The organism is Kribbella sp. NPDC000426 (assembly GCF_040300265.1).
GTDB lineage: Bacteria > Actinomycetota > Actinomycetes > Propionibacteriales > Kribbellaceae > Kribbella.
Genome location: NZ_JBEPDK010000002.1, coordinates 968,302 through 1,025,167 on the forward strand (window position 1 = coordinate 968,302; position 56,866 = coordinate 1,025,167).

At 68.7% G+C, this 56,866-nt stretch carries 51 protein-coding genes and 1 pseudogene (2 of these 52 running past the window's edge); 19 read left to right on the top strand and 33 right to left on the bottom strand.

The genetic code is table 11. From position 1 onward, the window contains the following. The 4 genes in view from ABT313_RS12340 to ABT313_RS12355 are tightly spaced (at most 2 nt apart) and all read left to right on the top strand, a layout consistent with a single transcriptional unit that may run on beyond the window. On the top strand, positions 1-469 hold the end of the coding sequence (locus ABT313_RS12340) for a hydantoinase/oxoprolinase family protein (protein ID WP_350851515.1). It extends 1,595 nt beyond the left edge of the window; only the last 469 of its 2,064 coding nucleotides appear in the window; its start codon lies beyond the left edge, outside the window; it ends in the stop codon at positions 467-469. 1 nt (position 470) lies between these two features. Continuing rightward, positions 471-2,342: a hydantoinase B/oxoprolinase family protein gene (locus tag ABT313_RS12345; RefSeq protein ID WP_350851518.1), complete on the top strand. Its 1,872-nt coding sequence runs from the start codon at positions 471-473 to the stop codon at positions 2,340-2,342. Next, positions 2,339-2,950 (top strand): isochorismatase family protein, encoded by a 612-nt coding sequence (locus ABT313_RS12350; RefSeq protein ID WP_350851520.1) that lies wholly within the window; start codon positions 2,339-2,341, stop codon positions 2,948-2,950. Before ABT313_RS12345 ends, ABT313_RS12350 begins: the two co-directional genes overlap by 4 nt. A gap of 2 nt (positions 2,951-2,952) precedes the next feature. Beyond that, positions 2,953-3,846, top strand: a complete 894-nt coding sequence (locus ABT313_RS12355) for a hydroxymethylglutaryl-CoA lyase (RefSeq protein WP_350851522.1) — start codon at positions 2,953-2,955, stop codon at positions 3,844-3,846. Positions 3,847-3,848: 2 nt separating this feature from the next. Here the strand turns inward: ABT313_RS12355 and ABT313_RS12360 are convergent, their stop codons facing one another. The 5 genes from ABT313_RS12360 to ABT313_RS12380 form a co-directional block, all read right to left on the bottom strand. Next, positions 3,849-4,502, bottom strand: a complete 654-nt coding sequence (locus tag ABT313_RS12360) for a response regulator (protein WP_350851523.1) — start codon at positions 4,500-4,502, stop codon at positions 3,849-3,851. Next, positions 4,495-5,742: a sensor histidine kinase gene (locus ABT313_RS12365; protein ID WP_350851525.1), complete on the bottom strand. Its 1,248-nt coding sequence runs from the start codon at positions 5,740-5,742 to the stop codon at positions 4,495-4,497. Before ABT313_RS12365 ends, ABT313_RS12360 begins: the two co-directional genes overlap by 8 nt. Before the next feature lie 25 nt (positions 5,743-5,767). After that, positions 5,768-6,538, bottom strand: a complete 771-nt coding sequence (locus ABT313_RS12370; RefSeq protein WP_350851527.1) for an ABC transporter permease — start codon at positions 6,536-6,538, stop codon at positions 5,768-5,770. Continuing rightward, positions 6,535-7,449 carry an ABC transporter ATP-binding protein gene (locus ABT313_RS12375; protein ID WP_350851529.1) on the bottom strand — a complete coding sequence of 305 codons (915 nt, stop codon included), beginning with the start codon at positions 7,447-7,449 and terminating at the stop codon, positions 6,535-6,537. Before ABT313_RS12375 ends, ABT313_RS12370 begins: the two co-directional genes overlap by 4 nt. 101 nt (positions 7,450-7,550) lie before the next feature. Continuing rightward, on the bottom strand, positions 7,551-10,859 hold the full coding sequence (locus tag ABT313_RS12380) for a S8 family serine peptidase (RefSeq protein WP_350851531.1): 3,309 nt from the start codon (positions 10,857-10,859) through the stop codon (positions 7,551-7,553). A 944-nt stretch (positions 10,860-11,803) separates the two neighbouring features. On the opposite strand from ABT313_RS12380, the gene ABT313_RS12385 reads away from it, so the two are divergent. Together ABT313_RS12385 and ABT313_RS12390 are read left to right on the top strand one after the other, a co-directional pair. Next, positions 11,804-14,131, top strand: coding sequence for a hypothetical protein (locus ABT313_RS12385; RefSeq protein ID WP_350851533.1), 2,328 nt, complete (start codon positions 11,804-11,806; stop codon positions 14,129-14,131). Positions 14,132-14,303: 172 nt separating this feature from the next. Then, entirely contained in the window at positions 14,304-15,239 is a 936-nt protein-coding gene (locus tag ABT313_RS12390; RefSeq protein ID WP_350851534.1) for an aldo/keto reductase, read from the top strand. Here the strand turns inward: ABT313_RS12390 and ABT313_RS12395 are convergent, their stop codons facing one another. Continuing rightward, positions 15,240-15,674 (bottom strand): MarR family winged helix-turn-helix transcriptional regulator, encoded by a 435-nt coding sequence (locus tag ABT313_RS12395; RefSeq protein WP_350851535.1) that lies wholly within the window; start codon positions 15,672-15,674, stop codon positions 15,240-15,242. It abuts the gene before it with no gap. A gap of 46 nt (positions 15,675-15,720) precedes the next feature. Here ABT313_RS12395 and ABT313_RS12400 point away from each other — a divergent pair, with 46 nt between their 5' ends. Continuing rightward, entirely contained in the window at positions 15,721-17,133 is a 1,413-nt protein-coding gene (locus ABT313_RS12400) for an MFS transporter (RefSeq protein ID WP_350851537.1), read from the top strand. Here the strand turns inward: ABT313_RS12400 and ABT313_RS12405 are convergent. Further along, positions 17,096-17,938: an alpha/beta fold hydrolase gene (locus ABT313_RS12405; protein WP_350851539.1), complete on the bottom strand. Its 843-nt coding sequence runs from the start codon at positions 17,936-17,938 to the stop codon at positions 17,096-17,098. The genes ABT313_RS12400 and ABT313_RS12405 overlap by 38 nt on opposite strands. Before the next feature lie 92 nt (positions 17,939-18,030). Between ABT313_RS12405 and ABT313_RS12410 the strand changes: the two genes are divergently transcribed. Beyond that, entirely contained in the window at positions 18,031-19,737 is a 1,707-nt protein-coding gene (locus ABT313_RS12410) for a cytochrome c biogenesis protein CcdA (RefSeq protein WP_350851541.1), read from the top strand. Between the two features lie 22 nt (positions 19,738-19,759). Next, positions 19,760-19,996: pseudogene (locus ABT313_RS12415) on the top strand (DUF1398 family protein); the annotation flags it as partial. Here the strand turns inward: ABT313_RS12415 and ABT313_RS12420 are convergent. From ABT313_RS12420 to ABT313_RS12445, 6 genes are all read right to left on the bottom strand, one after another. Beyond that, complete coding sequence (locus tag ABT313_RS12420; RefSeq protein ID WP_350851542.1) at positions 19,989-20,588, bottom strand: class II aldolase/adducin family protein; 600 nt, start codon at positions 20,586-20,588, stop codon at positions 19,989-19,991. The pseudogene ABT313_RS12415 and the gene ABT313_RS12420 overlap by 8 nt on opposite strands. Positions 20,589-20,593: 5 nt before the next feature. Continuing rightward, positions 20,594-22,105, bottom strand: coding sequence for an L-arabinose isomerase (gene araA, locus ABT313_RS12425; protein WP_350851544.1), 1,512 nt, complete (start codon positions 22,103-22,105; stop codon positions 20,594-20,596). Between the two features lie 26 nt (positions 22,106-22,131). Further along, positions 22,132-22,809: an L-ribulose-5-phosphate 4-epimerase gene (locus ABT313_RS12430; protein ID WP_350851546.1), complete on the bottom strand. Its 678-nt coding sequence runs from the start codon at positions 22,807-22,809 to the stop codon at positions 22,132-22,134. Continuing rightward, a complete protein-coding gene (araB, locus tag ABT313_RS12435; RefSeq protein WP_350851548.1) occupies positions 22,806-24,470 on the bottom strand; it encodes a ribulokinase in 1,665 nt (554 codons plus the stop codon). Before araB ends, ABT313_RS12430 begins: the two co-directional genes overlap by 4 nt. A gap of 74 nt (positions 24,471-24,544) precedes the next feature. Then, positions 24,545-25,570, bottom strand: coding sequence for a LacI family DNA-binding transcriptional regulator (locus ABT313_RS12440; protein ID WP_350851550.1), 1,026 nt, complete (start codon positions 25,568-25,570; stop codon positions 24,545-24,547). Positions 25,571-25,646: 76 nt separating this feature from the next. Further along, complete coding sequence (locus ABT313_RS12445; RefSeq protein ID WP_350851552.1) at positions 25,647-26,585, bottom strand: NADP-dependent oxidoreductase; 939 nt, start codon at positions 26,583-26,585, stop codon at positions 25,647-25,649. 108 nt (positions 26,586-26,693) lie between these two features. Here ABT313_RS12445 and ABT313_RS12450 point away from each other — a divergent pair, with 108 nt between their 5' ends. Then, entirely contained in the window at positions 26,694-27,203 is a 510-nt protein-coding gene (locus ABT313_RS12450; protein ID WP_350851554.1) for a MarR family winged helix-turn-helix transcriptional regulator, read from the top strand. Here ABT313_RS12450 and ABT313_RS12455 read toward each other — a convergent pair. From ABT313_RS12455 to ABT313_RS12465, 3 genes are read right to left on the bottom strand one after another with little or no spacing between them, the layout of a single operon-like run. Then, the gene (locus ABT313_RS12455) at positions 27,200-27,496 is read right to left on the bottom strand and encodes an AzlD domain-containing protein (RefSeq protein WP_350851556.1); all 297 of its coding nucleotides are present in this window, start codon (positions 27,494-27,496) and stop codon (positions 27,200-27,202) included. The genes ABT313_RS12450 and ABT313_RS12455 overlap by 4 nt on opposite strands. Then, positions 27,456-28,166 carry an AzlC family ABC transporter permease gene (locus tag ABT313_RS12460; protein WP_350851558.1) on the bottom strand — a complete coding sequence of 237 codons (711 nt, stop codon included), beginning with the start codon at positions 28,164-28,166 and terminating at the stop codon, positions 27,456-27,458. The genes ABT313_RS12455 and ABT313_RS12460 overlap by 41 nt, the downstream gene beginning before the upstream one ends. Further along, positions 28,163-28,573 carry a CGNR zinc finger domain-containing protein gene (locus ABT313_RS12465; RefSeq protein WP_350851560.1) on the bottom strand — a complete coding sequence of 137 codons (411 nt, stop codon included), beginning with the start codon at positions 28,571-28,573 and terminating at the stop codon, positions 28,163-28,165. Before ABT313_RS12465 ends, ABT313_RS12460 begins: the two co-directional genes overlap by 4 nt. A gap of 47 nt (positions 28,574-28,620) precedes the next feature. On the opposite strand from ABT313_RS12465, the gene ABT313_RS12470 reads away from it, so the two are divergent. The 3 genes from ABT313_RS12470 to ABT313_RS12480 all read left to right on the top strand — a co-directional run bounded on the left by ABT313_RS12470 (position 28,621) and on the right by ABT313_RS12480 (position 31,054). Further along, positions 28,621-29,466, top strand: coding sequence for a GNAT family N-acetyltransferase (locus tag ABT313_RS12470; protein ID WP_350851562.1), 846 nt, complete (start codon positions 28,621-28,623; stop codon positions 29,464-29,466). 84 nt (positions 29,467-29,550) lie between these two features. Then, positions 29,551-30,693, top strand: coding sequence for a Gfo/Idh/MocA family protein (locus tag ABT313_RS12475; protein ID WP_350851564.1), 1,143 nt, complete (start codon positions 29,551-29,553; stop codon positions 30,691-30,693). Then, the gene (locus ABT313_RS12480) at positions 30,686-31,054 is read left to right on the top strand and encodes a DUF2255 family protein (RefSeq protein WP_350851565.1); all 369 of its coding nucleotides are present in this window, start codon (positions 30,686-30,688) and stop codon (positions 31,052-31,054) included. The genes ABT313_RS12475 and ABT313_RS12480 overlap by 8 nt, the downstream gene beginning before the upstream one ends. 30 nt (positions 31,055-31,084) lie before the next feature. Here ABT313_RS12480 and gabT read toward each other — a convergent pair whose 3' ends face one another. Next, entirely contained in the window at positions 31,085-32,446 is a 1,362-nt protein-coding gene (gene gabT, locus ABT313_RS12485; RefSeq protein ID WP_350851567.1) for a 4-aminobutyrate--2-oxoglutarate transaminase, read from the bottom strand. A gap of 121 nt (positions 32,447-32,567) precedes the next feature. On the opposite strand from gabT, the gene ABT313_RS12490 reads away from it, so the two are divergent. The 3 genes from ABT313_RS12490 to ABT313_RS12500 all read left to right on the top strand — a co-directional run bounded on the left by ABT313_RS12490 (position 32,568) and on the right by ABT313_RS12500 (position 36,075). Beyond that, positions 32,568-34,028: a PucR family transcriptional regulator gene (locus ABT313_RS12490; protein ID WP_350851569.1), complete on the top strand. Its 1,461-nt coding sequence runs from the start codon at positions 32,568-32,570 to the stop codon at positions 34,026-34,028. 201 nt (positions 34,029-34,229) lie between these two features. Continuing rightward, positions 34,230-35,504, top strand: a complete 1,275-nt coding sequence (locus tag ABT313_RS12495; RefSeq protein ID WP_350851570.1) for a PASTA domain-containing protein — start codon at positions 34,230-34,232, stop codon at positions 35,502-35,504. Further along, entirely contained in the window at positions 35,491-36,075 is a 585-nt protein-coding gene (locus tag ABT313_RS12500; RefSeq protein ID WP_350851572.1) for a hypothetical protein, read from the top strand. Before ABT313_RS12495 ends, ABT313_RS12500 begins: the two co-directional genes overlap by 14 nt. Positions 36,076-36,077: 2 nt before the next feature. Here ABT313_RS12500 and ABT313_RS12505 read toward each other — a convergent pair whose 3' ends face one another. From ABT313_RS12505 to ABT313_RS12525, 5 genes are all read right to left on the bottom strand, one after another. Further along, on the bottom strand, positions 36,078-36,329 hold the full coding sequence (locus ABT313_RS12505) for a DUF6510 family protein (RefSeq protein ID WP_350851574.1): 252 nt from the start codon (positions 36,327-36,329) through the stop codon (positions 36,078-36,080). After that, positions 36,326-37,084 (bottom strand): ferredoxin reductase, encoded by a 759-nt coding sequence (locus ABT313_RS12510; protein WP_350851575.1) that lies wholly within the window; start codon positions 37,082-37,084, stop codon positions 36,326-36,328. The genes ABT313_RS12505 and ABT313_RS12510 overlap by 4 nt, the downstream gene beginning before the upstream one ends. After that, entirely contained in the window at positions 37,054-37,653 is a 600-nt protein-coding gene (locus ABT313_RS12515; protein WP_350851577.1) for a sulfite oxidase-like oxidoreductase, read from the bottom strand. The genes ABT313_RS12510 and ABT313_RS12515 overlap by 31 nt, the downstream gene beginning before the upstream one ends. A 26-nt stretch (positions 37,654-37,679) precedes the next feature. Beyond that, positions 37,680-37,976 (bottom strand): ScoMcrA-related endonuclease, encoded by a 297-nt coding sequence (locus ABT313_RS12520; protein WP_350851579.1) that lies wholly within the window; start codon positions 37,974-37,976, stop codon positions 37,680-37,682. A gap of 113 nt (positions 37,977-38,089) precedes the next feature. Further along, complete coding sequence (locus ABT313_RS12525) at positions 38,090-38,695, bottom strand: CGNR zinc finger domain-containing protein (protein WP_350851581.1); 606 nt, start codon at positions 38,693-38,695, stop codon at positions 38,090-38,092. Between the two features lie 120 nt (positions 38,696-38,815). Between ABT313_RS12525 and ABT313_RS12530 the strand changes: the two genes are divergently transcribed. After that, positions 38,816-41,575, top strand: a complete 2,760-nt coding sequence (locus tag ABT313_RS12530; protein ID WP_350851582.1) for an ATP-binding protein — start codon at positions 38,816-38,818, stop codon at positions 41,573-41,575. 179 nt (positions 41,576-41,754) lie between these two features. Next, on the top strand, positions 41,755-44,421 hold the full coding sequence (locus tag ABT313_RS12535) for a helix-turn-helix transcriptional regulator (protein ID WP_350852128.1): 2,667 nt from the start codon (positions 41,755-41,757) through the stop codon (positions 44,419-44,421). 7 nt (positions 44,422-44,428) lie between these two features. Here ABT313_RS12535 and ABT313_RS12540 read toward each other — a convergent pair whose 3' ends face one another. The 8 genes from ABT313_RS12540 to ABT313_RS12575 are packed head-to-tail and all read right to left on the bottom strand — an operon-like array spanning position 44,429 to position 51,944. After that, positions 44,429-45,367, bottom strand: coding sequence for an urease accessory protein UreD (locus ABT313_RS12540; protein WP_350851584.1), 939 nt, complete (start codon positions 45,365-45,367; stop codon positions 44,429-44,431). Continuing rightward, complete coding sequence (ureG, locus tag ABT313_RS12545; RefSeq protein WP_350851585.1) at positions 45,364-46,071, bottom strand: urease accessory protein UreG; 708 nt, start codon at positions 46,069-46,071, stop codon at positions 45,364-45,366. Before ureG ends, ABT313_RS12540 begins: the two co-directional genes overlap by 4 nt. Positions 46,072-46,086: 15 nt before the next feature. Next, positions 46,087-46,788, bottom strand: coding sequence for an urease accessory protein UreF (locus tag ABT313_RS12550; RefSeq protein WP_350851587.1), 702 nt, complete (start codon positions 46,786-46,788; stop codon positions 46,087-46,089). A 29-nt stretch (positions 46,789-46,817) separates the two neighbouring features. Then, positions 46,818-48,536: an urease subunit alpha gene (gene ureC / locus ABT313_RS12555; RefSeq protein ID WP_350851589.1), complete on the bottom strand. Its 1,719-nt coding sequence runs from the start codon at positions 48,534-48,536 to the stop codon at positions 46,818-46,820. Further along, positions 48,533-48,907, bottom strand: coding sequence for an urease subunit beta (ureB, locus tag ABT313_RS12560; protein WP_502883968.1), 375 nt, complete (start codon positions 48,905-48,907; stop codon positions 48,533-48,535). The genes ureC and ureB overlap by 4 nt, the downstream gene beginning before the upstream one ends. 9 nt (positions 48,908-48,916) lie before the next feature. Continuing rightward, a complete protein-coding gene (locus tag ABT313_RS12565) occupies positions 48,917-49,270 on the bottom strand; it encodes an urease subunit gamma (protein WP_502883970.1) in 354 nt (117 codons plus the stop codon). Between the two features lie 4 nt (positions 49,271-49,274). Beyond that, complete coding sequence (locus ABT313_RS12570; RefSeq protein ID WP_350851591.1) at positions 49,275-50,516, bottom strand: beta-propeller fold lactonase family protein; 1,242 nt, start codon at positions 50,514-50,516, stop codon at positions 49,275-49,277. Between the two features lie 27 nt (positions 50,517-50,543). Beyond that, complete coding sequence (locus ABT313_RS12575; RefSeq protein ID WP_350851593.1) at positions 50,544-51,944, bottom strand: FAD-dependent oxidoreductase; 1,401 nt, start codon at positions 51,942-51,944, stop codon at positions 50,544-50,546. 213 nt (positions 51,945-52,157) lie between these two features. Here ABT313_RS12575 and ABT313_RS12580 point away from each other — a divergent pair, with 213 nt between their 5' ends. Continuing rightward, positions 52,158-52,643, top strand: a complete 486-nt coding sequence (locus tag ABT313_RS12580) for a peroxiredoxin family protein (protein ID WP_350851595.1) — start codon at positions 52,158-52,160, stop codon at positions 52,641-52,643. A gap of 6 nt (positions 52,644-52,649) precedes the next feature. Here the strand turns inward: ABT313_RS12580 and ABT313_RS12585 are convergent, their stop codons facing one another. From ABT313_RS12585 to ABT313_RS12595, 3 genes are all read right to left on the bottom strand, one after another. Further along, positions 52,650-53,960, bottom strand: coding sequence for a glycosyltransferase family 4 protein (locus tag ABT313_RS12585; protein WP_350851596.1), 1,311 nt, complete (start codon positions 53,958-53,960; stop codon positions 52,650-52,652). Continuing rightward, entirely contained in the window at positions 53,957-56,176 is a 2,220-nt protein-coding gene (locus ABT313_RS12590) for a glycoside hydrolase domain-containing protein (protein ID WP_350851598.1), read from the bottom strand. Before ABT313_RS12590 ends, ABT313_RS12585 begins: the two co-directional genes overlap by 4 nt. A 119-nt stretch (positions 56,177-56,295) precedes the next feature. After that, a protein-coding gene (locus tag ABT313_RS12595; protein ID WP_350851600.1) for a flavin monoamine oxidase family protein crosses the window boundary here: on the bottom strand, positions 56,296-56,866 show its 3' portion. The gene runs 1,013 nt beyond the window's last position; the window shows 571 of its 1,584 coding nt (coding positions 1,014-1,584); its start codon lies off the right edge, out of view — the gene reads right to left on this strand; its stop codon occupies positions 56,296-56,298.

Consider the following 56,866-nt stretch of genomic DNA (forward strand, 5'->3'; position numbering starts at 1 on the left):
GAAGGTCGTCTACTCGGTCGATCTGCGGTACCACGGCCAGGGCTTCGAGATCCCGATCCAGGTCGACCTGGACAGCTTCGACGGGAACGGTGCCGGGCTCGAGACCTTGCGGCAGGCGTTCGACGCCGAGCACCAGCGGCTGTTCTCGTTCGTGCTCGACGCCGAGCACGAGCTGGTCACCGCTCGCGCCACCGCGCACGGGCCGCGGCCCGAGGTCGCTGCTGCCGAGGTGGCCACAGGGGAGACGGATCCGTCGGCCGCGCTGCGGTCGCGGGCGCCGATCTGGGTCGAGGGTGCCGAGGTGAGCGCCGCGATCTACGACCGGGCGCTGCTGCGCGCGGGGAACGTCGTACCCGGTCCGGCGATCGTGACCGAGATGGACTCCACCACTTTGATCCTGCCCGGGCACGCTGCGAGCGTGCATCCCAGCGGCAGCCTGCTGATCCGCCCTGTCGACGAGGAGCTGTGACATGGCCCGCCTGATCGAGACCGCCACCGAACCCCTGGCCCGCGTCGACGTCGACGTGGTCACCCTCGACCTGATCGAGAACGCGCTGCGCAACGCCCGCTACGAGATGGACGAGGTGCTGTTCCGGACGGCGTTGTCCCCGGGCATCCGCGAGCAGCACGACGAGTTCCCGCTGATCGCCGACCCGGCCGGGAAGATGGTCGTCGGGCAGTTCGGGCTGTCGATCCCGGACTTCCTGGCGAACTTCGCGGGCGACATCGAGGACGGCGACGTGCTGCTCACCTCGGACCCGTACTCGTGCGGCGCCGCGATCAGCCACGCGAACGACTGGCTGGTGGTGATCCCGATCTACGTCGACGGCCGGATCGTCGGCTGGTCGGCGATGTTCGGGCACATGTCCGACGTCGGCGGGAAGTCGCCGGCCTCGATGCCGACCGACGCGCGGACGATCTTCGAGGAAGGCGTGGTGATCCCGCCGTTCAAGCTCTACAAGGCCGGCAAGCTCGACGACGACGCGCTCCGGATCATCCTGAACCAGGTCCGCAAGCCGGACTGGAACCGGGCCGACCTGCACGGGATCGTGGCGGCCTGCCGGACCGCGGCGCGCCGGGTGCAGGAGATGTGCGCGCGGTTCGGGGTGCCGACGTACACCTCGGCGCTGGACGCGTTGCTCGACCGGAACTACCGGGCGATGAAGACACTGCTGGAGATGGTGTTCAAGGACGGGGAGACGATCTCGTTCACCGACTACATCTGCGACGACGGGCTCGGGTACGGGCCGTACGAGCTGAAGCTGAGCCTGACCCGGACCGGATCGAAGGTGCTGCTGGACTTCGCCGGCAGCAGCCCGCAGGCGCAGGGGCCGATCAACTACTACCTGAACGAGAACCTGGTCCGGATGTTCTTCGGGATCTACATGATCACGGTCGCGGACCCGCAGATCCTGTGGAACGACGGGTTCTACCCGCTGGTGGACGTGAACATCCCGGACGAGTCGTTCTGGAAGCCGAAGTACCCGGCGGCACTGAACGCGCGCAACCACGGGATCGGGCGGGTGTTCGACCTGTTCGGCGGGCTGCTCGGGCAGACGAACCCGAGCCTGCTGAACGCGGCCGGGTTCTCGTCGTCACCGCATTTCATGTACTCCGGGAACTACGGGCCGGGGGAGCGCAAGGGCGAGTGGTTCCAGCTGTACTCGATCGGGTTCGGCGGGATCCCCGGACGGCCGGTCGGGGACGGGCCGGACGGGCACTCGTTGTGGCCGTCGTTCGTGAACATCCCGTGTGAGTACCTGGAGTCGTACTACCCGCTGCGGATCGAGCGCTGGGAGACGGTCGCGGACACGGGTGGGGCCGGACTGCACCGGGGCGGGAACGGGGTGGATGTCGCCTACCGCTTCCTGGAAGCGGGCACGATCGCGATCCACGACGACCGGTGGCTGACGTATCCGTGGGGCGTGAACGGCGGCGAGCCCGGCGCGCGGTCGCGGAAGTGGCTGGAGCGGGCCGACGGTACCCGGGAGATGCTGGGCAGCAAGGTCCACGACGTACCGGTGGCAGCCGGCGACCTTCTCCACTTTGTCACCTGGGGCGGAGGCGGCTGGGGCGACCCGCTCGCCCGCGACGCTTCGCTGGTCGGACTCGAAGTCCTCCGCGGCCTGATCACGGTGGACGGCGCACGCAGGTACGGCGTCGTGTGCGACGCGGAGGGCGTCGTCGACGAGGCAGCCACCGATGCCCTCCGGGCGGACCTCCGATCCGCACGCCCGGACCCGCTTCCCACCTTCGACAACGGTCCAGGCATAGAAACCATCCTCGCCAATGCGCTTGCCGAGACCGGTCTCCCGGCCCCGCACCCGCCGGTCGCCCGATGAGTTTTACCGAAGGTTTCGACGGTCGGCTCCAACCGGGGAGCCGGCCTGTTCTCCTGCTCGTGGATCTGATGCGGGCCTACTTCGACCCGGCCGGTCCGCTGTGTTTGCCGTCGAAGGATTGTTTGCAGGCGTCGGCCCGATTGCTGCGGGTAGCTCGAGGGTGCAGGGTGCCGGTGGTTCATACCCGGGTTGCGTATGCGGGCGACGGGATGGACGGGGGGATGTTCGTTCGGAAGGTGCCCGCCCTCCGGCAGTTCTTCGGCGGGGGCGGGGCGTCGGGCGAACTCATGGATGAGGTAGCGCCCGTGGAGGGCGAGTTGGTTGTGGTGAAGCAGTATGCGTCGGCGTTCTTCGGGACCTCGTTGGCGTCTGCTCTTCAGGCGCGGGGGATCGACACCGTGGTGCTGGCGGGCGTCAGCACCAGCGGGTGCATCAGAGCCACCGCGGTGGATGCGATCCAGTACGGGTTCGTCCCGCTGGTGGTCAGGGACGCGGTGGGTGACCGTGGTCCGGGTCCGCACGAGGCCAACCTGTTCGACCTGCAGGCCAAGTATGCCGAGGTAGTCAGCGAGCAGACAGCGACCGGCTACTTCGCGGAGGAGCGGTGAGCGTGACGTCGGTGGACCTTGTCGAGATGGCCCCGCGCGACGGCCTCCAGAACGAGGACGCCGTCCTCACCACCGAGGCCAAGCTCGAGCTGATCGATCGCGCCGTCCGCGCCGGCACCAGGCGCATCGAGGTCACCAGCTTCGTGAACCCGAAGCGTGTCCCACAACTCGCCGACGCCGATGAGCTGATGCGGGCCCTCCCGCGGTACGACGGCGTCCGTTACGCCGGCCTGGTGATGAACCAGCGCGGCCTCGACCGGGCCCTCGCCGGCGGCGTCGACGAGATCGACGTGGTGGTCGTCGCCACCGACACCTTCTGCCAACGCAACCAGGGCATGACCACCGCCGAAGCCTGCGCTGTCGCGGCGGACGTCGTCCAAGCGGCCAGAGCAGCGGGGAAGTTCACCACGATCACCGTGGGCGCCGCCTTCGGCTGCCCCTTCGAGGGCGAGGTCCCACCGGCCCGGCTGCGAGCGGTGCTCGAGCAGGTAGTTGCCGCAGGCCCCGATGAGCTCGCGCTGGCGGACACGATCGGCGTCGCCGTACCGACGGACGTGACGGAGCGCACTGCGATCGCACAGGCGGCCGCCGGCGCGGACCTGCCGCTGCGTCTCCACTTGCACGACACCCGCAACACCGCTGCCGCGAACGCGGTCGCGGCTCTGTCGGCCGGCATCACCACCCTCGACACCAGCATCGGCGGTGCCGGCGGCTGCCCGTTCGCCCCGGCGGCAACCGGCAACCTCGCCACCGAGGACCTCCTGTACCTGCTCGACCGCATGGGCTGGACCACAACCGTCGACCTCCAGGAGACCATCACGAACGCCGCCTGGCTGCAGAAGCAGCTCGGCAAGACCCTTCCGAGCGCAGTACTCCGGGCAGGCCCCTTCCCCTGACGTCAGTCGCGGCCGAGGATGCCCTGCTCGTATCCCTTGGCCACCGCGGCCGCGCGATCGGTGACGCTGAGCTTGGTGAAGACGTGGCTGAGATGGGTCTTCACCGTGGCTTCGCTGATGAACAGTTCGCGGGCGATGTCGCGGTTCGGCGTACCTTTCGCGACCAGCTCCAGAACCTGCCGTTCGCGGGCGGCGAGCGGACTCGGCGCCGGCGTACGGACAGCTGTCACGAGCCGGGATGCGACTGCGGGGGAGAGCACGGTGCGACCCTCGGCGGCCTGGCGGACGGCGTTGAACAGGTCGTCCTGCGGTGCGTCCTTCAGGAGGTACCCGGTCGCGCCCGCCTCGATCGCCGGCAGCGTGTCGGTGTCGGTGTCCCACGTGGTGAGCACCAGCACCTTCGAGCGAATACCGCGACGGGTCAGCTCGGTGATCGCGTCGAGCCCGCCACCGCCGGGCATCCGCAGGTCCATCAGGATCACGTCCGGGTCGAGGTCCGCGGCCAGCTCGACCGCCTCCACGCCGTTCGAGGCCTCGCCGAGCACCCTGAAGCCGGCCTCGGCCTCGAACATGCCACGCAGGCCGTTGCGTACCACCGGATGGTCGTCGACGAGGATCAAGGAGATCGCAGTGGTGTCAGGCTCGGTGTCAGGCATGGGGCACCAACGGTACGCGAGCCGACACCGCCGTACCGAAGCCTGGTTCGGCCTCGACGGTGAGGGAGCCGGCGATGCGTTCGGCGCGGGCCCGCATGCCGTCGAGGCCGAAGCCGCCGGTGCGGGTTCGGGCAGGTAGCGACATCGGGTCGAAGCCCTTGCCGTCGTCGCGGACGTCCAACGTGACCTCACTGTCCATGAAGCTCAGAGTTACTCCGACACGGGTGGCGGCGGCGTGCTTGGCCGCGTTGGCCAGCGCCTCCTGGGTGATGCGCAAGATCGTCGCCGAGATCTCGCCGTGCAGGTGCTGCGGTGGCCCGGTGACGGTGAACTCGGCCCGTACGCCGTTGCGCTCGGCCCACTGGTCGACGATCTTCCGCAGCGCTTCCGGGAGCCCGTCGTTCGACAGGCCGACCGGCGCGAGGTTGTGGACCGAACGCCGCGCCTCGCCGAGGCTGTGCCGGGCCAGCTCGGTCGCCATGCCCACGTGGTCCTTGACGGTGGCCGGGTCGGACGTGTTCGCGACGACCTGCAGCTGGGCGATGATGCCGGTCAGCCCCTGCGCGATGGTGTCGTGAATCTCCGCGGCGAGCCGGCGACGTTCGTCCGCGATCCCCGCCTCGCGGGCCTGGACCAGAAGCTGTGCGTGCAGTGCGGCGTTCTCGTCGTGCGCCTGCTGGAGCTCGGCGATCGTGGCGGCCCTGGCCTTCGATCGCGCCTCCTCCTGGTCGGCGAAGTGCTTGGCGACGGTCAGCAGTGCGTTGTTCGCGATCAACAGCCCCCCGAACACCAGCCACCGCGCGGCGTCGTGCACCGGGAGCCCACTGGCCTGAGCTTGGGAGATCGGGACCGAACAGGCGAAGAGCGCGAACCGCCTCTTCCGTCGCCCGGGGATCCGCTCGTCGGCGTCGTAGTACCCCGCTGCGGCGTAGAACGCGAAGAAGCCGTTCAGGAGCGTGAGCACGAGGCTGATCGCCCAGCGCACCGTGTAGTACGCGATGGACGTCCGGTCCGGGGTCGGGTGGTTCCGGGCGATCCGGCTCCAGGACAGCTCCAGGACGAGGGCAGCCCCGACCAGCGCCGCGGCCACGGTCCGCTCGTTGTTGAACGGTGTGATCAGGCCGGCGGTCACCAGGGCGAGGAAGGTGCTCAGGGCCAGCAGGAAGTACGGGGCCCACCGGCGGAAGGTCTCCTGCCGCCGGTCCAGCGCATCAGCTGCCGCCCCTGCTTCCACAGTCACCGTCCCAGTTTGCATTACCGGTTGATCATTCCCACCGGAACCAGCGTGCGGCGACTGCGGTCAGGACCACGGCCCACGCGGCCAGCACGCCCAGGTGGGACCAGGACGGCCAGTCGCCGACCGCTGCCTGGCCCATCGCCCGAGCCGCGGCACCGAACGGTGTGAGCTCGACGATCGTCCGCAGTACGTGCGGCATGGACTGCACCGGCAGCCAGACTCCAGCGCAGAACATGCTCGGGAAGAAGACCGCCGAGCCGATCGCGGTGGCGATCTTCGCGGTCCGCGCGAGTGCCGACACCAGGGCTCCCAGCGCCAGCGCCGCAGCCGCCGCCAGCAGCAGCGACAACGCATAGCCGGCGGCCTCGTGGGGCAGCTGCACGTTGAACGCGATCCGGCCGATCGCGAGGCAAACCAGCGCGGACACGAGAGCGGCTGCACCGTTCAGGCCCATCTGCGCGGTGAGCAGCGCCGACGGCTTGACCGGGGTGGCCGACATCCGGCGCAGGATGCCGCGCTCGCGGTACCCGGTGATGATCGGCGGCATCGTCTGCAGACCGGTCACGATCAGCGCGACCAGAACCAGGATCGGCACGTACAGGTCGATGATCCGCAGCCCGCCCAGGCCGGCGTCGACCTTACGGAACGCGGGGATGCTGCCGAGGATCACCAGCAGCAGCGGCGGGAAGCCGAGGATCCAGAACAGGGTCCCGGGCTCGCGGCGGAACAACTTGGCCTCGGAACGCAGTACGGCGGCCCTGGGCGACATGCGGCGTACTGGTGCGGTGGTGGCGCTCATCGGGTGGCTCCTGTGAGGTCTAGGAACGCGTCGTCGAGGGTGGCGTCGGTGACGCGGAGTTGGTGGGCAGTGATGCGGTGCCGGGCGAGCAGCGACAGGAGAGCGGTCACGGTCTCGTCGGTGCCGCCGAGGGTGATCCGGCCGTCCTTCTGCTCGACGGACGCGAGCGCCGGCAGCCCGGCCAGATCGACGTCGTCGAGCGGGGCCGACGGGGTGAACGAGATGACGGTCGATCCCGCCGTACGGCTGATCAGGCCCTGCGGTGTGTCGAGCGCGGTGATCTTGCCCTTGTCGATGACCGCGATCCGGTCACACAGTCGCTGGGCCTCCTCCATGAAGTGCGTGACCAGGAGGACGGTGACGCCGCGGGCGCGGACGTCCTCGACGACCTCCCAGGTGTCGCGACGGGCGCGCGGGTCGAGGCCGGTGGTCAGCTCGTCGAGTACGACGACGCGCGGGTTGCCGATCAGCGCGAGCGCGATGAACAGCCGCTGCTTCTGGCCGCCGCTGAGTACGCCGAAGCGGGACGTCAGCTGGTCGGTCAGGCCGAGCCGCTCGGCCAGCGGGCGCCAGTCGGCCGGGTTCGGGTACAGGGCGGCGTACAGCTCGAGGGCCTCGCGGACCGTGAGCTTGGCCTGCAGTTCGCTCTCCTGGAGCTGGGCGCCGAGGACCTGGGTGACGGCCGCGTGGTCGGCGACCGGGTCGAGCCCGGCGACGCGGACCAGGCCGCTGTCGGGGACCCGCAGTCCCTCGACGCATTCGACCGTGGTGGTCTTGCCGGCGCCGTTCGGGCCGAGGATCCCGAAGATCTCGCCCTCGTCGACGGTGAAGGACAGGTCGTCGACGACGGCGCGGCCGCCGTACGACTTACGCAGGTTGCCGACTTCGACGATCGGCCTGTTCGTGGTCATGGCTAGAGCTTCGCCGAACGACCACCCCGCGGGCATCGCCCATCGGGATGCAGGCGGGATCAGCCAAATGGCTGATCCCGCCGTACAACTGGAGCTGTTGGCTAGTTGACCGTGATCTTGTCGACCTCGATCGTCAGGCCCTTGACGAGCGGCGTCGACGTACCGGTCGTCACCGTGCCGACCCCCTTCTGCACCCCCTTGATGTTCATCGAGTAGGTCAGCGATCCACCGGGCGCACCCGGCGTCGACGTGATCCGGTAGTCCTCGGTGGGCGGACCGGTGATCTGGCTGCCCGACGTGCCGTCGGAGTTCTCGGCGCCGACCGTCAGGCCGTAGCCCGCGGGCGGGGCGCCCGGAAGGTTGGTGCCGTCGTAGGCGTAGGTGATGTCCTCGGTGCCGTCGATGCCGATCCACTGCTGGAAGACCTTCAGCGGGCCGGACGTGCCGAAGAGGTTCAGCCGCCACTCGACGACGATCCAGTTGTTGACGCCGTCGGTCAGGATGGTTGCGAAGACGCCCGGAGCGCCGGTGCCGTCCAGGTCGGTCCAGTACGGCGCGAGCACGTTGTTCGGCCGAGCCGGGTCGGGCAGCGTCTGCGGCGTCGGTATGACGTCGTCACCGGTGGCGCCGCCGGCGACGGTGTAGCCGTCCGACGTCACCCCGATCCGGGTGTACGTCTGACCGGCGTACACGAACGGCGGAACGTTGAAGTTGAGCGCCTGCTCGTCACCGATCGGTATCGCGCTGGTGAACCCGTCTAGCGGGACGTATCCGAAGAGCGAGCCGGGGGCGATGACCGGCTTGTCGGGCTGGCGGCCGGCCAGCGTCTTGGTTGTGGTTGCGGTCTGGGTGCCGACCTTCGTGGCGCCGGTGACGCTGTTCAGGCGCAGCTGCGAGCTGAGCGTGCTCACCGCGGTCACGCTCGTCGTCTTCAGGCTGTTGTTCTGCACGGTGACTGTGCAGGTCGACTGGCCGGTGTTGCGCGCGATGGTGGACGGCGTACAGGTCTGGTCGACCGGCACGATGCCTTCCTGGCGGAAGAACGCGACCGGCAGGTGCAGGGCCCGGCTGCCGCCGACCTGCTTGAGGTTGACCTGGCCGAAGTACTGTCCGTCGGGCAGGTCAGGTGCGGTGATCGCGATCGTCAGCTTCTGCGTCTTACCGGGCTTCACCTGGAACAGCGGCGGCAGCACGGTGACGCTCGCGCCGTTGACCGTCGTACCGGTCGCGGTGAAGGTCAGCGTCTGGTTGGTGACGTTCTTGACGGTCCGCTCGGCCGTGATCAGACCCGGCATGGTCGGTGCGTTCACCGACGGCAGGTTGAGGTCGATCCGGTTCAGCGCGTCGGTTGCCGCGGCCGCGTAGTTGGCTGCGGTCTCGTCGAAGGTCAGACCGGGGTCCCCGGCCTTGGTGAGGTCGATGCGGCCGCCGCCCATGTCGAACGGGTCGGCCTGGGTGGTCCGGTCCGGCTTCTTGACCGCGGTCTTCGCGGTCGTCTCCAGCGCGGACTTGACCTGGCCCGGCGTCCATGACGGATGCAGGGCGAAGACCAGCGCCGCGGAACCGGCGACGTGCGGGGACGACATCGACGTACCGGCGATCACCTGGTAGAGGTTTCCGGGCGGTCCTTCGGCCGCCGACTCCGGCGTCGGCGTCAGGCCGGCCATGATCTGCAGGCCGGGCGCGGTGACGTCGGGCTTGAGGAAATCACCACCGGGGCCGCGCGACGAGAAGTACGTCATCACGTCGCCCTGCCACGTGGTCTTGGCGCCCTGGGTGAACGTCGCCGTGGTGCCTGGGTGTGCGGCGAGGAACGCGAGCAGCGTGTCGGCGTCGGGCTTCTCGAGTTGGACGCTCGGCAGCCAGTGGTTGTCGGTGAACACGTCGAACGGAGCGGCGTTGTACATCAGCATTCCGGCCGCGCCGCCCTGCCTGACGTTGAAGCCCTTCAGCACGCGGCCCGAGGTGAACTGACACGCGACGATCTTGCCCGTGAACACGCCCGGTGACGCCGGAGTGTTGCATGTCGCGTCGGTGTATCCCGGAGTACTGCCGGCGATCACGACGGGCGTCGGCGTACTGATGCCCGCGGTGATCGACGCCCCGGAGACAGTGGCGGTCGCGCCGCCGCCGGACAGCGTGACCGTCGAGCGGAACGTACGGCTCTGCGTGGACGCAGCGACCGTGGTGACCCATGGGCTGCGGTGGTCGGTCGTGTTCGCACCCGGCCCGGAGTTGCCGGCCGAGGCGGCGACGAACACGCCGGCGGCGTACGCGTCCAGGAAGGCGAGCTCGACCGGGTCGCTGTACGGGTCGGCGCCGCCGGAGATCGAGAAGTTGATCACCCGTACGCCGTCCAGGATCGCCTGCGCGACCGCCTGCACCGAGTCGGACGGGAAGCAGCCCTCGGCGCCGCAGACCTTGTAGACCGAGACCTCCGCGGCCGGGGCGATCCCGAGGATTGCGCCGCGGTCGATTCCGAGCGGGTTCGCGTGCGCGACCGCGCCGCCGGCCGACGTCGAGGCGGTGTGGGTGCCGTGACCGTTGGAGTCGCGCGCGCTATCGGGGTAGATCTCGCCGCCGATGACCGAGTTGTACGTGTCCAGGAACGGCTGACCGCCGATCAGCTTGCGGTTGCAGACGAAGACGTCGGTCGCCGGTGTCAGCGGGTTGTCGCCGAAGTTGCAGGTCCGCGGCGTCCCGTCGGCCTTGGGCGCCGGTGCGGGCAGGTTGCCCGGGTCCGCGAACGACGGGTGCTCTGGCCACGCGCCGCTGTCGAGGACGCCGACGATGATGCCCTTGCCGGAGTTGGCCGAGCCGCCGAGTTGGTTGTAGATCGTCGGCGCGCCGATGAACTCGCCGCTGGAGTCCGTGAGCATCTGCTGCAGGTTGTCCTGCTGGACCGCGGCGACACCGGGCAGCTTGAGCAGATCCCGTGCCTTGTTCGCCTGCACGGTGAGCGCCATACCGCCGTACACCGTGCGCAGCTTCGCGCCCGCCTTCGCGCTCGGGACCTTGTCCCGCATGGCGGCGAGGAACGAGTCCTCGACCGAGGCTACGTGTTTGAGGTACTTCGTCGAGTTTGCGCTCTTCGGATCGAGACGCTTGCCGGTGACCGCCGGGCTGGTGCCGGGCAGGCCCTTGAGCCCGCCGCGGTACGCCGACAGCGAGTCGTAGTCGAGCTTCACGACCACCCGGACCTGTTTGGCCGAAGTGCTGTTCACGAGGGCCGGGTCGCTCTTGGCGAGCTGACCGCTGGGCGACTTTGCGCCGTTGACCGTGTTCGCGACCGTCAACGGGGTCGCGGTCCAGGGCCGGCCGTTCGGGGCGGTGGGGGACGGGTCGGCCGCGGACGCGTTCAGGACAGGCAGCGTCGCGGCGACGAGCAGACCGGCGGACAAGCCGGCCACAGTGCGTCTAGTGGTACGTAGGTGAATCGGTGACCTCATGCGTGGGCCTCCAGTGCGGACGGATCACGCCGCCACGGCAGGAGACATCGCGAGACGTCGGGACGACGCCCCGTCGAGCCAGCAGACCCCCCAGCCCTGTGACCGAACCCTTCCCCCCGGGACCGGCGTACGACGGACGCCCCCACGGCGCCCGCCTGCCCAGAGGCTATGCGACAACCCACCCCCACACCAGACCTCAGCCCCCACTGGTCTGGTAGCCGCCGTAACCCCGGCAGGCAACTAGGAAAGCCGAAGGAGAGAAGAGATTTAGGGGGTGGCAGCTTCGGCCGCCAGCCGGAGGTTCGCAAGGAAGGCCGAAGAAAGAAGAGGTTCAGGGTGGTGGCAGGCTCCGTGAGCGGCCGGAGGTTCTTCGCGTGGCATCAGCAGATCGACTCACCGTCATGGGGAAGCTGGGGCTAGCAGCGGCCACCTTGAGATCTGGATAAGCCTCAGAGCATTAAGAGGAGATTCAGAGCAGTGGTCAGCCTCAGCGGCCACCTGTCAGTTTGCTCTTCTGCTTAGCGCATCAGGCCAGGCATCGCCCTCTATGCTCGAGGAAACCAAGTTGCAACCCCTCGCGCCCGGCGGTCCTCGGCTTGTGCCTGCTGGGGGCGTAAGCACGATCCCTGCCAGCACAGCGACCTGCTCCATCGCCAGTTCGTGAAGGGCTGCAGTTCCCCGACGCTGCACGGAATGCGTCGTGCCCAGGCGAAGCCGGCACTCATGCCGCGACCATCCGCTCCTCGCAGAGACTGCCCTCTCAACGTCGCAACCCTGACCTTGTCGGCAGCCTCCGCGGCCAGGTTCGCGGCGGCTGCGTGGTGCGCCTGTTCGTCTTGTAAATAAGGGGTTCCAGCGGTTCCACCGATTTGGCGTGCCGGTCCAGAGTGTGTAGAATCGAACACATGTTCGACATAGATCTGGAGCAGCTGTCGACGGCCGACCTACTCGAGTCCGCCGCCGAACACCGCGCGACGGCCAACCAGGCCGACACGCGGCTGCTGCAGCACGCCCAGATCTACGCCGACCGCCACCACCCGTCGGTCTGCGCCACCCGCCCGATCCGTCCCGGCCGCCGGGTGGCCGATGGGCGGGAACGGGCGGTGGTGCTGGGCGGTGAGGGCTGCCCGGAGATCGCGGAGTTCGCGATCGCCGAGTTCGGTGTCGTGCTCGGCATCTCCCCGATGGTCGCCTCCGGGCTCCTCGGTGAGGCTTTGGCGTTGCGGCACCGGTTCCCGTTCACCTGGGCCCGCGTCCTGTCCGGTGACGCCACCGCCTGGAAGGCGCGCCGGCTGGTCGCCGACTGCGTGAAGCTGTCCGAAGAAGCCGCCCGGTACGTCGACCAGCGCGTCGCGCCGCTGATCGACGCCATCACCCCGTACCGCCTGGACAAGATCATCCGCGCCGCCAAACTCCACGCCGCCCCCGACCAAGCCCGCACCGAAGCCGCCGAGGCCGCCGGCGAACGCGGCGTGTTCATCGGCCGCAGCGACGCCCACGGCAACAAAACCATCTACGCCAAAGCCCCCGCCGGCGCAGTCATCCGCCACGACGCCACCATCACCGCCATCGCCGACGCCCTCAAAACCTTCGGCGACACCCGCCACCTCCAACACCGCCGCGCCGACGCCCTCGGCATCATCAGCGACCCGCGCTTCACCCAAGAACTCCTCACCCAAGCCCGCAACCACCGCGCCGCACCTGCGACCACCGCCGCAGACACCGCCGTCGACACCGCGCCCGTCGACGCCTCGAGTCCGGCCTGGACGCCTGCTCGGCGTTCGTCCAAGGCGAACTCCCAAGCGGCCTCTGGCTTGCGGGCCCCGAACACAGACACCCAATCCCCGGATGCACGATCGCCTGCAACGGACCGCAGTACATCCATCGCGCCCGCCGTGTTGAGCCCGCCCGACCGTTCGAGCGACGCACCGTGGACGACGCCGGACCCGGCCCCCGGCGGCATCGCGGCGCGCTCGACGGGTTCGCCGTACGTCGGCCCACGCAACCGCTCGACTGACGCACCGCGCCGGTCCGCAGACCCTGCCTGTGATGGCGATGCGGCGCGCCCGGCAAGCCCGCCGGACGACAGCCCGGGCGACCGCTGGGACGACAGCCCGGGCGACCGCTGGGACGACACCCCGCCAACGCGGGCCACGTCGGCCGACAGTCCATCGCTGAGTCGCGATGGACTCGAGGTGCGCCCGACACACCCGCCGTACGATCGCCCGGACGATCGCTGGGACGACACCCCGCCAACGCGGTGCACGTCGGCCGAGCTGAGTCGCGACGGACTGCAGGTGCGCCCGGCAAGCCCGCCGTACGACGGCCCGGGCGATCGCTGGGACGACACCTCGCGCACGCGGTGCACGTCGGCCGACGGTCCATCGCTGAGTCGCGATGGACTGCAGGTGCGCCCGGCAAGCCCGCCGGACGAGGGCCCGGATGGCGGTGACGATCGCGTGGCTGAGTCCGTGGAGTTGCGGGAGCCTCCGTTGGAGGACGGTGTGGGGCCGTACGATCCCGATCCGCCGAGTGATCCGTTCGACAGTCGACTACCCGGATACATTCCCGGTCCGCGCAGTGAGCCCGACGAGGGTGTGCCGATGGATGCATCCGCGCAGCGGGCGCTCGACGCACGCCTTGCCCAGATCAAACGTGACGCCTACGCCAACCCCGCCGACCCCGCGAACTCCGCGAACTCCGCGGGTCGGAGCGGTGGACAGGTGCGTCCTGGGCAGACCGAGGTCTTCGTGCACCTCACCGACCTCACCCTGGCCACCGGGACCGGTGTGCTGCGCGCCGAGGGGATCGGGCCGTTGCTGGCCGAGCAGCTCACCGAACTCGTCGGCCACGGCCCGTACACGGTCAAGCCGGTCATCGACCTCAACGACGCCGTCAGTGTCGACGCCTACGAGATCCCCATCCGGATCCGCGAACGGGTACGGCTGACCTACCCGGTGGAGCTGTTCCCGTACGGAACCCGTGAAAGTCACCGTGCGATCGATCTGGATCACATCGAGCCCTATGACCCGTACGGTCCAGGCGGGCAGACCAGCACCGGGAACCTGGCGCCGCTGAGTCGATTTGCTCATCGGGTGAAGACGCATGCCCGCGGGTGGGATGTTCAGCGCGTTGACCACAAGACGCTGGAGTGGACGACGCCGCACGGGTTCATGTTCGAGGTCGGCCCGACCGGGACGCACCGCCTGCCCAACCGCACACCGGACAGCTGATCCAGGGGCCGGTCGGCAGACCCGGTCGAGCCCTAGAGAACCTTTCTCTTGTCTTTCTTCTGAGCTGCGGCTGATCGCCAGAGCCAGCCACCACTCTGAATTCCTCTGTCTTCCTTCTTGGTTGGGGTGGTGGGTTGACCTGGTGTGCGCTCCAGGTTGGATGGTCGGGGGCATGACTTTTCCTACTTCACCGTTGGTGCTCGGCGCGATGATGTTTGGTACGGCGATCGACGAGGACACGTCGTTCGCGTTGCTTGATCGGTTCGTGGAGCGGGGCGGGGTCTGGATCGATACCGCTGATTGTTATGCGTTCTGGGCCAGTGACGACGGGCGTGGCGGCGCAAGTGAGCGGGTGCTCGGGCGGTGGCTGGCCGCGCGTCCCGGCGTACGGGACCGGATTCGGATCGCCACCAAGGTCGGCGCGGAACCACTCTGGGCGGGTTCGTGGCCGGAGCAGCGCGCGGGCCTCGGCCGGCGGGCGATCCACGACGCGTTCGCGGGCAGCCTCGAGCGACTCGGCATCGAGTACGTCGACCTGCTGTGGCTCCACCAGGAGGACCGCCGTACACCGATCGAGGAAACCGTGGACGCCGTTGCCGAACTCAAAGGCCAGGTACGACGCGTCGGCGCCTCGAACCACCCGGCCTGGCGGATCGAACAAGCCCGCACTCATGCCCTGTCCAAAGGATTCACGCCCATCGACGCCCTACAACTGAGCGCCACCTACCTACGCGTCCGCCCGGGCACCCTGCCGGAGGCGACAGCCCACCCGTTCGGCCAGCTCAGCGAGGAACAGCTGGATCACGCGCGCGAACACCGGATGGAGGTCTGGGCCTACACCCCGCTCCTGGCCGGCGCGTACGACAACCCGGACAAGCAGATCCCGGAGGCGTTTGACCACCTGGGCAACACCCGCCGCCTCGCCGCCCTGGACGACGTCGCCCAGCAGACCGGCGCGGCCCGCGGCCAGGTCGTCCTAGCCTGGCTGGTTGCCCAAGGCATCCGTCCGATGCTCGGCGGCAGCAAACTCCACCAGCTCGAATCAGCTCTCGACGCCGTCGCGCTGACCCTCACCGAGGACCAGCTCAAGCAGCTCGACGTCCGCTAGCTACCGGTTCGCACGGAGGCTCTGGGCGAGATCGTCCAGAGCCGGGAGCGCGTCGATGATCGTCCGGGCCGACGCTTCCGGCAACTGGTCCAGACAGGCGCCGAGGGCCTCCGTGCGGAGCAGCTTGACGCGTTCGTGCAGCTGCCGGCCGGCGTCGGTGGCTTCGACGCGGACCGCGCGCAGGTCGTCCGGGTTCGGATCGCGCTGGATCAGCCCGAGCTCGGTCAGCCGGCCGACCACCCGCGACAGCATGGTCGGATTGAGCCCCTCGAGCTGGGCCAGTTCGGTCAGCCCGAGCGGGCCACGGAACGTGATCAGTCCGAGGACGGACGCCTGCGTCGGCGTCAGGCCCTCGTCGGTCGCCGTGGCGTTGAGCTCCCGCGCCAGCTTGGAGATCACGCCGCGAAGCTTGCTCAACGTCTCGGTGTCAGTCATGTCACCCCTTTATTGCCTGCCAGCAAGCAATGTAGTCTGTTCATCGATGGAACCGTCGAGTTCACCCTCAGTCATCACCGAGCCTGCCGGAGCTGGGTCAGGCGAGCCGCTGGCGCACCGGCGGCTCGTCTTCGGCATCGTCGCGATCGCGCTGCTGATGGCATCGATCGATCAGACCATAGTGGCGACGGCGCTGAATGCAATCCGCAGCGACCTGAACGCCGAACTGACCTGGAGCGGCTGGACGATCACCGTCTACGCGCTCGGCCAGATCATCGTGATGCCGCTGGCCGGCCGGCTCGGCGACCAGTTCGGCCGGAAGAAGATCTTCCTCGGTGCGGCGGCGCTGTTCACGGTCGCCTCGTTGTGCTGCAGCCTGGCCGACAACATCTATCTGCTGGTGATCTTCCGCGCGTTCCAGGCGATCGGCGGCGGCGCGTTCATGCCGACCGCGACCGGCATCGTCGCCGAACAGTTCGGCCGCGACCGGGACCGGGCGATCGGGATGTTCACCTCGATCTTTCCGATCGGCGGCATCATCGGCCCGATCATCGGCGGCATCATCGTCACGTACTGGTCCTGGCGCGAGATCTTCGTGGTGAACATCCCGATCGGTCTGCTGCTGATCGTCCTCGGCCTCCGGTTCATCCCGAGCAGCGCACCGAAGGCGGCCTCCCGCATCGACGGGACCGGCGCCTTCCTGCTCGCGGTGACGATGCTGTTCGGCATGTACGGGATCAGTTCGCTCGGCAGCACCGGTGCGGAGCCCACCGACCCGCAGTTCATCGTGCCGATGGTGATCGCGCTCGCGCTCGGCTTCCTGTTCGTCCGGCACGCGAACCGGCACGCGGCGCCGTTCATCCCGGTCAGCCTGCTGCGCGGACGCGGGTTCGGCGCCATGAACACGATCAACTTCCTCTTCGGCGCCGCCATGCTCGGCTTCGGCGCACTCGTCCCGCTGTACGCCGAATCGCGGTACGGCATCCAGCCGCTGCAGGCCGGCACGCTACTCACGGCACGGGCCGTCGGGATGATCTGCGTTGCGGGGCTGGCGGTGTTCGCGCTCCGCCGGACCGGGTATCGGGCTCCCATGGTCGGCGGATTCGTGCTGGTCGCGGGCGGGATGACGCTGATGTCGCTCGCCCCGCACGGCCTCACGCCGTACGCCTGGCTGGCGATGGCGGCGGGCATCACCGGGATCGGGATGGGTCTGTCGATCCCGGCGTCGAACAACGCCAGCCTGCAGCTGGCCCCTGATCAGATCTCCGCGATCGCCGGTCTGCGCGGCATGTTCCGCCAGTCGGGCGGCATCGTCGCCGTCTCGATCACCACCGCGATCCTGAATCACGCCACGAACGCAGGCACCGCCCAGGCCCACAGCTTCGTGGTCTTCGCCGCCATCCTGCTGCTGATGATCCCGATCACGTTCCTGGTTCCCGACCACCGCGGGACCTGGTGAAGTCGATGATCAGCCGGGTCAGCTCCTCAGGCTGATCCTCCGGAATGAAGGCACAGGAGTCGGCGACCACGCTGACTGTTGCGTCGGGCAACGTTTCTGCCAGGCGTTCGAAGAGGTACGGCGCGAAGACGCGGTCGTCCGCCGCTTGCACCAGCAGGACCGGCCTGGTGAAGCCGGTCAGCGCCTCGGCGGCCGCGAGCGTGTAGCTGTTGTCGACGCTCGCGATGAACCGCTTGGCGTCTCGACGGATGTCGGCGCTGTCGCGGATCGGCTGTAGGTAGGAGTCGAGGATCGCGGCCGGAATACCGCGCTTGGCCAGCAGGCCGAAGGTGTTCGGCAGGCGGCGTACGACGTTGAACTGGAGGAGGCGGCTCGCGAGCCAGATCGCGCCCGGGAGACGGGCCAGTTTGGGGAGCTTGTCGAACCCGGGTGGGAAGAAGTCCTCGAAGGCGTCGCACGGCGTGAGCACCACGCGGCCCACTCGCTCGGGGTGGTTGGCCATCAGGATCTGGGTGAGAGCGCCGCCGGTGTCGTTGGCGACGACGGTGACGTCGGTGAGGTCGAGCTCCGCCAGGAAGTCCGCGATCAGCTTGGCGACCCCGGGCGGCGTGAGGTCGGCCTCGGGTGCCATCGGCAACTGATGGGCGCCGAGCGGCCAGTTCGGCGCGATACAGCGGAAGCCGGCCGCGGCGACGTCCGGCACGACCTTCCGCCAGAGGCCGGCGTTGACCAGCAGGCCGTGCACGAACACGACGGCCGGTCCGGTGCCGGTCTCCGAGTAGGTCACACCGGCGGCGGTCTTCATACCGCTCGAGTTTATACGGCTTCACCCATCCGGTGGCCGAGCTGGGACGAAGTACTCGTGTCCTGTCGAGCTTCCGCCTTGGGGTGTTGTTGATGATCACGCTGGCCTTCATCGGACTGCTCGGCGGTCTGATCACCGGGGTGTCTCCGTGTGTGCTGCCGATGCTCCCGATCATCTTCTTCGCCGGAGCCGGAAACGGAACTGGAAACGGGGCCGGTGACACGTCCAAGCGCCGCGACCTGCGGCCGGTGAAGATCATCGTCGGGATCGTCGTGAGCTTCAGCGTGTTCACGCTGGTCGGGTCCGTGATCCTCTCAGTGCTCGGCCTGCCCGACGACTTCCTCCGGTGGGCCGGTCTGACCATCCTCACGCTGGTCGGGCTAGGTCTCATCGTGCCCGCGCTCGGCCACCTGATCGAGAAGCCGTTCTACCGGCTGCCCAAGATCAACCGGAACGACAATGGCGCGTTCGTCCTCGGGCTGGGGCTCGGCACGCTGTACGTGCCGTGCGCAGGCCCGGTCCTCGCCGCGATCACAGTCGCCGGCGCCACCGGCAACATCGGCTGGCGAACCGTCGTACTCACGGTGTCGTTCGCACTCGGCGCCGCGCTGCCGCTGCTGATCTTCGCCTCGGCCGGTTCGCGGATCTCGCAGCGGGTCAAGGCGTACCGCAGTCATGCCCGCGGCTTCCGGATCGGCGGCGGGGTCGTGATGATCCTGCTCGCCGGCGCACTGGCCTTCAACATCACCGATGTGATCCAGCGCGAGCTGCCGTCGTACACCAGTGGGCTGGAGAAGAAGGTCGCCGAGAACAAGACGGTGCAGGGCGCACTCGCGCCGGCCATCGGCAATGCATCGACCGAGCTGAGCAAGTGCACGCCGGGCGCGGCGGAGCTGGCCTCGTGCGGGCCGGCGCCGGAGCTCCACGGTACGCAGAAGTGGTTCAACGGATCGCCCACCACCCTGGCCGATCTCAAGGGCAAGGTCGTCCTGGTCGACTTCTGGGCCTATTCCTGCATCAACTGCCAGCGCGCGACGCCGCATCTGCTGGCGTGGGACAAGGCGTACAAGTCCTTGGGGCTGGAGATCATCGGCGTCCACTCCCCCGAGTTCGCGTTCGAGAAGGACGCCCGCAACGTCGCGTCGGCGATCCGCAAGGAAGGCATCGAGTATCCGGTGGTCCAGGACAACAACCTTGCCACCTGGACGGCGTACCGGAACCAGTACTGGCCGGCGAAGTACCTGATCGATGCCGACGGCACCGTTCGCTCGATCACCTTCGGCGAAGGCAACTACGCACAGACCGAACAGCAGATCCGCGACCTCCTCACCGCCGCGAACCCGAACACCAAGCTGCCCAAGCCGGTGGACGGCACCGTGAAGGCCGACGTCGGCGTCGACGGCCGTACGCCGGAGACGTACCTGGCCTACTCGCGCTCGGCCAACCTCGCCGGTACGTCGGGCAAGCTCACCCCCGGCAAGACCGTTGCCTTCGGCCTCAATCCCGCGCAGCCGAACGACACCTACAGCCTCGGCGGCAACTGGGCCGTCGGCACCCAGAGCGTCACGTCGACCAGCGGCTCCCAGGCACGCCTCAACTTCAACGCCTCGAAGGTGTACCACGTGTTGTCCGGCCACGGCACCGTCACCGTCTCGATTCCCGGCGAGCCCGACCGCGTCATCCAGGTCGACGGCACCCCGAACGCCTACCAGTTGGTCGACAAGCCGGCCGCCGAACGGAAGACCATGACCCTCACTTACACGGCGGGAATCTCCGCCTTCACCTTCAGCTTCGGCTGACCCTGGCCGCGGCCACACCGAGCATCGCGGCGCCGACGGGTACGTCGTCTCGACGCCGCCGGCTCACCAGCAGTTCACGATTGCGGAGACCAGCGATCGAACGCTGCTGGCCGAAGCGCTCAAGGAGAAGAACTACGAGAAGATGTCGAAGGCTCTCGCCGACAGCGGCATCGAGAAGTGGATCTTCGACACGCACGCGCTGACGATCGCGTACCTCGACAAGGCCGGTAACACCCTCCTCCAGGAGGACATCAGGTAGACCGCAGCAGCCGATCGAGCTCGTGCGGGTCGACGGGTTCGGCTGTGCCGAGGTGGCGGCCGATGTGGACGAACCGGATCAGCTGCTCGAGCACGACAGCAGCTCTGAAGGTTTCGGCCGGATTCGGCCCGGTGGTGAACAGGCCCTGACCTGGCATCAGGACGGCCGGTGAGCTCGTCGCCGCCAACGTGTCGACGATCCCTCGGCCCCGGTCCGAGACGTAGGGACCCACCGGGATCGGGCCGTCGAACCCGTCCGCGATCGTCGGCACGTGCGGGATCTGCTCGCCCCGCGCCGCCCAGGCGAGCGAGAGCGTCGATCGGGTGTTCACGACGCTCCCCACACCAGGCATCTCGCGGTACACGCAGGCGTGCGCGTCACCTGCGTCCGACGGAGCAAGCACGCCCTCGAGTACCTCTCCCGACAGGTCCGTCAGCACGACCGAATCGGTCGACAGGCCCTCGACGGAGACTCCCGAGGGCTTGATCACCAACCTGTCGGCACGACGGATCGACACGACGCCGGTCGTGAACAAGAAGGCATCCGCGGCACTCCGGCGGAGTTCCTCGACGGCTTGGCCGACTCCGGCCATCGACATCAGCGAGCGCCGGCGCGGGTGAGTCGGTGGTAGACGTCGTTCCAGTGCAGCTCGCGCTGGAACTCGCGCACGGTGGTCGACGCGTCGATGACGGCCAGCTCGACCGAGAGCAGGTCGGCGAAGTCCTCGTACACCTCGCGATCGAGGGCCGTCGTCAGCACGGTGTGGTGCGGCCCACCGGCGGTCAGCCAGGATTCCGCGGACGTCGCCAAGGACGGCTCGGGCTTCCACACCGCACAGGCGACCGGCAACTGCGGCAGCGCCGCATCCGGCTCGACGACGTGTACGACGTTCGCCGTCAGCCGGAACCGATCGCCCAGATCGGCGATCCCGACCACGATGCCCGCGCCGGGATCAGCCGTGAAGCGCAGGCGGACGGGGTCCTCGCGACCACCGATGGAGAGCGGATGGATTTCGAGCGACGGGCGCTCCGACGTGAGCGACGGACACACCTCGAGCATGTGGGCGCCGAGGATCTTCTCCTCCCCCGGCACCAGGTGGTACGTGTAGTCCTCCATGAACGACGTGCCGCCGGGCAGCCCGCCGGCCATCGCCTTGCTCGCGCGCAGCAACACCGACGTCTTCCAGTCGCCCTCGCCGCCGAAGCCGTACCCGTCGGCCATCAACCGCTGCACCGCCAGGCCGGGCAGCTGACGGAGCCCGCCCAGATCCTCGAAGTTCGAGGTGAACGCACCGAATCCACCCTCGGTCAGGAACGATCGCAGGCCGAGCTCGATCCGGGCGCCGTACCGTAGGGACTCGTGCCGGTCACCGCCCGGCAGCAACTCGGGCGCGACGGTGTAGGTGTCGGCGTACTCCTGCACGAGCGGGTCGATCTCCCCGTCGGCCACACCGTCGACAGCGGCGACGAGCTCGTTGACGCTGTAGGTGTTGACCGATACACCGAACCTCAGCTGCGCCTCGACCTTGTCCCCCTCGGTGACCGCGACGTCGCGCATATTGTCACCGAACCTGGCGAGCTTGAGCGACCGCAGTTCCGCGACACCGAGCGCGGCGCGGGCCCAGTGCCCGACCCGCTCCTGCACGTCACGGGACTCGACGTGGCCGGCAACGGTCTTGCGCGGTACGTGCAGGCGGGACTGGATGTAGCCGAACTCCCGGTCGCCGTGGGCGGCCTGGTTGAGGTTCATGAAGTCCATGTCGATCGTTGCCCATGGCAACGCGACGTTGGCCTGCGTGTGCAGGTGCAGCAGCGGCTTGCGGAGCGCGTCGAGGCCGGCGATCCACATCTTCGCGGGCGAGAACGTGTGCATCCAGGCGATCACGCCGACGCACTCCGGAGCGCTGTTTGCCTCGAGCATCTGGCGGTGGATCGCACCGGCGTCGAGCAGCACCGGCTTCCAGACGACGTCCACCGGCAGGTTGGCGCCGACGAGCCGCTTCGCGACGGCCTGGGACTGTTCGGCGACCTGCTCGAGAGTGCCGGGACCGTACAGGCCCTGGCTGCCGGTGAGGAACCAGACCTCGCGCAGCGTGCTGTTCACAGACATGTGGTCCTTCCCGGGTCGTGCAGTGGTCATCGTTGTCCGTAGACGTTCTGGTAGCGATCGAAGAGGCTGTCGATATAGGTCTGCTCGATCGGGATCGGCTCACCGAGCTGGCGGGCGAGATGCACCGTGCGGGCGACGTCCTCGCACATCACCGCCGCCTTGACCGCGGCCTTGGCGGTCGGCCCGATCGTGAACACGCCGTGGTTCTGCATCAGCACCGCGGGCGAGCGCGAGTCGCGCAGCGTCTCGACGATGCCGCGGCCGATCGAGTCGTCGCCGATGATCGCGAACGGCCCGACCGGGATCGGGCCGCCGAACTCGTCGGCGCACATCGTCGTCACGCACGGGATCGACTCCCCGCGCGCGGCCCAGGCGACGGCGTACGGCGAGTGCGTGTGCACCACGCCGCCGACGTGCGGCATCTCCCGGTAGACGTACGCCTGCGCCTCGGTGTCCGAGGACGGCGCGTGCTCACCGTCGACGACGCGGCCGTCGAGATCGCAGACGACCATGTTGGCCGGCGTCAGCTCGTCGTACGCGACCCCGCTCGGCTTGATCACCATCAGGTCGTGGCCGGGGACCCGGGCGGAGACGTTGCCCGCCGTCCAGACCACCAGCCCGTACGCCGGAAGATGCGCGTGCAGCTGGGACACCTCGGACCGCAGCCGGGTGAGGGTGTCGGCGACTTCCGCGATCACGCTCATCGGCCCTCCAGAGCAGTACGCCGGATCGACTTGAGCTTGCGCATCAACCGGCTGTCCCGCCCGAAGTAGTCGTGCAGCTCGAGGTACAGCTCGAACAGCTGGTCGTAGGCCTTGGCCCGCTCCTCGTCGGGGAGGTGGACGCCGCGCCGGACCTTGCCCATGTTCTTGGCGGCAGCCGGAACGTCGGGATAGGCACCGGCCGCGACCGCGGCGTGGATCGCCGAACCGAGCGCCGGTCCTTGTTCGGAGTCGATAATCGAGAGCGGAAGCCGGGTGACGTCGGCGTAGATCTGCATCAGCAGCGTGTTCTTCGCCAGCCCGCCCGCGATGATCAGCTCCTTCACTCCTACGCCGCTGTCGCCGAACGTCTCGGTGATCACCCGCGTACCGAAGGCCGTTGCCTCGAGCAACGCTCGGTAGCCGTCCTCGGGACGAGTCGCCAGCGTCTGCCCGACGACCAGGCCCGACAGCTCATGGTCGACGAGCACCGACCGGTTGCCGCTGTGCCAGTCCAGCGCGACGAGCCCGTGCTCGCCCACGGCCTGCTCAGCCGCGAGCCTGGTGAGGTGCTCGTGCAGCGACTCCCCGGCTGCGGCCGCGGCCTCGTGATACGACGGCGGTACGGCGTTGTCGACGTACCAGCCGAAGATGTCGCCGACGCCGCTCTGGCCGGCTTCGTAGCCCCAGCTTCCCGCGATGATGCCGCCTTCGACGACGCCGCACATGCCGGGAACCTCGCGCAGCGCATCAGAGCTCATCACGTGGCAGGTCGACGTACCCATGATGGCGACCATCTGTCCGGCCTCGACGGCCTGGGCTGCCGGCGCTGTCACGTGCGCGTCGACGTTCCCGACGGCGACCGCGATACCCGCCGGCAGACCGGTCCACCCCGATGCCTCGGCCGTCAGCGTGCCGGCGGCGGATCCGAGCTGACCGATCGGGTGCTCCAGCTTGTCGGCGACGAACGGCCCGAAGCCCGGCGCGAGGCCTTCGAGGAAGTCCGTCGACGGGTAGTGGCCGTCCTGCAGGATTCCCTTGTAGCCGGCGGTGCACGCGTTGCGGACGTAGCTGCCGCACAACTGCCACACGATCCAGTCGGCGGCCTCGACCCAGCGCTCCATCCGGTCGTAGAGCTCGCGGTCCTCCTCGAACAGCTGCAACGCCTTCGCGAACTCCCACTCCGACGAGATCAGCCCGCCGTACCGCGGCAGCCAGCTCTCGCCCCGGTCCCGCGCGAGCTCGTTGATCCGGTCGGCCTGCGGCTGCGCGGCGTGGTGCTTCCAGAGCTTGACGTAGGCGTGCGGCCGGTCCGCGAGCCCGTCGACCTCGTTCAGCGGCGTACCGTCGGCCAGGCAGGGCACCATCGTGCAGGCGGTGAAGTCGGTGGCGATGCCGATCACTTGCGCCGGGTCGATCCCGGCCGCGGCAACGGCGGCGGGTACGGCGGTCCGTAGTACGTCGCGGTAGTCGTCGGGAACCTGCAGCGCCCAGTCCGGCGACAGCCGCCGGCCGGTCGAAGGCAGCTGGTCGTCGATCACCGCGTGCGCGTACTCGTGCACGCCGGCGCCGAGCTCGGCCCCGTCGGACACACGAACGACGACGGCACGACCGGACAGTGTCCCGAAGTCCACTCCGACAACGAACTGTTCGGCAGGGCTCATGAGATCAAATTGTGAGCGTTAACATTCAGCGCTGTCAAGATTGGCCGAGGTGACCTAGGTGACCGCTGTTAGCGCTAACTGAGCCGCGGTGCGGCCGTCGAGTCGCGCACGACCAGGGCCGGACGGATCAGCTGGGTCGACGGGTCGGGATCGCCCTCCAGCGCGCTCAGCGTCAGCTCGACAGCGCGCCGGCCGAGCAGCGAGAACTCCTGGTCGACGGTCGTCAGAGCCGGCCAGAGGTACGGCGCCTCGGGCACGTTGTCGAATCCGACGACGCTGATCTCGCCGGGTACGTCGCGACCCTTCGCGTGCAAGGCGTACATGAGCCCGATCGCCATACCGTCGTTGGCCGCGAATACCGCGGTCACGTCCGGGTCCTCGGCGATCCGCAGACCCGCTTCGTACCCGCTCTTCGGCGACCAGTCACCCGCCAGCTCCGGCCCTGGCAGGACATGACGCTCCTCGTGCGCACTCTGCCAGCCCGCGCGACGCTGACCGGCCTCGACCCATTCCAGCGGTCCGGTCACGTGGGCGACGTGACGGTGACCGAGGTCCAGCAAGTGCTCCACCGCCAGCCGGGCACCGGCCTTCTGGTCGATCCCCACCGCCATCGGCTGTCCGGCACTCACACCTTGGACGACGACGATGGGCACAGCCGCATCGAGCGATCGGACCTGCTCGAGCGCCTCCCGATGCGCGACCGCCACGACGATTGCCTCGACCGCCTCGTCGAGCAGGCGACCGACCGCCTCCCGGAGCGACTCCGACGAGAAGTCCTCGACGGCGACCAGCGAGACGTCGTACCCAGCCTTGTGGCCGGCGTCCTGAACCGACACCGCGATCATGCTCGGCCCATGCAGAACGAGGTGTGCCGAAATCATCCCGATGCGGCGCGACCTGTTCGTCACCAGCAGCCGGGCCGCATTGTTCCGCCGGTAGCCGAGCGCCGCGATCGCCGCCTCCACGCGAGCGCGAGTGTCGGCGCGCACCAACTCCGACCCGTTCAGCACCCGCGACACGGTCTGATGCGAGACACCGGCCGCAGCCGCCACATCGGTCATGCTCGGAGCCCGCCCGACGCCCTCGCTCGCTCTCGCCATGAAGAAATAGTAGGTATCCAACTCCGCTTCGAGACACAACGTTCGGATTGGTTGCCCATGGCGTGTTCGCGTAGCGTCAGACTCGGGGTGGAACCGCGACGACCTTGCCGTGGATTTCGCCCGCGTCGGCTTGCTGGTGGATCGTGGGTAGCTCGCTCAGGGGGACGCGTCGGGTGATCTCGACGTGGAGGTCGCCGGTGTCGATGAGGGCGACGAGGTGGGAGAGCACGTCTGCGTCGGGGTGGACGAAGATCGTGACCGCGCGGACGTTTCGCTCCTCGTCACCTGGCGTCGGCACGCGGGGAGTCGTCGAGACCACGACGCCGCCGTCACGGACTCGTGCGACCAGCGCCGTGAATCCGTCCGGAGTGATCGGGGCCAGGTTCAGCAGTACGTCGACCGGTTCGGTGACCGCGTCGAGCAGAGCGGTGGCCGTGTGGTCGACGATCTCGTCGGCACCGGCTGCCTTGACGATGTCGCTGCTGCGCGGGCTCGCGGTGGCGATGACGTACGCACCCGCGCGCTTGGCCAGCTGTACGGCGTATCCACCGACCGGGCCGCCGGCGCCGTTGATCAGAACCCGCTGACCGGCCTTGAGTTCGCCGCCCTCGAAGAGTGCCTGTGAGGCGGTGAGCCCGACCGACGGCAACCCGGCAGCATCGGCAAGCGGGATGCGCGTCGGCGCCTTGACCAGCATGTCCGCCGGCGCGACGACGTACTGCGCCGCTGAGCCGTCCGCGGCCATCGGGATGAACCCGACCACGTTCTCGCCCACCGTCAGACCGTCCACCCCGTCGCCGAGCGCGTCGATCGTGCCGGAGACGTCGTAGCCCGGAACATGTGGCAGCGTCACCGGGATCGGCAAGAATCCGCCGCGGATGCCGCCGTCGGCCGGGTTGTACGCCGACCCGGCGACCCGGATGCGCACCTGCCCCGCGCCGGGCACCGGCACCTCGGCGTCTTCATAGCGCAGCACCTCTGCGCCGCCCGTTTCATGGAACCGGACTGCCTTCATCATGGCTTCCCTTTCGCGATGTGCTTCGGATTCGAAGCAACTTCACGCTAACACTGCTTCGAATTGGAAGCAAGTACTTCGAGTTAGAAGCACTGATAGAGTCGGCTCATGACTTCCTCGCCGTCCTCTCTGGATGCCACGCAACTGGGCGCGTACTTCGCTCTGATCGAGGCGAGCAGCCTGCTGAAGCACGCCGTCGAGCTGCAACTGCAGGACGCCGGGGATCTCAGCTACGTGCAGTTCCAGCTCCTGGCCACCCTCGGCGACTCCCCCACAGGCAGCCGCCGGATGACCGATCTGGCCGACGGCGTCGTGTACAGCCGCAGCGGCCTGACCTACCAGGCCCAGACGCTGGAGAAGCGCGGCCTCGTGACCCGGACCCCGTCCTCCGACGACGAGCGCAGTACCACCGTGACCATTACCGAGGAGGGACGTGCGGTGCTCGCGGGCGTCTTCCCCGGGCACATCGCCGTCCTCGACGACCTGCTGTTCGCCCCGCTGTCCCGTTCCGACATCGAGACCCTCGCCGACATCCTCGGCCGCGCCCGGGATCACATGCGCCAGACCCCACCGCGCTCCGCCCAACAGCGGCGACGCAAGAAGGCAGCCGGAAGCTAGGCCGACGCGAGGCGAATGAGGGCGGTAGTCGCCACGCCGGCCGCGACGGCCGGGAGGATCGGCAGCCGCAGCAGGTTGAGGCCGCCGGCGACAGCTACTCCGACCAGCTCGGTCCAGTCGATGTCCCGACCCAGGTCGGTGACGATCAAGCCGGCGAGCAGCGCCGGCGCGGTCAGGCGGGTGATGTCGACCAGGGCCGGCGGGAGGTCCCGCTTGCCGAAGATCAGCGGTCCTGCCGCTTTCATCAGCCAGTTAGCGGCGCTGACGGCCAGTATCGACAGCCACAGCTTCATCAGGCCTCCTTCGTCGCAATCCGATCAGGGTGGCCCCGGCCGCGCCGAGCAGGGCGTAGCTGGGGCCGGTGACGAACAACAGCCCGGCGGAGATCATCGCGCCGAGCGCACAGGCCAGGATCGCGCGGCGCGAACGACGTACCTCGTCGATCAGCAAGATGATGAAGAACGCCGGGAACGCCACGTCGAGACCGAGCTTGTGCATGAGCTCGGGCGAGGGAGCGGCCAGTACGCCGGCGGCCGTGCCCGCGGTCCAGCAGATCCATTGCGGGACGCTGACCCCGATCAGCCGCCAGATGTCGTACCGGTCGTCCTCCTGGTGCGCGGCCACGAACGACGCGTCGACGATCGCCTGCGCCTGTAGCACGCGCGCGAACCGGCCGCCGTGCAGGCTGGGCGTGATCGCGACGCTCATCACCAGGTACCGCACGTTGATCACCATCGCCGCGACGATCGCCGCCAGAACGGTTGCCCCAGACAACGAACTCAGCAACGTGAACTGCGCCGACCCGCTGAACGCGAACGCGGAGAACGCCACCGTCTCCACACTCCCCCACCCGCGTGCCCGCGCCTCGGCCCCGAAGTTGAGCGCCAGTACGCCGGTCGCGAGCGCCGGCCCGACACCGAGACGAAGGCCACCGACGAACGACTGCCGCCCGGGCCACGTCATACCGTCGCCCCGTCCCGCGCACGCTCGTAGTGGCGCCGAGCACGAGCCCGGTTCCCACAGTCGGCGGAGCTGCACCACCGCCGCGACCCGTTCTTGCTCCGATCCAGGAACAGCCAGCCGCAGCCGTCGTCCCCGCACTGCCGCAACCGCCCGAGATCCTCATCCTCGAACAGCCGCCAAACCGCCAGCCGTACGGCGCCGGCCGGATCAGCGGCCCGCCATCCGAACGGATCCATCTCGACCGAGGCTGACCGGACTACGCCGGCGATGAGCCCGTGCAGAGCGTCGATCGCGGCCCGCCCCGGCTGTTCCCCAACCGCGAGACGCGCCAGTACGCCGTACGCCACCTCCCGCGCAGCAACCAGGTCGTCGCGCAACTCCCCCGTCACCGCCTCGGCCGAGGTCACGTCCGCGGCAACGTAACGTCTGGCGGTCAGCAGGACACGGAGGAGCTATGACGACCGAACGGAAACCGCTGTTCTGTGACGCCGAGCTGGCGGAGCGGATCGAGCGTGCTGAGACCGACCTCATCGAAGCCACCGTCCTGGCCGCTCACCGGCGGCTCGGGGACGGGCGCGGATTCGTGATTCCGGTGGCAGGCGGGCTCGCGACCTTTGCCGACGACGACTCGCCGTTCAACAAGGTTGTCGGGGTCGGCTTCGGCGGTGTGCCGGCCGGCGACGTACTCGACGAGATCGAGCACGCGTACGCCGCGGTGGACGCGCCCGTGCAGGTCGAGCTGCCGCACCTCGCCGACCCCGAGATCGGCATCGTCCTCAGCCGGCGCGGATACCGGCTGGAGTCGTTCGAGAACGTGCTCGGGATCGCCGTCGCCGACAAGTACGACGTCACGCTGCCCGACAGCATCGAGGTCCGGCCGAGTGGTGACGACGAGCTCGATCTCTGGCTGAACCTGATGGCCGACGCCGTCGCCGTACCGGACACGCAGGGCGTTCCGTGGCGCGAGGAGTTCCCGCGCGACACCTACATCGAAGCCGAACGCGATGCCGCGGCGGCCGACATCGCGCGCTACGTCGCCGTACTGAACGGCGAGATCGCAGGCGGGGCCGGGCTCCGGACGGCCGGAGGCATCGCCCAGTTCGCGGGCGCGGCAACGCTCCCCGCCCATCGGCGCCACGGCATCCAGTCCGCGCTCCTGTTCACCCGCCTCGCCGACGCGGCCGCCGCAGGCTGCGACGTCGGCGTCATCACCACCCAACCGGCATCCAAGTCCCAACAGAACGCCCAACGCAGCGGCTTCGACCTCCTCTACACCCGCGCCGTCCTGGTGAAGGACTGACTATCCCACTCCAGGTGAGCCGAGCGAACTGGTTCCAGATCGGCGACACTAGGTCGGACCTGTCCGATCTGGTGGGAGATTGTCTTGGATTCGATCAGTGCGGCGACCGTGCCGGTGACCCTGCCGGCCGGTGGCGCCGGCCGCTCGACCCGGTACGCGATCGTCGGCAACGGGTGGCGGTCGTCGGTGTTCCTGCGGATGGCGTACTTGATGCCCGAGCGCTTCCAGGTGACCGGCGTCGTGACGCGACGCGCGGAGGCAGGTGTTCAGCTGGAGACCGACTGGGGCGTGCCGACGTACCGGACGCTCGACGAAGCACTTAGCGCCAAGCCGGACTTCGTCGTACTGAGCGTGCCCTGGCCCGTGACGCCTGAGCTGATCCGGCAGCTCGTCGCGGCCGGCGTTCCGACGCTGGCAGAGACACCCCCGGCGCCCGATCTCGCCGGAATGCGGTCGCTCTGGGCAGACGTCGGCGGGAGCGGCCTCGTGCAGGTGGCTGAGCAATACGCGCTGATGCCGCTGCACGCCGCCCGGCTCCAACTCGTCCGCGACGGGCTCATCGGTACTCCGACCTCGGTCCAGGTGAGCTCGACGCATCTCTATCACGTGGTCTCGCTGATCCGGCAGTTCCTCGGCGCCGGGTTCGAGCCGGCGACGGTGCGTTCGCAGACGTTCGACGGTCCGCTGGTCGATCCGATCACGCCCGCGGGCTGGACGAACGACACCGAGCCGAAGACCGCGCAGACGATCCTGTCCACGCTGGACTTCGGCGCCGCGGGCATGGGGCTGTACGACTTCACCGACAATCAATGGTGGAATCCGCTGCGGCCGGATCGCTTGACGGTCCGCGGTTCGCACGGCGAGATCCACGACGACACCGTCGTCCGGATGCTCGACCCGACAACGCCGGTCACTTCTCGCCTGGAGCGTGTCAGCACCGGCGTCGGGATGAACTACGAGGGCCTCGATCTCACCCACCTGACCTTCGAGGGCCGGGTCGTGTTCCGCAACCCGTACCGAGGCGTGAGCCTGTCCGACGACGACATCGCCGTCGCCACCCTCCTCGAGAAAACGGGCGACTGGGTCCGCGGCGACGGCCCACCGCCGTACCCGCTGGCGGAAGCATGCCAGGACCACCTCATCGGCCTGGCGATCGGTGCGTCCGCCGAACGCGGCGAATCTGTCGCCACAACCCGCGAAGCGTGGGATGGTTCAACACATGAGTAGCTGGACAGCTGACGAACTGCGGGCCCTGGACCGGATCGACGAGATCCGGGTCGCCGGGCGGCGCAACGACGGGTCGGTGCGCACGCTGACGATCGTGTGGCATGTCGTTGTCGACGGCAAGGTGTACGTCCGCTCGGTGCGAGGCACCGAGGGCAGTTGGTACAAGGGCGTCGTCCGCCACTACGAAGGCGCGATCTCCTGGGACGGCCGGACCCGCGACGTCACCTATGTTCCCGACGACACGGTCGACGACCAGCTCGATGCGGCCTACCTCGCGAAGTACGGCGACGGCCCGGACACCGTCGCAATCATCAACGCCACAGCCCGGCCCACCACCCTCCGCGTCGAGCCGCGATCCTGACCAGGGCTCGCCACAGCGTCGTGTGAGCGCTCAGCTCTGCTTGAAGATCTGTTCGAGGACGTTGAACGCCTCGACGAGGAGGTGATCAGGGATCGAGAGCGGCGGCAGGAACCGGAGTACGTTGCCCCAGGTTCCGCAGACGAGCACGACCAGGCCCTGCGCGTGCGCGGCCGCGGCGACCCGCTGCGTCAGTGCCGCGTCGGGCTCGGTCGTGCCGGGCTGGACGAGCTCGATCGCCATCATCGCGCCGCGGCCGCGGACGTCGCCGATCCGCGGATCGGCAGCCTGTAGCGCGGTGAGGCGCTCGGCCATCGTCGTTCCGATCTGGCGGGCGCGATCGACCAGCCCGTCCGCCTCGATGCTGTCGAACACGGCCAGAGCCGCGGCGCAGGCGAGCGGGTTGCCGCCGTACGTGCCACCGAGGCCACCGGCGTGCGGGGCGTTCATCATCTCGGCGCGCCCGGTCACCGCGGCGAGCGGCAGACCGCCGGCGATGCCCTTCGCGGTGACGATCAGGTCCGGTACGACGCCCTCGTTCTCGCACGCGAACAGGTCACCGGTACGGGCGAAACCCGTCTGCACCTCGTCGGCGACGAAGACGACACCGTTACCGGTGCACCAGGCGGCCAGCGCGGGCAGGAAGCCGGGGGCCGGTACGACGAATCCGCCTTCGCCCTGGATCGGCTCGATCATGACGGCGGCGAGGTTGGCGGCGCCGACCTGCTTCTCGATCACGTCGATCGCGCGGCGCGCGGCGGCCTCGCCGTCGATGCCGCTGCCGCTGTCACGGAACGGGTAGGACATCGGCGCGCGGTACACCTCGGGCGCGAACGGGCCGAAGCCGCTCTTGTAGGGCATGCTCTTCGCGGTCAGCGCCATCGTCAGGTTGGTCCGGCCGTGGTAGCCGTGGTCGAACGCGACCACGGCTTGCCTGCCGGTGTGCGAACGGGCGATCTTGACCGCGTTCTCGACCGCTTCGGCGCCGGAGTTGAACAGTGCCGTGCGCTTGTCGTGATCGCCGGGCGTGAGCCGGTTCAGGGTTTCGGCGACCTCGACGTACCCGGCGTACGGCGTGACCATGAAGCAGGTGTGGGTGAAGGCCGCGACCTGCGCGGCGACTGCCTCCGCGACCCGCGGGTTGCTGTTGCCGACGGTGGTGACGGCGATGCCGGAGCCGAGGTCGATGAGCGAGTTGCCGTCGACGTCCACGACCACCCCACCGCCGGCGGCAGCGACGTACACCGGAAGCATCGTCCCGACCGCGCTGCTGACCGCGCCGTCCTTCCGGGCGGCGAGGCGCTTCGACACCGGACCGGGGATCTCGGTCACCAGGCGACGCTCCTGCGGGAGCTGCGGTCCGCCGACTGCGGGCTGCGTGAGGGTAACGGTCATCGGTGCGCTCCAAATTCGGGTACAGACACACCCGACGGTAGGAGTTCGCACCCGGTCGTGGCCATGTCGGCTTCGCACAATCGAAACCAGGTGCTTGTGCGAGAATGACACCGTGGTGACGGTGGCGGATCTGTTGGCCGTTCCGGAGCTGGCTCTGGCTCCGGTGCATCTGTCCCCGGCGGACGCCGAGGTCCGTTGGGTGGCGACCAGCGAGCTCGTCGACCCGACGCCGTACCTCGAGGGCGGTGAGGTGCTGCTGACAACCGGGCTCGAGACCACCGGGTGGGGCGACGAGTGGCAGGAGTACGTCGAGCGCCTCGTTGGTGCGGGAGTCGCTGCGCTCGGGCTCGGGGTCGGGCTGACGCACGAGCAGACGCCGGAACCGCTGCGGGCGGCTTGCGAGGATCTCGGATTCAACCTGTTCGAGGTGCCACGCCGTACGACCTTCGTGGCCATCTCGCGAACGGCCGCCACCATGATCGAGGCGGCGCGTGGGAGCCTGGCCCGGCGGGCGCTGGACGCACAACGAGTACTGACCCGAGCCGCGCTCGAGGTCGACGACGAGGCCACGCTCGTACGGCGGCTTGCCGCCCTCGTCAGCGGCGCCGCCACGATCGTCACGCGTGACGGAGAACCGACGGACGGGCCGTTCGGCAGCCGCACCACAGACCTGGTGCTCGACGACGTCCGGAGCGTCGTCGAACGGATTCAGGCGCAGGGCCTCCGCGCGGCCGCGAGCTCGTCGTCGGTGACCGGTTCCACCATCGTCCGGCCGCTCGGGGTGCGATCGCGTCCCGAAGCCTGGCTCGCCGTCTTCGTTCCCGGGCTGAGCAGCGATGCCGACCGCCTGGCGATCGCGACAGCCGCATCCCTGCTCAGCTTGAGTTTGGAGCGACGCCACGAACGGCGCGCGACCGACCGGCAACTCCGGTTGCGCGCTGTCGAGTTGTTGCTCGCCGGCGACGTCCGTACTGCCCGCATCGTCCTGGAGGCAACGGCCGTCACCGGCCCGAAGCTGCCGGACGATGTCCGACTGCTGCGGGCGCGGGGCACGCGGGAGGAGACCGCCGATGCGCTCGCGCTGCTGGAGGACCGGCGCATTCTCGCCACCATCCTCGACGGCGAGCTCCTCGCGGTCCTCCAGGCCCGGGCGGACGACGTACCCGATCAACTGGCGATCCTCGGGCTGCAGGTCGGCGTCGGCCGCGCGATGCCGCTGGAACAGAGCACCATCAGCTACGACGCAGCCGGCCACGCCCTCGCCGCCACCGGCCGTACGACGCCGGTCCGCACCTGGGACGACCTCGTCGACACCGGCGTCATCGCCCTCCTCGGCACCGACCGAGCCACCGCCTTCGCGAGCTCGTACCTGGCCCCGCTGGCCGGCGACCCCATCCTCCTGGAAACCCTCGCCACCTTCCTCCGCCACCACGGCTCCCGCGGCGACACCGCCACCGAACTAGGCGTCCACCGCAACACCGTCCGCAACAGAATCACCCACATAGAAACCCTCCTGACCACCTCCTTCGACGACCCCCAATCCCGCGTCAACGCCTGGATAGCCCTCCAGTCCACCCGCTGACGTCGGTATCAGCTGTGCTGGTGGGTCGGTCTGAGGGGTGTGGGGATTTGTCGTGTTAGGTATGTGGTGGTCGTTGCAGCCTTTTTGGTTGCGATGGTGATGGCGGCTGGGAGCAGTGTTGCGGCGGTTTCGGCAGGGGCCTGTAGCGGGGACTGGGTGCGCTCGCCGTCGGGGTCTGCTCCTGATGTCGTTGGGAAGTCGGTGGATGAGGCGGCCAAGAACCTGGGGGCCGCGGGGTACAGCTGCCTGATTGCGAACGACAAGCCCGGCGCGGTCGCTGATGAGGACGTCGTGGTTGCTGCGCAGGAGACACGGACCGAGAACGATCCTGATGGGGGTGTGTCGCTCGTTGCTCTCTCGCACGGCGTGGTGATGCGGGACCTCGTCGGGGAGACGCTGCAGGTTGCTGGGGACACCGTGAGGCAGCTCGGGCTCGGCGTACGGACGTCGCCGGCGGACGGAGGGGCCGACTGGATTGTGCGGCAGCAGCGGCCCGGTGTCGGCGGCTACGTGGTGTTTGGACGAGTTGTCACTTTGATCCTTGAGGAGCCTGAGCAGCCGGTGACTGTGCCGGATCTGATCGGCCACACCGAGACCGATGCCGCGGCCATGGTCAAGCAGGCCGGGCTTGTCTACGTGCAACGGGTCCGCAAGGACGGCAAACGGCCTGGGCGGGTTGTCAGCCAGCAGCCGCAACCGGGCGAGCTGGTCGTACGCGGCACCACTGTGTCCGCCGACATCCGCCGGGAGCCCGTACCGCCAACGCCGCCACCGACCACCGTGGTCCCGACGACTCCGCCGACGTCGCGGGCCGTAGTACACACCGTCGTACCGGATCTCGTCGGCAGTCTGGAATCGACTGCGCGGCAGGCGGTCGGGGTGGCTCGGCTGAAGTTCCAATCTCGCGTCGTCCGTCCCGGGAACGCCCCTGGGATCGTCCTGAAGCAGCAGCCGCGGGCGGGTGCCGAGGTCGCCGTGGGCACCCTCGTCGTCGTCGACGTCACCCGCGCGCCCCAACCGAAGCTGGTACCGGTTCCTGACCTGCTCAACCGCAGCGAGGCCGACGCCCGCGGCGCGGTCGAAGGGGCCGAGCTGGTGTTCGATCTGATCGCTGGAGAAGATTCTGCGGGTCGTGAGCGCCACGTCGTCAGCCAGCAGCCGCACGCCGGGGACCTGGTCCCAACAGGAGCGACAGTCACGGTCGAGGTCGTCGCCAACGAGTCGAGCTGGCCCCCGTGGTTGGTGCCGCTGCTACTCGGGACGGCCGTCCTGGCCGTCGCCCTGGCCAGCCGCATCCAGAACCTGCGCCGACCGAAACTGCCTGCCGATCCGGTGCCTCAGGTCACTGCGACGGGCCGGCTGACGCCGGGGACCCAGCGGATCCACGAATCCGGCCCGGCACACCGAATCCGCGTCAACGCTCACCTTGATCGCGGGCACCAGCACCTGCAGGAGAAGACCGATGAACACCAGTAGAGTCACCATCGCCTCGCACCTGAACCAGACCAACCAGGACACCTCCGCCGAGCTGAACAACCTGATCATCAGCAGCAAGGTGCTCGAATCAGTACCGCACCTCGGTCCGGCGGGCCGGCTGGTGTCGGCTCCGGTCGGCCATGCACTCGAAGCGGCCTTCGATCACAGCCTGGGCGATCCGATCCTGTGGGCCTGGCAGACGCACCGTGACCTCAAAGCCGCCGCGACCGCCACCCTCGACGGAACCGGTCAGCCCGAGCACGTCGCGCTGGCCGAACACGAGATCTCGTCGATCCATCACCCAGAGGTAGACATCACCGTCGACCAGTGGGCGCCAGTCACAATCACCTTCGACCTCACCCTGCACTTCACCCTCGAAGGCCTCCTGCTGACGGTGCAGGGCGGCCTACTCATCGGCCTGGGCCCAGGCGCCTGCTCAGCCGACGCCACCCTCAGCACCCACGGTTTCGAGCTCTCCCGATCCGCGCAGTACACACTCCACGAGCTGATAACCCTCCACACCGGCCTCCGGCTCCTACCGGCATCGGCCTACACCCGCCGGTCCGCCTGAGGCTACGGCGTCGCGAGGTGGGAGAAGCCGGTGAGGTCTACGCAGTACATTGCGCGGCGTTCGGTGATCACCAGCAGTACGTTGTCGCACGACCTACAGCGAGCGACCGCGCCAGGACCGCCGAGGTACACCGCCACCTCCGCGACGACTCCGGTCCGGCCGCATTCGGCGCAGACACAGTCCGCTGCTGTCATGTCGTGGCCGAACACTTCCTCGAGCACGCCGGCGATCGCGTTCCCGTCGTACGGCGTCATCTCGCTGCCTCCCCTGTTCCGCCGAACCGTTCGGTCCGGATCCGCGCCGGATCATGTCCGAGTGCCACCAACTCGTCGGCAGCCTTCTCGACGAAGGCAGTCGGACCGCAGACGTACACGAGCGGGCGGTGCTCAGGTGACCAGGCCACCTCGGCCAGCAACTCCCGATCGATCCGCCGGCGGTATCCGTGCCAGCTGGTCGACTCCTCTCTGGTCAAGGTAACCGAGATTTGGTACGGACCAGCAGCGGCCAGCTCGTCCAATTCCTCCCGGTACAGCAGCAACTCCTGCGATCGCGCCGAACACAGCACCCGCACAGGCACCTTGCTGCCGATCGAACGATGGTGACGGAGCATCGCCCGGAGAGGCACCAGCCCAGATCCGCCCGCTACCAGCAGCAGCGGTCCTCCGAGCGCCTCCTCCCAGACGAAGTACCCGCCGACCGGGCCGCGTAGCTCCAGTTGTTCGCCCGGTTGCAGTTCGTCCACGAGGTACGGCGAGACCTCGCCGTCGTCGAGCCGCTCGACGGTCAGCTGGACGTGTCCGTCCTCGGGCGCGGAGGCGATCGAGTAGCTTCGCTCCGCCTGGTATCCGTCCGGGGCGGTCAACCGGACGTCGACATGCTGACCGGCCCGGTGCCCGGGCCAGTCGTCGACCGCGACGAAGATGCTCTTCACCTCCGGCGTCTCGAAGGTCGTGTCGACGACAGTGCCCAGCTGCCAGGTCAGTCGCCGCTGTACCGCTGTTCTCGCCATGGGTCTCCGTAATTGTGGTAGCCGTACATCTCCCAGAACCCGGGCTCGTCGACATCACGGAGTTCGAGGCCCCGGACCCACTTCGCGCTCTTCCAGAAGTACAGATGCGGGACCAGCAACCGGGCCGGTCCACCGTGCTCGGGCGCGAGCGGCCGGCCGGCGTACTCGTAGACCACCCAGGCCTGGCCGCCCTGCAGGTCGGCCAGCGGAAGATTCGTCGTGTACCCGCCGTCGCAGTACGCCGTCACGTAGCCGGCCGCCGTCGATGTTGCCTCAAGCAACGTATCCACGCGGACGCCGGTCCAGGTCGTGTCCAGTTTCGACCACTTCGTGACGCAGTGGATGTCGGCGGCAAAGGTCTCGCTCGGCAGCGCGCGGAGCTCCTCCCACGTCCAGGAGACCGGTTTGCCGACCGCACCCCGGATGGTGAAGTCCCACGACTCCAGCCGAACCGAAGGCGTCGGCCCGGCCGACAGGACCGGGAAGTCCGCCGTCAGATGCTGACCGGGCGGCAGCCGCGACGCGTCGCCGCCGGACCGCCGTCCCAGGAACCCTCGAGTAACAGCCATCAGATCTCCTCACCGAGCCGCGTCCTTCATCCAGCGTTTTTCTGCTGGACCGTGAATCCCAGGTTGCGCAGCACCTTCACCGCGCCGGTCCGCCCGCCCTCGAAATCCGCCGGAGCAAGGCTGCTTCCGGTAGCCAGCTCGTAAGCGACACCGAGAATCGCCTTCGGCGGATACAGGAGTTCCTCCCATACGAGGTCGTACGTCGTCGTCGGGCCGAAGCCGTGCTGCGCGAAGAAGCCCTCCGGGCCGAGCTTCCGGTAATCCTCCATCGCGCGGATCACCTCGGCGCGGGTGACCGGACTCCAATCGATCACGTGCGGCATCCGTACCTCCTCGAATGGCTGGACCTGGCATCGCCACCGACAAGCAGAGCAGTCTCGCCGACTCTCCGCATCCGGGAATGCCCCAGTCCAAGCACCCCAGTCGGCGGCGCTCGTCAGTGCGTGCGGACTGCCTGGTGGCGCACGTAATGACGGGCCACGCGCGCGCGGTTGCCGCAGGCAGGTGAACACCACTCCCGACGCGTGCTGCGCTTGAAGAAGAACAGCAGACAGCCTGGCGCCAGACAGGCTCGGAGCCGCTCGCGGCCCGGACCCGCGAACAGCTCGACCGCCTGGTGGGCGATCAAGGAGACTGCGAGGTCGCTACTCGTCCTGCTCGTCCGGAAGCTTCGGGCCGGCCGGCCATCGTCCGGCCAGACGAGCTCGGGCCAGGCGCGAGCAAGCTCGTTCACGGTGTTGATCGCCCGCTGGCGGGTCAGCTCCGGAGCCGTTGCCGGGCGCGGATCGTCGGTCACGTCCGCCGCCAGCTTCCGCACCGCGTCGCGCAGGTCCCTGAACCGGCGAGCCTGTACGGCGTCGAGCTGATCCGGACCGTCCACGGGCCTCCCCGCCTCCGCACTGATCCGATCGCCGACCGTGCGGAGCCAGGCGACGACCCCGGCCACGCCCTCGAGTTCGTCATCCGTCCCACCCACGCCGAAGTTGACGGTGTTCATCAGCTCGACGACAAGCGGCTCGCTGAGCGAGTAGTCAGTGCTCATGGTGCGTTCCTCGTGGCTGCAGGGCATGCCGATTTGACTTCGGCTACGGAAAACCGGCACCATCCTAATGGATGTCAACCACTAAATCATTAGACCATGAGCAACGGTTACGGTTTTGGGATGCAGGTGCCTGCTGATCTGTCGAGAGGACGCCGTCCGGGCGGATTGATCGGCCGACGCGCAGAAACCACACGCCTGGATCACCTGATCGAAGAGGTGCGTTCCGGTGACAGCCACGCGCTGGTCGTGTACGGCGATCCGGGGGTGGGGAAGACCGCGCTGCTCGACTACGCCGCCGCACAGGCTCGGGGAAGCCGGGTGGTGCGCGGTAGCGGCGTCCAATCGGAGATGGAACTGCCGTTCGCCGGTTTGCACCAGCTCTGGGCCCCGCTCCTGGACCGGGTCGACGACCTGCCAGGACCCCAGGCCGCGGCGCTCCGGACAGCCTTCGGTATCAGCGCCGGGCCTCCACCGGACCGATTCCTGGTCGGACTCGCGGGTCTGAGTCTGCTCTCGGTGAGCGCGCAGGACCGGCCGCTGATCTGCATCGTGGACGACTACCAATGGCTCGACAGCACGTCGGCCCAGGTGCTGGCATTCGTCGCTCGGCGGCTCGGTGCGGAGTCGGTCGGGCTGATCTTCTCAACCCGGGACGTCAGCGACGACCTGACAGATCTGCCTCGGCTCGAGGTGCGTGGGCTGAGCGCTCCCGACGCCGGCGCGCTGCTGGACAGCGTGTTGCCGGGCCCTGTCGACGCACGAGTGCGACTTCAACTGCTCGCCGAGACGCAGGGCAACCCGCTCGCCCTCCTGGAGCTGCCACGAGGATTCACGGCTGCCGAACTCGCCGGGGGCTTCGGTGTGCCGGGGTCCGGCCCGCTGACGAGCAAGATCGAGGAGAGTTTCGCTCGCCGCGCCGCCACTGTTACCGAAGCGGCCCGATCGGTGCTGCTGATCGCGGCCGCCGACCCGTCCGGAGACTCCGCACTGGTCTGGCGGGCAGTTGCCCTGCTCGGCCTCGACGCCGATGCGGCTACCTCCGCCACCGGAACCGGCCTCCTCGAACTCGGCGCCCGGGTCCAGTTCCGTCATCCCCTGGCCCGCTCCGCGGTGTACCGGTCGGCGTCCTTGCAACAACGACAGCGAGTGCATGGCGCCCTGGCCCGGGCAACCGATACCGACGTCGACCCCGACCGGCGCGCCTGGCATCGCGCTCAGGCGGCCCCGGGGCCCGATGAGGATGTAGCCACAGAGCTCGAAGACTCGGCCGGGCGTGCCCGTGCCCGCGGCGGACTGCCGGCCGCGGCTGCCTTCCTGCTCCGCGCCGCGACCTTGACCCTGGATCCCTCCCGCCGCGCCGCACGTGCCCTGGCCGCCGCCGAAGCGCAGCTCCTCGCCGGCTCGTACGACGCAGCCCTCGACCTGCTCGCCATGGCCGACACCGGACCGCTCAGCGATCTGCAGCGCGCACAATCCGACCTGATCCGGGCGCACCTCGCCTTCGTCACGAACCGGGGAAACGATGCGCCCGCGCTGTTCGTCCGGGCCGCACAACGGCTGGAACCGATCGACGCCCGGCTGTCTCGCGCCACGTACCTCGATGCCTTGTCGGCTGCGATCTTCGTCGGCCGGCTCGCGATCCCGGGCGGCGACGTGCTGGACGTCGCCCGGGTGGCCGGCACGGCACCGCCGGCACCAAAGCCCGACGTACCCGATCTGCTGCTGGACGGCATCGCGGCGACGTACAACCAAGACTATGCGGCAGCTGCTCCCACCCTGCGTCAGGCACTGCAGGAGGTCAGCGACGGAACGCCGGCGGAGGCGGAACTCCGCTGGCTGTGGCTGGCCAGCACCACCGCTCTCCGGCTGTGGGACGAGAAGAGCTGGGACGTCCTGTCCGCCCGCCATCTCGAACTGGCCCGTACCGTCGGTGCGCTCAGCGATCTGCCGCTGGCACTGACCTCACGCGCGTACTTCCTGCTCTTCCGCGGCGACCTCGGCGCGGCCGCCCCGATGGCCGACGAGGAACAAGCGATCAAGGAGTCGACCGGGACCGCGCTGGCGCCGTACATCGCGCTGTTTGTCGCGGCCTTCCGCGGCCGCGAGGACCAGACGGCCGCCTTGTACGCCACGATGATGCAAGGTGTACGGGAGCGCGGGGACGGAGTCGGTTTCACCATCGGTGGATGGGCCGAGGCCCTTGTGTTGAACAGCCACAGCCGCTACAGCGACGCGCTGGCGGCCGCGCGGACGGCCACCGCGTACGACGATGACCCAAGTGCCCAGATCTGGCCGTTGGTGGAGCTGATCGAAGCTGCCGCACGCACCGAGGACAACGACACGGCCCTCTCGGCCTTCCAGCGCTTCGAGCAAATGACCACTGCGAGCGGCACGGACTGGGCGATGGGCCTGCAGGCCCGGTGTGCGGCGCTGCTGTGCACGGGCGAGCAGGCGGAAGGCCTGTACCGCAAGGCGATCGAGCGCTTGGACCGGACCGGCATGCGCGTCGATCGGGCCCGCGCGTACCTGCTCTTCGGCGAATGGCTGCGCCGGGAACGGCGCCACAACGAAGCCCGCGAACAGCTCCGCGCCGCTCACTCGCTGTTCGAGGCGATCGGAATGACCGCGTTCGCCGAACGCACTGTCCGCGAGCTGCGCGCGGCCGGCGGCGTGGCGCGCAAACGCAACGACGCCAACAAGTACGACGACCTGACGCCGCAAGAAGTCCAGATCGCCCGGATGGCCCGTGACGGCCTGTCGAACCCGGAGATCGCCGGCCGCCTGTTCATCAGCCCGCATACCGTCCAGTACCACCTGCGGAAGGTCTTCACCAAGCTCGACGTCACCTCGCGCACCCACCTGGGCGAAGTACTGCGGTGATCCGGCTTCACTCCATGACCGGCTGAGAACCGGCCCTGCCCAGCCAGGTGGCGGGCGAGGATGGCTAGCCATCGGGGGATGCCACCGGCAACCACCGGACCACATCCTGGAGCCCGAACCAGGCGCGAATCCCGGCGAGGAAACGAGGACTTCCGAGCACAATGACGGTCGACGGCAGGATGGTCCCGAGTACCGAACCGCCCCTGACAGGGCGCGCGATGGAACGTGCACGGCTGCGGCAAATGCTTTCGGCAACGGCCGGCCGCCGCAGCGCAGTCCTTGTCATCCGGGGCGAGGCCGGCGTCGGGAAGACCGCATTGCTCGACGACCTCACCAGGGACGCCATCGACCACCGGGTGATCCGCGTTTCCGGCAGCGTCGCGGAGACCGACCTCCCCTATGCCGTGCTGCATCAGCTGTGCTCGGCTCTTCCGGCCGAGCTCGCTGCGTTGGAGAGGCATCAGCGGGAGGCCCTGGAGACCGTCATCGGCCTGCGCGCAGGCTCAGCTCCTGACCGGTTCGTGACCTGCGTCGCGGTCCAAGAGCTGGTCGCGCTGGCCGCCGGGCAACGGCCGTTGCTCTGTGTGGTGGACGACGTGCAGTGGCTCGACGAGGCCTCGGCGTACGTGCTCGGGTTCGTCGCACGGCGGGTCGGTCCGGTCGCCGTCGGTCTGCTGTTCGCCGACCGGGGCGAGCGTTTCGTCGGACTGCCGGAGCTGATGGTCGAAGGACTGACCCACGTCGACGCTCGCCGGCTGCTCGACTCCACGCTGACGGCGGCGCTGGACGACGCAGTACTCGAGCGAATGATCGCGGAGGCGAGAGGCAATCCGCAGGTACTTCTCGACGCGGTGTACGGCGCCTCGCCCGTGGAGCTGGCCGGTGGGTACGGCGCCGGTGCCTCGAAGCCGGGTGATGCAGCGTTACTCGCCGACCTCGCACCGGACAGCCGGGCTCTGCTGATCCTCGCGGCCGCCGAACCCCTGGGTGACCCGGTGCGACTGTGGCGCGCCGCGGCCCGGCTCGGGATCGAGACACGCGCGGCCGAGCAGCTCGAAGCAGCGAACTTGGTGTCCTTCGGCGCCTGGGTCACGTTCCGCGATCCCTGCCTGCGATGGATGATCTACGGACTAGCTTCCGCCGAGGAACTCCGCCGTACGCACGGCGCACTTGCCCTCGCGACCGATTCCGTGACGGAGCCGGACCGCCGCGTGTGGCATCTCGCGCACAGCCTGCTCGCACCGGACGACGCGATCGGACAGGCACTCGTCAGCTCGGCCGACAAGGCCCGGGATCGTGGCGGCATGGCGGCGGCGGCCGCCTTCCTGGAGCGCGCGGCGCTGTGCACCGCGGATCCGGAGCTCCGGGTGGAACGGGCCATCATGGCGGCCGGTGCATTCCATGCCGCCGGCGCGGTCGACGCATCCGTCCGGTTGCTCGCCACCGCGGAAGTCGGATCACCTGGTCCCCCGGCCCAGGCACGGCTGCAGCAGGTCCGGACCCGGATGGCCTTCGACACGAGTCGAGGCCGTACTGCGGTCGAGCAACTGCTGGCGGCGGCACGTGACCTCGAGACTTCGCAGCCCGAGCTCGCCAGACTGGCCTATCTGGAGGCGATGGGCGCGGCCCTGCTCACCGGGCACCTCGATGTCGTAGACCAGGATCTGCACCGGCTGGCCCAGCAGGAGCCGAAAGGCAACGACAGGATGGTCGAGAGCGTTGCGCTGCGGTGCACTGCCGGCTATGCGGCCGCGGTTGAACCGCTGAAGCTCGCGTTGAAGACCCTCGACTGTGACCAGGAGGAAGACACTCGTTCCCGTCTGCTCGCGTGCCTGGTGGCGGCTGACCTCTGGGACGACGGGGTCTGGCATGAGCTGACCCTTTCGCAGGTTCAGCTGACCCGCCGAGCGGGAGCACGCACGCTGCTTCCGTACGTGCTCACGGATCGTGCGCTGGTCGAGATCCACAGCGGCAGGCTCTGTACGGCCAAGGCTCTGGTCGAGGAGGCGAGCTCGATCACCGAAGCCGTGTGCACGCCACCGTTGTCGCACGCGGCTTGGGTGCTGGCGGCGTGGCGCGGCGAGGACGTGTCCGGCGGCCTGGCGTCCGAACTGGCCGGTCAGGGCATAGCCGCTGGGTTGGCCCGCTACGCCACGGCCGTGGCGAACAACGGGTCCGGCGCCTACGGCGCAGCTGTTGCCGCGACCCATGAGGTGCTTGGGTACGACGCCCTCGAGCTCCAGGGGTGGACCCTCTCCGAGCTCGTCGAAGGCGCAGTTCGCTCCGGCGATGTCGGTACGGCGACAGACGCCCTCGACTGCTTGTCGGAGCGGGCATGCCTGGCGGGTACGGACTGGGCGCTGGGAGTCGAAGCACAGTCCCGGGCGTTACTGCGCGCCGGCCGAACTGCGGAGGACCTCTATCTGGAGGCGATCGACCGGCTCGGACGGTCCCGGATCAAGACTCAGCTGGCTCGAGCACGGCTGGTGTACGGCGAGTGGTTGCGCCGCCAAGGCCGACGCGTCGATGCGCGAGTACAACTGAGAACTGCGCACGAGTCGTTCGCGGCGATGGGTGCGAGGGCCTTCGCACAGCGGGCTTTGCGCGAGCTGCAGGCAACCGGCGAGAAGTCTCGGCGGCGGGCAGGTGAGATGGCGCCCGAGCTCACCCCCCAAGAGGTCCGGATCGCCTCGCTCGCGCGCGACGGACGGTCCAACCCCGAGATCGCGACCACTCTGTCGATCAGCCCGCGCACCGTCGAGTATCACCTGCACAAGGTGTTCACCAAGCTGTCCATCACTTCCCGGACCGAGCTCCACCTGGTCCTGGCCGACGGATCGTCGTAACGCCGTCTCACCCCTTGCGAAGATTCGGGATGGGCGCGCCGAGCAACCTGATGCGCGCCCGCTCCCACGCACAGTGCATCGCGGCTCGGACCGCCCGGGACGTCCCGCCCAGGATCCGTACGGCGGCGCCGCGACCGGCCGGCAACTCCGTGGCTCCCGAGAGGACATCCGGTACGTCGGCGAGCGCCTCACGAAGCTCGGTGACCAGAGCGGCCGAGGACATTCGGGGAGAGATCACGTACAGGCTCGCCAAGACGTCGTGACGACCGAGCACCGCCGGCGACCTCGGGTCGTCCAGCTCGCCCGGCCGGAGCCGCAGCCGATCGCTGAACAGCAAGGTCCCGTGCGGGTCGCGCGCCTCGGTATCGGCCCAGTACAGGTCGTAGTCGAAGGCTTCGCTGCGTGCCGTCCTGCCCGGGAGCAGGACCTCCCCAAGGATCACCGTGGCGTCATCCGCGACGGTGAGGCAGGTCCGTTGGTACAGCCGTGATCCGGCGAACGGTATGACCGGGTCGGGCAGGTACTCCAGCACAGCTCCCTCGCCGACGCGCAGGTTCACCAACTGCGTCGCGAAGTTGTCACGCGCTCGGAAGACCTTCGTCGCCGCCTGGGTCGTGAGGTGCACCGCCGTACCGGGCCCGCAATCGATGTCGGTTCGGTACCGATCGCCCTGGACCAGTCCGTCACCTTGCTGCTGCATGAACACGAACGCCATATCCGGCCGGACCGGGTCCAGGTAGATCGGCCGGTACACGTACAGCGGCGATCGCTGGTACTGCCCGACGACTCTCGTCGTACCTGCGCGCGACGCAAGCTGAAGGTCGAGTACGCCGAGCTTTCCGGCGGCCCCGACTCCCAGCGCACCCTCGACGTCGGCGCCGTAGGCGAGCACCTCAGGAGGTAGCGCGGACGGCGTACACCAGGCTCGATCGTCGCGTCGCGTCATGCTGGACGGGCGGCGGCCGCGAACCGGCCGATCACCTCGTCGATCCGGCCGGCGACCTCGGACAGGCCTTCGCCGGTGAAGCAGTTGGTGAAGACGAACGGACGGCCGTCCCGTACCGCTGCGGCGTCTCGTTCCATCACCGAGAGATCGGACCGCACGAGGTCGGCCAGGTCGATCTTGTTGATGACCAGCAGGTCCGAGTGCGTGACACCCGGGCCGCGCTTCCGTGGGATCTTGTCCCCCTGCGCGACATCGATGACGAACACGAAGTAGTCGGCCAGGGCCGCGCTGAACGTCAGCGTCAAGTTGTCACCACCGGACTCGACCAGGACGACATCGGCGTCGGCGAAGCGATCGGTCAGCTCTGCCACCGCGTCGAGGTTCATGCTCGGGTCGTCGCGTACGGCGGTATGCGGGCACGAGCCGGTCTCGACACCGACCACCCGCTCCGGCGCGAGCACGCCGGCGAGAGTGCGTCGTACATGCAGGGCGTCCTCGCTGGTGAAGATGTCGTTCGTGACCACCAGCGGGCGATGGCCCGCGGCGATCAGCATCGGGACCAAGGCCTCGATGAGCGCCGTCTTGCCGGAGCCGACCGGGCCGCCGATGCCGATCCGCGGGATCCCCTCCGCCCGCACCTGCGCGAACCGCGACATGTGATCGTGACCATGGCCGTGACCATGTCCGTGCGTATGTTCCTGCATCGCAATCTCCTTGTTCTAGCTGGCGAACAGCCTGAGATCCGTCTCCTCGTGCCGCATCGCCATCACGTCCAGCAGCGGCGTGCAACTGTTGATGTCCGCAACGTCCTTGTCCGCGGCCTGACAAGCCGCCGCGGCCAGCACCGGGCGTACGTCGTGCAGCACGGCCTGGGCAGTGCCGTGATCCGTCAACGCGAGCCGCACCCCCGCCGCGACCCAACTCGCCGCGAACGCGAACAGCTCGCCGGCCACCGATTCCAACCGGGGTACGCCGAGACACGCGCTCAGCACGCCGAGCACGACAGCGTGGTTGCCCGGCGATCGTCGCGCCGCGATCTCTCGCGCATACAGGGCAAGAGCTCCCGATCCGAAGGCCGACGAAGCGACGCGCAACAGCGCTCGCCCGGTCCGCGTCGACGTCTCCCGGGCTTCCCGCGACAGCTTGACGGCGGTCAACCGCTCGTCGGCTCGCCTGACCAGCTCGAGGTCTACCGAGTGCGGACCAGTCGTCGCGCGATGCGCACAGGCCAGTCCCACGCCCTCCGACGGACCGACAGACAGCCGCAACTGGTCCCGCAGCAAAGCTGCCAGAACCGCAGGATCGCTCGGCGTCGTCAGATGACCCGACTGCGCCAAGGTCTCCAGACCGTACGACAACGTGTACCGGCCGCTCGGGAAAGCCGAGTCGCTCAACTGCACCATCGACAGCAAGCCGGTCAACCGTTCCGAGCCTGGCGAAGAACCGGACATCAGACGATGTAGTAGAGCTGGGACATCGAGACCTCGTCGGACGCGGGTATGACGGCCGGCCGGCCGTCGACCGTCACCTGGTAGGTCTCGCTGTCGACCGCGATGTCCGGGGTCAGGTCGTTTCGCACCATCTGAGCCTTCCCCACCGTGCGGCAACCACGAACCGCTTCGGCCCGCCGATCGATGCCGAGCCGCTCCAGCACCCGTGCCTCGGCTGCCGCCTGCGAGACGAACGTCACCGACGTACGCCCCGCGGCCTGTCCAGACGCGCCGAACATCGGTTGCAACAGCACCGGCTCCGGTGTCGGGATCGACGCGTTCGCGTCCCCCATCACGGACCACGCCACCATGCCGCCCTTGATCACGTACTTCGGCTTGATGCCGAACGTGTTCGTCGGCCACAGCACGATGTCGGCCAACTTGCCCGGCTCCAGCGATCCGACGAGATGCCCGATGCCGTGCGTGAGCGCGGGATTGATCGTCAGCTTGGCCAGGTAGCGCAGGATCCGCTGGTTGTCGTCGCCGGCCGTCTCACCGGGCAGGCTTCCGGTGACCTTCTTCATCTTGTCGGCAGTACGCCAGCAGGTCGTCACGGTGTCACCGATCCGTCCCATGGCCTGCGAGTCCGACGAGTACATGCTGAGAACGCCCAGGTCGTGCAGCACGTCTTCGGCCGCCTCCGTCTCCGCGCGGATCCTGGACTGCGCGAACGCGACGTCCTCGGGATTGTCCGGGTTCAGGTGGTGCGTCACGATCGTCATGTAATACAGGTTGTCGGTCGTGTCGGTGGTGTACGGACGAGTCGGGTTGGTTGACGACGGCAACACGTTCGGGAACGACGCGATCGCCATCATGTCCGGCGCATGCCCGCCGCCGGCGCCCTCGGTGTGGTAGCTGTGAATCGTCCGGCCGTCGATCGCATCGAGCGTGTCCGCGAGGTACCCGCTCTCGTTCAGAGTGTCCGCGTGCAGCGCGACCTGTACGTCGTACTCGTCGGCCACGGTCAGCGCACAGTCCAACGCTGCCGGGGTCGCACCCCAGTCCTCATGCACTTTGAGGCCGCATGCACCCGCCTCGATCTGCTCGCGCAGACTCGCCGGGCGACTGCTGTTGCCCTTGCCCATGAAGCCCACGTTGACCGGCAGGTCCGCGGTGGCAGCCAGCATCCCGGCCAAGTTCCAGGGGCCGGGTGTGCACGTCGTACCTTTCGAGCCGTCGGCCGGGCCGGTACCGCCGCCGAGCATCGTGGTGACTCCGCTGGACAGAGCGTGCGGTACCTGCGCCGGTGTCAGGAAGTGCACGTGGGTGTCGATGGCGCCCGCGGTCGCGACCAGGCCCTCGCCCGAGATCACCTCGGTGCCGGGGCCGATGAGCAGGTCGGCCGAGACACCGTCCTGCAGCTGCGGGTTCCCTGCTTGGCCGATCCCGACGATCCGTCCGTCCTTGACGCCGATGTCGGCCTTCACGATCCCGATCACTGCGTCCATCACGATGACCGAGGTGATCACCAGATCGAGCGCCCCGTCGGAGTTGCGCAGACCCGGGACCTGCGCCATCCCGTCGCGGATCGACTTCCCGCCGCCGTAGATCGCCTCCTCGCCGGGAAGGATCAGGCTGCGTTCCACCCGGGCGAGCAGTTCGGTGTCGGCCAGACGGAACCGATCGCCGGCGGTCGGTCCGTACAGCGACGCGTACTGCCTTCTCGAAACGGTCGTCACGGCTGCTCCCCCGCTCCCGAGAAGCCGCGCTCCGCGGCCCGGGCCAGAGCCCGTGCCCGCCGGTTGGACGCCGTACCGTCGAGCAGCCCGTTGAACCCGACCACCCGGCGCGCGCCGCCGAACTCGACCAGCTCGACGTCGCGTTCGTCGCCCGGCTCGAAGCGGATCGACTGGCCGGACGGCACGTCGAGGCGCATCCCGAGTGCTGCCGCCCGGTCGAAGTCCAGCGCCCGGTTGACCTCGAAGAAGTGGAAGTGCGAGCCGACCTGGATCGGTCGATCACCGGTGTTGCGAACCGCCAGCCGCGCCGTCCGGCGACCGGCGTTGATCTCGATCGGCTCGTCCGACAGCAGCCACTCGCCTGGAATCATTACGCATCCTCAAGGAATCGGGTTGGCGACGGCCACGAGCTGGGTCCCCGTCCGGAATGTCGCCTCGACCTGGACCACGTTCACCATCTCCGGCACACCCGGCAGCACATCGTCACGCGACAGCACCTGCTTGCCCAGCTCCGTCGTCTCGGCGACCGAGCGCCCGTCCCGGGCCGCCTCGAGCAGTGCCTCGGTGATCAGCGCGATCGACTCGGGAAAGTTCAGCTTCAGACCCCGCTCCCAGCGCCTGCGGGCAAGCTCCGCGACCTGGTAGATCACCAGCTTCTCGACCTCCCGGGGGCTCAGCATCAGTGACGAGATCCAGGTCTCGATGCGCGGCTCCCCGGGTCCACCGTCCGTCATCTCGTCAGAACCCGGCGAGGCCCTGCGGGCTGTTGTAGGGGATCTGCGCGCTGGTGACCTCGCTGAGCGACCCGTCCGGCTGTACGGCGTACCCGACGAGCTTCGAGGCGTTCGCGTAGATCTGGTAGAGGTGACGTCCGTCCGGACTGATCCAGTTGTCGCTGGGTCCGCTGCTGACCGTCCCGTTGAGCGCCCGGAAGGTGCCGTCGCCCGGCACCTTCGGACAGGCCGCGTTGTGGACCAGCGAGATCACGTCGCCGTCGATCCGGAAGCTGCTGATGTTGCTGTAGCCGAAGTTCGTCGCGAACACCCACTGGTCGTCCGGCGAGACCGCGAGCCAGCACAGCTCCGACGGGAGCCCGGCGCTGGTGTCGATCTTCACCACCGGACCGGTGCCGATCTTGCCGTCCTCGCCGAGACTCGCCAACGCGACGCCGTCCGCCACGGCATAGCCGATCACGAACTGGTTCGGCCGGTGGTGCAGGAACGCCGGATAGAACGGCGAACCGCCGCCGCCGTCCTGGAACATCCCCTCGCCCAGCGACCCGTCCGGCTGCACGTGGAACACGATGATGCCGTCCGGGTCGGGCGCGTTCGACGCGACCGACTTCGCCGAGCCGTCGGGCTGGGTCGCCCACAGGATCGGCGACCCGTCCGGGTTCGCCTTCGCCGGCTCGTCGAACGTCGTACCGACGACGAGGAACCTTTCGTCCGGCGACAGCACGACCATGGTCGAGACCCGCAGTGGCTTGCCCGGGACGTTCACCGTGTAGCCCTCCGGCCGCGTCTTCAACTTGCCATCGGCATCTACCGACATCAGACGGACGTGGTCGGGCCCGAACGAGTGCAGCACGTACAGCGTGCCGGTCGACGGCAGGTAGGCGAGCGACTTCGCGGTCCCGCTCCGGCCGGTCACCAGGTTGCCGGTGCGCTTGACGTCGATCAGCGTGAGTTTGCCGTTCTCGCCGACGCCGAAGCTCGACACCGAGTTGTCGCCGCCGTTCGTCGCGAACAGGAAACGCTTGTCCGCGGTCAGAATCACGCTTCCCGCAGCCTCGAACGCGTTCGGCGCGCTCTCCTGACCGCTGATCGGCTTGTAAACGCCGGATCCGGCGCCTCCGGTGGAGACCCGCTCCACCTCGCTGATCGAGCCGTCGGCCGCTCGGGCGTAGTGAATGACGAAGTTCTTGACCTCGTTCGTCTGGATGTACAGGTGCCCGGAGGCCTGCATGCTCTGCTCCATCATTGCGTTTCCTCGCTTCTGTGGCTGGGGCTACGACTCGTCGGTGCGGACGATCGCGCCGATGACGTCGTTGAACGCCTCGGTCGACGACGGGTGGGTGTAGATGGCGTCGCGCAGCTGACCGGCCTTGATGCCGTTGCGCATCGCAAGCGACACGACGTTGATCAGTTCCTGGGCGTCGACGCTCAGCAGCGTGGCGCCGAGGATCTCGTCGGTCTCGAGATTGAGGACGAACTTCATCACGCCGCGGGTCTCGTGGACGACGTACGCGCGGGGCATCGAGATGATCTCGGCCACCGGCTGGCTGGCGACCTTGATCCGGTACCCCGCGTCGCGGGCCTCCCGTTCGGTCAGACCGACGTTCGCCATCGGCGGCGTCATGAACAAGGTCCGCGGAACGGCGACCCGGTCGGTCGTGGCGCGCACGCCGGCGCCGACGAGCTGGTCCAGGACGATGCGGCTGTCGTCCAAGGAGATGTAGGTGAACTGCGGTCCGCCGTTCACGTCGCCGAGCGCGAAGATGTGCGGCCGGCTGGTGCGCAGGTACTCGTCGACCTCGACCGCTCCCCCGTCCGTCGTACGGACGCCGGCCGCCGCCAGGCCGAGTCCTTCGGTCGCGGGCCTGCGACCGGCTGCGGCGAGCACCGCGTCCACGGCCAGCTCCTGCTCCCGGCCGTCGTTCATGAACAGCACTGTCGCTTCGCCGTCGCCGTCGCGGACCTCGGTCACGTTCGCGCCGGTGACGATCCGGATGCCTTCGTCGACGAGGATCTTCTCCGCCACCGCCGCGATGTCGTCGTCCTCACGGTCGAAGATCGCCGAGGTGGACTCGAAGATCGTGACCTCGGCGCCGAACCGCCGGTAGATCGCGGCGAACTCGATACCGAGGTAGCCGCCGCCGACGATCGCCAGCCGTTCCGGCAGGTCCATCCGGTGGATCAGCTCCGCGCTGGTCACCAGATACTTGCTGTCCCGCAGCCCGGGGATGCCGGGGATCACCGGCGTCGATCCGGTGTTGATCAGGATGTACTCCGCGGTCACCGTCACGGCCCCGGTCACGGCGTCGACCCGGACCGTGTGGTCGTCGACGAACTCCGCGTGTCCGGTCAGGACGGTCGCGGTCTCCAGGCTGTTCATCCCGTCGAGATTCCCCTGGCGGAACAACGAGGTGATCTTGTGTACTTCGCCGACGGCACGCTCGTACCACTCCTGTGGCACGTCCGACGGCCGCCGGTGGTTCGACTCGTGGACCAGCGCCTTCGTCGGCACGCAACCCACGTTGGGACAGGTGCCGCCGTACATCTGGTCGGACTGCTCGACGACCACCACACGCCTGCCGAGCCGCGCCATCGCACCCGCGACAGCCTTTCCGCCCTTGCCAAAACCGATGACGAGGATGTCGACCCGCAGCGAGTTCTCAGAACTGTCCATGATTCGGCCTTTACGTCAAGGGGACGACCGGTGCCCCCAGAGCCTGCGCCCCACCGAACATCCCTCGCATCGAGGAACACCCGAGCCCCCACCCCGGTCACCCGCGCCCACTGGTCACCACCAGGGACATGCCTGGGCCATTACCGGACGCGATACTGCGTCACATGAGGCAAGGTCGGTTGACCGACTTCACCCGACAAGGAGCTCGCAGTCATGCCTCTACTGCACCCCGGCGACACCTTCCCCGACCTGTCGTTCACCGTGCCCGGCGGAGAGAAGGTCTCCGTCCCGGAGATCTTCGCCGGAGCGTACGGCGTGATGCTGTTCTACCGAGGGTCCTGGTGCCCGTACTGCAACCACCAACTCCGCTCCTTCCAACGAGCCTCGAGCACGCTCGCCGATGTCGGCGTCCGGGTGGCGGCCCTGTCGGTGGACAGCGAGTCCGACACAGCTGACCTCATCGCGAAACACAAACTCGCATTTCCGGTCGGCTTCGGCGCCGACGCCCACGACCTCGCCGAGCTGACCGGCGCCTTCGTCAACCCGAACCCGGTCTACCTGCAATCCACCGGCTTCGTCCTCGACCCCGACGGCAAGGTCCTCGTCAGCGTCTACTCCAGCGGCGCAATCGGCCGGCTGGTCCCCGAGGACGTAGCCGGCCTCGTCCGCTACGAACAAGAACACGCCACAACGAACTAGAACCGTTCAGGCGACGGGGACGGCGGGAGGGGTGGTGAGGGTGAAGAGGCGGTCGAATACGGCGGCGCGGTCGAACTGTAGGGCGTAGGACCGGGCGCGTTGTTCGGCCTCGGATCGTTGGTCGGGGGTCCAGTCGCAGACGACCTCGTCGAGCACGGTGCGCAGGGCGGCCGGGTCGCGTTGCGGGACCAGTAGGGCCGTGTCGCCGACTGCCTCTGGCACCCCGCCGGTCGCGCAGGTGATGGTCGGGCCGCCGCCGGCCAGAGCCTTCTCGACCAGAGCGATCCCGAACGTCTCCACGAACTCCGGCTGTTCGCGTGTCGGCAGCACGAACGCAGCGCTGCCGGCCATCAGCGCCGGCTTTTCCGCGTCGTCGACGTCGGTCAGCACCAGCACCCGCTCGCCCAGACCCGCGGCCGCGACCCGTGCGACCACCTCGTCCTCCTGCGGCCCGCGCCCGGCCAGGACCAGACGGACCCGCTCGGCCGACCGGGATCCGGCGTACGCGTCGATCAGGTCATCGACCCCCTTGGCCGAGGCGATCCGCGACAGGAACAGCACATACCCGTCCCGCGAAAGCCCACGCCGGGCAAGGGTTTCGGCGATCTGGTCCTCGGTGAGCGACAGGTAGGACCAGGAGTCGACGGCAGGGTAGGAGATGCCGATCCGTTCACGGCACAGCTGCGCGAACGACGTACCGTGCATGCCGTCGAGGATCGCCGCCGATGCCACGATCAGGTCCCGGGTGTACTCCGACACCGCCACGCAACGGTCGGCCGCCAGGTACACCGACAAGATGTGCGCGGCCGCCCCGAACCGGCCGGTGTCGACGCACTCGCGCACGACGTTGGTGATGTCGGAGCCCACTGCCTCAGCCACCGTGACGACCTGGGCAGGCCCGATCCGGCGCGCCACCTGGACGGCCTCGTGTACGGCGACCGCGTGCGGGCTCAGGTACAGCGACATCGCGACCGTCGGGATCCCGTCGCTGAACAGCTCGACCAGCCGCCCGACGAGCCCGGACAGATAGCGCCCGTCCGGAACCCGGTAGTCGCCGATCGGACCGGGCCGCTCCACCGTGATGCCGGGGCTGTACGGAAGCACGCGATCGAGCGGTTTCAGCGGCAGCCCGGCCGCCTCCAGCGCATCCAGCGGCCAGGTCACGATCCGTACGTCGTCGAACCCGCGGGTGAGCGCGACTTCCGCGAGGCACCGGGCCTCACCGGAGTGTCCGCAGATCACCGGATCGGCGCGGACAACAATGACCAGGCGGCGGGTGGGTACGGACTGGACGAGCCCGTCGTCGGCGGTGTTCATCTCTCACCTCCTGCAACGTGCAGCGGGTCGGATGTGGACGGTGGCCTGATCCGGGTGCCCCAGCCGGACGGGTGGGGGCCGAGCTCGATGTGCAGGTTGCGGATGTGCCGCAGTTCCCGGCCGGAGATCCAGGGGCGTTCGAGGGTCTTGCCGTCCACCGCGACAGATTGGACGTAGGACACCGGTCCACCTGCCTCGACCGGCTCGAATCCTGTTGTGGTGATCGACAGTTCGCCCTCCGGCAGCCGGGTCGTGGACTCGGCCACGGCCGGCGCGCTCACCAGGAACAGGCTCTGCCCGGCCACCGGGAACAGCCCGAGCGTCGCCCACACGTACCACGCAGACAGCCCGCCGGAGTCGTCGTTGCCGGGCAGCCCGCCCCGGCCGGTGCCGAACTGGTTGGCGATCGCGGCATGCACCACCTCGGCGGTTCGGTCCGGCCGTCCCGCGTAGTGGTAGGACCACGGCGCCTCGTAGTCCGGTTCGTTGTTCAATCCCTCGAACCGGCACAGGCCGTACCCGGCGTCCATCTCGGCAACGCTCGGCGCGACTCCCGGCTGGGTGACCGGTACGGCGTCGTACCCGAAGAACCGGTCGAGGAGCGCGACGAACGAATCGTCGCCGCCGGCGAGCGCGATCCGGGCGCGCATGTCGTGCAGGAGCCGGAACGAGTAGTTCCACCGGCCGCCCTCGTAGAACGTCGAGTCGCGCAGCAGGCCGGTGCCCGGGTCGTACGCCGCCCGCCAGCCTTTGGCGAGGTCGCGCATCTGCTGGGCCAGCGGACGGTCGCGCACTTTGTGGGCGATCGCCGCGGTGCAGTGGTAGGCGTACGCGAGGTCGAGGGTGTGGCTGATCGGGTGCGCTACACCGTGGACCAGGTAGTCCTCGCCGTACGTCCGCCTCAGGTCCGTCTCCAGGTGCACCATGGCCCAGTCCCAGTCGATGCCGGGCAGATCCAGATCGCACAGGTCGGCCAGAAAGGTGTGCGCGAGCGCGCTGCCCTGCCGTGAGAACCGGTCGGCGCCTTTGGCCATCCGGTAGCCGATCGGCAGGTTGCCCTCCTGCTCGCAGATCGACAGCAGCGCGCCGGCCAGCGCGACCGAACGCTCCGGGAACAGCGTGGTCATCAGCGGCAGCTGGGTCCGATAGATGTCCCACATGGTGCAGATGTCGAACGCGTACGGACCCGCGGTCGTCCACGACGGGCTCTCGTCCGGGGCGAAGCACGGCTTGACCAGGGAGTGATAGAGCGCAGTACCGAAGATCGTTGCCTGGTCACCCGATCCGGCCTCGATCTCGACCTTGCCGAGATGGTCACGCCAACCGGCTGCCGTACGGTCGCGCCGCCCGGCGAAGGTTGCCTGGCTGCGTCCGACGTCCGCGTGCAGGTTGGCGCGGGCCGTCTCGCACCCGCGCAGAGAGAATCCCAACCGCACCTCGACGGTCTGCTCGGCGCGCGAGGGACCCATGAACATCAGCCCGAACGGCCGCAACGTGGTCGGCCGGATGTAGTCGAAGTCGAGGCGAGTACCGCCGGGCATCAGGCGCCGGTCGTACCACAGCAGCTGCCGCCAGCCCGGAGCATCGACCTCGAGGTGGAGGGCCAGCGGCACCCCCTCGACGTGGATCTCCCCCTGCGCCACCCCCGGCTCCAGGATCGCCAGGTGCGCCTTCAGCGGCACGGTCCGGCTGTGCGGGATGGCCAGGCCGCCGGTCGATGCATCGATGACGATCCTGGCGGCGTCATTCGCCGGGAAGGTGTAGCGGTGGACGGCCGACTTGGGGCCGACCGTCAGCTCGCACCGGACCCCCGAGCTCAGCGTCGCCGCGTAGTACCCGGGCTCGGCCACCTCGTCCCGCAGGTCCCACGTCGTACCCAGGTCGTCGAGCGGGCCCAGCATCGGCGTGACCCGGAAGTAGTTGTAGTACTTCCGGATCGCGCCGGTGCCGGACTGCTGGAAGTGGGTGAAGCCGGACGCTACCTGGCGGTCGTACAGCAGGTCGGGCACGCCCTCGGTGTTGAAGTCGTACAGCCCGTACCCGGTCGGATAGGCCCCGGAGTACGGACAGACCGAGACCATCCCGAACGGGTGCATCGCGCCCGGATGGGTGTTACCGACCTGCGGCTTCGGCCACCACCACGACGCCGCCAGCCCCTTGGGCGCCGGCAACTCCGTGGCCCCTGTCCCGATGAACGGGTCAACGTGCTCGTACATCGGCTCACCGCCTCGCCCCGCTGACGTGGACTCTCAAAGTAAGAACCACATGTTTCAGCCACGTGAATAACCGAGACACGCAAGTTAACTCGATCTCTCCCCACCGAGGAGGCGTGCTCTCATCGGCTCGCCACCACCCGGTCGTGCAGGGCAGTCACCGTCGCGCGTGCCGAGGTGATCGCGCCGTGTTGCCAGGCGATGACGTGGGAGAGATGGTCCCCGGCGAAGTAGATGTTGCCGGTGGCATCGAGTAGCCGGGCGTAGATCCCGTCGGTCTGGGACGGCCAACTGACCCACGACGCCTCGGAGTACTTCGTGCCCATCCAGTTCACCGAGAACGCCGCCTTCACGTCCTTGGTGTACACGTCGCCGTGCATCTTGGCGCCTTGCATCAGCGCGCGCTCCAGTCGTGCTGCCGGCGTCAGAGCGCCGTACGCGTTGGCGTTCGCGCCGGTGTTGTAGTAGCCGATCACGGTCCCGCGCTCGCCGTGGAAGTTGTACGACGGGTACCAGGTGTTGACCGTGTCGAGGCTGCTGTTGGTGATACCGCCGTAGATCTTGTGGTCTTCCTCCCACCAGCGGCGGCCGTACTCGATGCCGATCTTGCCGGCGTTCGTCGGTCGCGCGTACTTCAGTGCCTCGATGATCGGCGCGGGCAGGTTGGACGGGACCTTCGCGGCCAGGTGCGGC

Excerpts from the sequence above, each read along its gene's own strand:
- ABT313_RS12360 (WP_350851523.1), bottom strand. The coding sequence starts at position 4,502 with ATGCCTGACACCGAGCCTGACACCACTGCGATCTCCTTGATCCTCGTC.
- ABT313_RS12500 (WP_350851572.1), top strand. The coding sequence starts at position 35,491 with ATGAACACCAGTAGAGTCACCATCGCCTCGCACCTGAACCAGACCAAC.
- ABT313_RS12585 (WP_350851596.1), bottom strand. The coding sequence starts at position 53,960 with ATGAACACCGCCGACGACGGGCTCGTCCAGTCCGTACCCACCCGCCGC.
- araB (WP_350851548.1), bottom strand. The coding sequence starts at position 24,470 with ATGAGCCCTGCCGAACAGTTCGTTGTCGGAGTGGACTTCGGGACACTG.
- ABT313_RS12410 (WP_350851541.1), top strand. The coding sequence starts at position 18,031 with ATGATCACGCTGGCCTTCATCGGACTGCTCGGCGGTCTGATCACCGGG.
- ABT313_RS12590 (WP_350851598.1), bottom strand. The coding sequence starts at position 56,176 with ATGTACGAGCACGTTGACCCGTTCATCGGGACAGGGGCCACGGAGTTG.
- ABT313_RS12510 (WP_350851575.1), bottom strand. The coding sequence starts at position 37,084 with ATGGCGAGAACAGCGGTACAGCGGCGACTGACCTGGCAGCTGGGCACT.
- ABT313_RS12450 (WP_350851554.1), top strand. The coding sequence starts at position 26,694 with ATGACTTCCTCGCCGTCCTCTCTGGATGCCACGCAACTGGGCGCGTAC.
- ureB (WP_502883968.1), bottom strand. The coding sequence starts at position 48,907 with ATGATTCCAGGCGAGTGGCTGCTGTCGGACGAGCCGATCGAGATCAAC.
- ABT313_RS12430 (WP_350851546.1), bottom strand. The coding sequence starts at position 22,809 with ATGAGCGTGATCGCGGAAGTCGCCGACACCCTCACCCGGCTGCGGTCC.
- ABT313_RS12345 (WP_350851518.1), top strand. The coding sequence starts at position 471 with ATGGCCCGCCTGATCGAGACCGCCACCGAACCCCTGGCCCGCGTCGAC.
- ABT313_RS12515 (WP_350851577.1), bottom strand. The coding sequence starts at position 37,653 with ATGGCTGTTACTCGAGGGTTCCTGGGACGGCGGTCCGGCGGCGACGCG.
- ABT313_RS12580 (WP_350851595.1), top strand. The coding sequence starts at position 52,158 with ATGCCTCTACTGCACCCCGGCGACACCTTCCCCGACCTGTCGTTCACC.
- ABT313_RS12400 (WP_350851537.1), top strand. The coding sequence starts at position 15,721 with ATGGAACCGTCGAGTTCACCCTCAGTCATCACCGAGCCTGCCGGAGCT.
- ABT313_RS12480 (WP_350851565.1), top strand. The coding sequence starts at position 30,686 with ATGAGTAGCTGGACAGCTGACGAACTGCGGGCCCTGGACCGGATCGAC.
- ABT313_RS12395 (WP_350851535.1), bottom strand. The coding sequence starts at position 15,674 with ATGACTGACACCGAGACGTTGAGCAAGCTTCGCGGCGTGATCTCCAAG.
- ABT313_RS12520 (WP_350851579.1), bottom strand. The coding sequence starts at position 37,976 with ATGCCGCACGTGATCGATTGGAGTCCGGTCACCCGCGCCGAGGTGATC.
- ABT313_RS12390 (WP_350851534.1), top strand. The coding sequence starts at position 14,304 with ATGACTTTTCCTACTTCACCGTTGGTGCTCGGCGCGATGATGTTTGGT.
- ureG (WP_350851585.1), bottom strand. The coding sequence starts at position 46,071 with ATGCAGGAACATACGCACGGACATGGTCACGGCCATGGTCACGATCAC.
- ABT313_RS12460 (WP_350851558.1), bottom strand. The coding sequence starts at position 28,166 with ATGACGTGGCCCGGGCGGCAGTCGTTCGTCGGTGGCCTTCGTCTCGGT.
- gabT (WP_350851567.1), bottom strand. The coding sequence starts at position 32,446 with ATGACCGTTACCCTCACGCAGCCCGCAGTCGGCGGACCGCAGCTCCCG.
- ABT313_RS12440 (WP_350851550.1), bottom strand. The coding sequence starts at position 25,570 with ATGGCGAGAGCGAGCGAGGGCGTCGGGCGGGCTCCGAGCATGACCGAT.
- ABT313_RS12470 (WP_350851562.1), top strand. The coding sequence starts at position 28,621 with ATGACGACCGAACGGAAACCGCTGTTCTGTGACGCCGAGCTGGCGGAG.
- araA (WP_350851544.1), bottom strand. The coding sequence starts at position 22,105 with ATGTCTGTGAACAGCACGCTGCGCGAGGTCTGGTTCCTCACCGGCAGC.
- ABT313_RS12455 (WP_350851556.1), bottom strand. The coding sequence starts at position 27,496 with ATGAAGCTGTGGCTGTCGATACTGGCCGTCAGCGCCGCTAACTGGCTG.
- ABT313_RS12530 (WP_350851582.1), top strand. The coding sequence starts at position 38,816 with ATGCAGGTGCCTGCTGATCTGTCGAGAGGACGCCGTCCGGGCGGATTG.
- ABT313_RS12570 (WP_350851591.1), bottom strand. The coding sequence starts at position 50,516 with ATGATGGAGCAGAGCATGCAGGCCTCCGGGCACCTGTACATCCAGACG.
- ABT313_RS12445 (WP_350851552.1), bottom strand. The coding sequence starts at position 26,585 with ATGAAGGCAGTCCGGTTCCATGAAACGGGCGGCGCAGAGGTGCTGCGC.
- ABT313_RS12350 (WP_350851520.1), top strand. The coding sequence starts at position 2,339 with ATGAGTTTTACCGAAGGTTTCGACGGTCGGCTCCAACCGGGGAGCCGG.
- ABT313_RS12370 (WP_350851527.1), bottom strand. The coding sequence starts at position 6,538 with ATGAGCGCCACCACCGCACCAGTACGCCGCATGTCGCCCAGGGCCGCC.
- ABT313_RS12385 (WP_350851533.1), top strand. The coding sequence starts at position 11,804 with ATGTTCGACATAGATCTGGAGCAGCTGTCGACGGCCGACCTACTCGAG.
- ABT313_RS12535 (WP_350852128.1), top strand. The coding sequence starts at position 41,755 with ATGGTCCCGAGTACCGAACCGCCCCTGACAGGGCGCGCGATGGAACGT.
- ABT313_RS12525 (WP_350851581.1), bottom strand. The coding sequence starts at position 38,695 with ATGAGCACTGACTACTCGCTCAGCGAGCCGCTTGTCGTCGAGCTGATG.
- ABT313_RS12505 (WP_350851574.1), bottom strand. The coding sequence starts at position 36,329 with ATGACGCCGTACGACGGGAACGCGATCGCCGGCGTGCTCGAGGAAGTG.
- ABT313_RS12405 (WP_350851539.1), bottom strand. The coding sequence starts at position 17,938 with ATGAAGACCGCCGCCGGTGTGACCTACTCGGAGACCGGCACCGGACCG.
- ABT313_RS12420 (WP_350851542.1), bottom strand. The coding sequence starts at position 20,588 with ATGGCCGGAGTCGGCCAAGCCGTCGAGGAACTCCGCCGGAGTGCCGCG.
- ABT313_RS12575 (WP_350851593.1), bottom strand. The coding sequence starts at position 51,944 with ATGGACAGTTCTGAGAACTCGCTGCGGGTCGACATCCTCGTCATCGGT.
- ABT313_RS12565 (WP_502883970.1), bottom strand. The coding sequence starts at position 49,270 with ATGACGGACGGTGGACCCGGGGAGCCGCGCATCGAGACCTGGATCTCG.
- ABT313_RS12375 (WP_350851529.1), bottom strand. The coding sequence starts at position 7,449 with ATGACCACGAACAGGCCGATCGTCGAAGTCGGCAACCTGCGTAAGTCG.
- ABT313_RS12540 (WP_350851584.1), bottom strand. The coding sequence starts at position 45,367 with ATGACGCGACGCGACGATCGAGCCTGGTGTACGCCGTCCGCGCTACCT.